45 protein-coding genes and 1 pseudogene (2 of these 46 only partly in view) are annotated in these 57671 nt (G+C 71.2%); 30 read left to right on the top strand and 16 right to left on the bottom strand.

The features are described from left to right. On the top strand, positions 1 to 715 hold the 3' portion of the coding sequence (locus ACQPY0_RS32145) for a LacI family DNA-binding transcriptional regulator (protein WP_432968829.1). The gene continues 290 nt to the left of window position 1, outside the view; only the last 715 of its 1005 coding nucleotides appear in the window; the start codon falls outside the window, past its left edge; its stop codon occupies positions 713 to 715. 214 nt (positions 716 to 929) lie between these two features. On the opposite strand, the gene ACQPY0_RS32140 is transcribed toward ACQPY0_RS32145, so the two are convergent. Both ACQPY0_RS32140 and ACQPY0_RS32135 read right to left on the bottom strand, forming a co-directional pair. Further along, a complete protein-coding gene (locus ACQPY0_RS32140) occupies positions 930 to 1148 on the bottom strand; it encodes a hypothetical protein (RefSeq protein WP_432968826.1) in 219 nt (72 codons plus the stop codon). An 830-nt stretch (positions 1149 to 1978) separates the two neighbouring features. Continuing rightward, positions 1979 to 2515, bottom strand: coding sequence for a hypothetical protein (locus ACQPY0_RS32135; RefSeq protein WP_432968823.1), 537 nt, complete (start codon positions 2513 to 2515; stop codon positions 1979 to 1981). Positions 2516 to 2996: 481 nt separating this feature from the next. On the opposite strand from ACQPY0_RS32135, the gene ACQPY0_RS32130 reads away from it, so the two are divergent. Together ACQPY0_RS32130 and ACQPY0_RS32125 are read left to right on the top strand one after the other, a co-directional pair. Next, positions 2997 to 3521, top strand: a complete 525-nt coding sequence (locus ACQPY0_RS32130) for a hypothetical protein (RefSeq protein WP_432968820.1) — start codon at positions 2997 to 2999, stop codon at positions 3519 to 3521. 274 nt (positions 3522 to 3795) lie between these two features. Beyond that, positions 3796 to 4101, top strand: a complete 306-nt coding sequence (locus ACQPY0_RS32125) for a hypothetical protein (protein ID WP_432968818.1) — start codon at positions 3796 to 3798, stop codon at positions 4099 to 4101. Here ACQPY0_RS32125 and ACQPY0_RS32120 read toward each other — a convergent pair. From ACQPY0_RS32120 to ACQPY0_RS32100, 5 genes are read right to left on the bottom strand one after another with little or no spacing between them, the layout of a single operon-like run. After that, positions 4091 to 5170, bottom strand: coding sequence for a VWA domain-containing protein (locus tag ACQPY0_RS32120; protein WP_432968815.1), 1080 nt, complete (start codon positions 5168 to 5170; stop codon positions 4091 to 4093). The genes ACQPY0_RS32125 and ACQPY0_RS32120 overlap by 11 nt on opposite strands. Continuing rightward, the gene (locus ACQPY0_RS32115; protein ID WP_432968812.1) at positions 5170 to 6114 is read right to left on the bottom strand and encodes a vWA domain-containing protein; all 945 of its coding nucleotides are present in this window, start codon (positions 6112 to 6114) and stop codon (positions 5170 to 5172) included. Before ACQPY0_RS32115 ends, ACQPY0_RS32120 begins: the two co-directional genes overlap by 1 nt. Continuing rightward, positions 6111 to 7046: a DUF58 domain-containing protein gene (locus ACQPY0_RS32110; RefSeq protein ID WP_432968809.1), complete on the bottom strand. Its 936-nt coding sequence runs from the start codon at positions 7044 to 7046 to the stop codon at positions 6111 to 6113. The genes ACQPY0_RS32115 and ACQPY0_RS32110 overlap by 4 nt, the downstream gene beginning before the upstream one ends. 4 nt (positions 7047 to 7050) lie before the next feature. After that, positions 7051 to 8037: an AAA family ATPase gene (locus tag ACQPY0_RS32105; RefSeq protein WP_432968807.1), complete on the bottom strand. Its 987-nt coding sequence runs from the start codon at positions 8035 to 8037 to the stop codon at positions 7051 to 7053. 32 nt (positions 8038 to 8069) lie between these two features. Then, complete coding sequence (locus ACQPY0_RS32100) at positions 8070 to 8903, bottom strand: S1C family serine protease (protein WP_432968804.1); 834 nt, start codon at positions 8901 to 8903, stop codon at positions 8070 to 8072. A gap of 101 nt (positions 8904 to 9004) precedes the next feature. On the opposite strand from ACQPY0_RS32100, the gene ACQPY0_RS32095 reads away from it, so the two are divergent. Further along, positions 9005 to 9922, top strand: a complete 918-nt coding sequence (locus ACQPY0_RS32095) for a hypothetical protein (RefSeq protein ID WP_432968801.1) — start codon at positions 9005 to 9007, stop codon at positions 9920 to 9922. Here the strand turns inward: ACQPY0_RS32095 and ACQPY0_RS32090 are convergent. Beyond that, positions 9890 to 10435 carry a HEAT repeat domain-containing protein gene (locus ACQPY0_RS32090; protein ID WP_432968798.1) on the bottom strand — a complete coding sequence of 182 codons (546 nt, stop codon included), beginning with the start codon at positions 10433 to 10435 and terminating at the stop codon, positions 9890 to 9892. The genes ACQPY0_RS32095 and ACQPY0_RS32090 overlap by 33 nt on opposite strands. A gap of 119 nt (positions 10436 to 10554) precedes the next feature. On the opposite strand from ACQPY0_RS32090, the gene ACQPY0_RS32085 reads away from it, so the two are divergent. The 14 genes from ACQPY0_RS32085 to ACQPY0_RS32020 all read left to right on the top strand — a co-directional run bounded on the left by ACQPY0_RS32085 (position 10555) and on the right by ACQPY0_RS32020 (position 31403). Next, positions 10555 to 10767, top strand: coding sequence for a hypothetical protein (locus ACQPY0_RS32085; RefSeq protein WP_432968795.1), 213 nt, complete (start codon positions 10555 to 10557; stop codon positions 10765 to 10767). Between the two features lie 23 nt (positions 10768 to 10790). Next, positions 10791 to 13439, top strand: a complete 2649-nt coding sequence (locus ACQPY0_RS32080; protein WP_432968792.1) for a hypothetical protein — start codon at positions 10791 to 10793, stop codon at positions 13437 to 13439. Positions 13440 to 13547: 108 nt separating this feature from the next. Beyond that, entirely contained in the window at positions 13548 to 14567 is a 1020-nt protein-coding gene (locus tag ACQPY0_RS32075) for a LacI family DNA-binding transcriptional regulator (protein ID WP_432968789.1), read from the top strand. Positions 14568 to 14869: 302 nt separating this feature from the next. Then, positions 14870 to 15853, top strand: coding sequence for a nucleoside hydrolase (locus tag ACQPY0_RS32070; protein WP_432968786.1), 984 nt, complete (start codon positions 14870 to 14872; stop codon positions 15851 to 15853). Beyond that, positions 15853 to 17229 (top strand): ABC transporter substrate-binding protein, encoded by a 1377-nt coding sequence (locus tag ACQPY0_RS32065; RefSeq protein ID WP_432968783.1) that lies wholly within the window; start codon positions 15853 to 15855, stop codon positions 17227 to 17229. Before ACQPY0_RS32070 ends, ACQPY0_RS32065 begins: the two co-directional genes overlap by 1 nt. Positions 17230 to 17296: 67 nt before the next feature. After that, positions 17297 to 18199: a carbohydrate ABC transporter permease gene (locus ACQPY0_RS32060; RefSeq protein WP_432968780.1), complete on the top strand. Its 903-nt coding sequence runs from the start codon at positions 17297 to 17299 to the stop codon at positions 18197 to 18199. Beyond that, complete coding sequence (locus ACQPY0_RS32055) at positions 18196 to 19062, top strand: carbohydrate ABC transporter permease (protein WP_432968777.1); 867 nt, start codon at positions 18196 to 18198, stop codon at positions 19060 to 19062. The genes ACQPY0_RS32060 and ACQPY0_RS32055 overlap by 4 nt, the downstream gene beginning before the upstream one ends. A gap of 60 nt (positions 19063 to 19122) precedes the next feature. After that, entirely contained in the window at positions 19123 to 21567 is a 2445-nt protein-coding gene (locus ACQPY0_RS32050) for a glycoside hydrolase family 3 N-terminal domain-containing protein (protein WP_432968774.1), read from the top strand. Positions 21568 to 21623: 56 nt separating this feature from the next. Continuing rightward, on the top strand, positions 21624 to 22862 hold the full coding sequence (locus ACQPY0_RS32045) for a glycosyltransferase 87 family protein (RefSeq protein WP_432968771.1): 1239 nt from the start codon (positions 21624 to 21626) through the stop codon (positions 22860 to 22862). 268 nt (positions 22863 to 23130) lie between these two features. Then, positions 23131 to 24423 carry an extracellular solute-binding protein gene (locus ACQPY0_RS32040; RefSeq protein ID WP_432968768.1) on the top strand — a complete coding sequence of 431 codons (1293 nt, stop codon included), beginning with the start codon at positions 23131 to 23133 and terminating at the stop codon, positions 24421 to 24423. Then, positions 24420 to 25295, top strand: coding sequence for a carbohydrate ABC transporter permease (locus ACQPY0_RS32035; RefSeq protein WP_432968765.1), 876 nt, complete (start codon positions 24420 to 24422; stop codon positions 25293 to 25295). The genes ACQPY0_RS32040 and ACQPY0_RS32035 overlap by 4 nt, the downstream gene beginning before the upstream one ends. Further along, a complete protein-coding gene (locus ACQPY0_RS32030; protein WP_432968762.1) occupies positions 25292 to 26104 on the top strand; it encodes a carbohydrate ABC transporter permease in 813 nt (270 codons plus the stop codon). Before ACQPY0_RS32035 ends, ACQPY0_RS32030 begins: the two co-directional genes overlap by 4 nt. 37 nt (positions 26105 to 26141) lie before the next feature. Beyond that, the gene (gene yicI, locus ACQPY0_RS32025; RefSeq protein WP_432968759.1) at positions 26142 to 28469 is read left to right on the top strand and encodes an alpha-xylosidase; all 2328 of its coding nucleotides are present in this window, start codon (positions 26142 to 26144) and stop codon (positions 28467 to 28469) included. Between the two features lie 15 nt (positions 28470 to 28484). Beyond that, on the top strand, positions 28485 to 31403 hold the full coding sequence (locus ACQPY0_RS32020) for a glycoside hydrolase family 3 C-terminal domain-containing protein (protein ID WP_432968756.1): 2919 nt from the start codon (positions 28485 to 28487) through the stop codon (positions 31401 to 31403). A gap of 1207 nt (positions 31404 to 32610) precedes the next feature. On the opposite strand, the gene ACQPY0_RS32015 is transcribed toward ACQPY0_RS32020, so the two are convergent. Beyond that, positions 32611 to 33072: an RrF2 family transcriptional regulator gene (locus ACQPY0_RS32015; protein WP_432995458.1), complete on the bottom strand. Its 462-nt coding sequence runs from the start codon at positions 33070 to 33072 to the stop codon at positions 32611 to 32613. Positions 33073 to 33161: 89 nt separating this feature from the next. On the opposite strand from ACQPY0_RS32015, the gene ACQPY0_RS32010 reads away from it, so the two are divergent. The 4 genes from ACQPY0_RS32010 to ACQPY0_RS31995 all read left to right on the top strand — a co-directional run bounded on the left by ACQPY0_RS32010 (position 33162) and on the right by ACQPY0_RS31995 (position 39376). Continuing rightward, positions 33162 to 33902, top strand: coding sequence for an SDR family oxidoreductase (locus ACQPY0_RS32010; RefSeq protein WP_432968753.1), 741 nt, complete (start codon positions 33162 to 33164; stop codon positions 33900 to 33902). A gap of 443 nt (positions 33903 to 34345) precedes the next feature. Next, positions 34346 to 37174, top strand: coding sequence for a PAS domain S-box protein (locus tag ACQPY0_RS32005; protein ID WP_432968750.1), 2829 nt, complete (start codon positions 34346 to 34348; stop codon positions 37172 to 37174). Continuing rightward, the gene (locus ACQPY0_RS32000) at positions 37171 to 38649 is read left to right on the top strand and encodes a chemotaxis protein CheW (protein ID WP_432968747.1); all 1479 of its coding nucleotides are present in this window, start codon (positions 37171 to 37173) and stop codon (positions 38647 to 38649) included. The genes ACQPY0_RS32005 and ACQPY0_RS32000 overlap by 4 nt, the downstream gene beginning before the upstream one ends. Next, positions 38618 to 39376, top strand: a complete 759-nt coding sequence (locus ACQPY0_RS31995; RefSeq protein ID WP_432968744.1) for an aminotransferase class IV — start codon at positions 38618 to 38620, stop codon at positions 39374 to 39376. The genes ACQPY0_RS32000 and ACQPY0_RS31995 overlap by 32 nt, the downstream gene beginning before the upstream one ends. A gap of 332 nt (positions 39377 to 39708) precedes the next feature. On the opposite strand, the gene ACQPY0_RS31990 is transcribed toward ACQPY0_RS31995, so the two are convergent. From ACQPY0_RS31990 to ACQPY0_RS31975, 4 genes are all read right to left on the bottom strand, one after another. Next, entirely contained in the window at positions 39709 to 40323 is a 615-nt protein-coding gene (locus ACQPY0_RS31990; protein WP_432968741.1) for a hypothetical protein, read from the bottom strand. 251 nt (positions 40324 to 40574) lie between these two features. Beyond that, positions 40575 to 41039 carry a hypothetical protein gene (locus ACQPY0_RS31985; protein ID WP_432968738.1) on the bottom strand — a complete coding sequence of 155 codons (465 nt, stop codon included), beginning with the start codon at positions 41037 to 41039 and terminating at the stop codon, positions 40575 to 40577. Positions 41040 to 41305: 266 nt separating this feature from the next. Continuing rightward, positions 41306 to 43501, bottom strand: a complete 2196-nt coding sequence (helR, locus tag ACQPY0_RS31980) for an RNA polymerase recycling motor ATPase HelR (protein ID WP_432968735.1) — start codon at positions 43499 to 43501, stop codon at positions 41306 to 41308. A 117-nt stretch (positions 43502 to 43618) separates the two neighbouring features. Next, complete coding sequence (locus tag ACQPY0_RS31975; protein WP_432968732.1) at positions 43619 to 44188, bottom strand: helix-turn-helix domain-containing protein; 570 nt, start codon at positions 44186 to 44188, stop codon at positions 43619 to 43621. Between the two features lie 48 nt (positions 44189 to 44236). Between ACQPY0_RS31975 and ACQPY0_RS31970 the strand changes: the two genes are divergently transcribed. Further along, a complete protein-coding gene (locus tag ACQPY0_RS31970; protein ID WP_432968729.1) occupies positions 44237 to 45103 on the top strand; it encodes a class I SAM-dependent methyltransferase in 867 nt (288 codons plus the stop codon). A 259-nt stretch (positions 45104 to 45362) separates the two neighbouring features. On the opposite strand, the gene ACQPY0_RS31965 is transcribed toward ACQPY0_RS31970, so the two are convergent. The 3 genes and pseudogenes from ACQPY0_RS31965 to ACQPY0_RS31955 all read right to left on the bottom strand — a co-directional run bounded on the left by ACQPY0_RS31965 (position 45363) and on the right by ACQPY0_RS31955 (position 47887). Beyond that, positions 45363 to 46124, bottom strand: coding sequence for an ABC transporter permease (locus ACQPY0_RS31965; protein WP_432968726.1), 762 nt, complete (start codon positions 46122 to 46124; stop codon positions 45363 to 45365). Beyond that, positions 46121 to 46819: pseudogene (locus ACQPY0_RS31960) on the bottom strand (ABC transporter ATP-binding protein); the annotation flags it as partial. The pseudogene ACQPY0_RS31960 and the gene ACQPY0_RS31965, both read right to left, overlap by 4 nt. A gap of 45 nt (positions 46820 to 46864) precedes the next feature. Continuing rightward, positions 46865 to 47887 carry a LacI family DNA-binding transcriptional regulator gene (locus tag ACQPY0_RS31955; RefSeq protein ID WP_432968723.1) on the bottom strand — a complete coding sequence of 341 codons (1023 nt, stop codon included), beginning with the start codon at positions 47885 to 47887 and terminating at the stop codon, positions 46865 to 46867. A gap of 165 nt (positions 47888 to 48052) precedes the next feature. Here ACQPY0_RS31955 and ACQPY0_RS31950 point away from each other — a divergent pair, with 165 nt between their 5' ends. The 7 genes in view from ACQPY0_RS31950 to ACQPY0_RS31920 are tightly spaced (at most 41 nt apart) and all read left to right on the top strand, a layout consistent with a single transcriptional unit that may run on beyond the window. Then, entirely contained in the window at positions 48053 to 49864 is a 1812-nt protein-coding gene (locus ACQPY0_RS31950; RefSeq protein ID WP_432968720.1) for a glycoside hydrolase family 127 protein, read from the top strand. 22 nt (positions 49865 to 49886) lie between these two features. Then, a complete protein-coding gene (locus tag ACQPY0_RS31945; protein WP_432968717.1) occupies positions 49887 to 53186 on the top strand; it encodes a discoidin domain-containing protein in 3300 nt (1099 codons plus the stop codon). 2 nt (positions 53187 to 53188) lie between these two features. Beyond that, positions 53189 to 54214, top strand: coding sequence for a LacI family DNA-binding transcriptional regulator (locus ACQPY0_RS31940; RefSeq protein WP_432968714.1), 1026 nt, complete (start codon positions 53189 to 53191; stop codon positions 54212 to 54214). Between the two features lie 41 nt (positions 54215 to 54255). After that, positions 54256 to 55521, top strand: coding sequence for an ABC transporter substrate-binding protein (locus ACQPY0_RS31935; RefSeq protein WP_432968711.1), 1266 nt, complete (start codon positions 54256 to 54258; stop codon positions 55519 to 55521). Positions 55522 to 55529: 8 nt separating this feature from the next. Then, the gene (locus ACQPY0_RS31930; protein ID WP_432968708.1) at positions 55530 to 56456 is read left to right on the top strand and encodes a carbohydrate ABC transporter permease; all 927 of its coding nucleotides are present in this window, start codon (positions 55530 to 55532) and stop codon (positions 56454 to 56456) included. Between the two features lies 1 nt (position 56457). Next, on the top strand, positions 56458 to 57237 hold the full coding sequence (locus tag ACQPY0_RS31925; RefSeq protein WP_432968705.1) for a carbohydrate ABC transporter permease: 780 nt from the start codon (positions 56458 to 56460) through the stop codon (positions 57235 to 57237). 20 nt (positions 57238 to 57257) lie between these two features. Then, positions 57258 to 57671 carry the 5' portion of a beta-L-arabinofuranosidase domain-containing protein gene (locus tag ACQPY0_RS31920; protein ID WP_432968702.1) on the top strand. Its footprint extends 2028 nt past the window's final position, so the window shows 414 of its 2442 coding nt (coding positions 1–414); the start codon lies at positions 57258 to 57260; its stop codon lies off the right edge, out of view.

Here is a 57671-nt window from a genome sequence, read left to right as displayed (position 1 = left end):
GCTCACCCAGGACGAGGGGGAGAAGGGCCTGGAGCGGGTGGCGGCCAGCTCCCTCGCCGACGGGCTCATCGTCATGGACATCGAGGAGCACGACCCCCGCCTGCCCAGGCTGCGCACCCTCGGCCGCCCGTCGGTCCTCATCGGATTCCCCGCCGACGGCTCCGGTCTGACCTGCATCGACCTGGACTTCGCGGCCGCCGGCGCCGCCTGCGTCGACCACCTCGCCGACCTCGGTCACCGCTGCGTCGCGCTCGTCGGCTCGCCCCCGGAGGTGTACGAGCGCGGCCTGGGCTTCGCCCGTCGCACCGCCGACGGCTTCCACGAGGCGCTGCGCCGCCGGGGCCTGACCGGCTCGACCGTGCCGTGCGAGCCGTCTCCGGACGCCGTGCAGGCCGTGGCCGAGTCGCTGCTGGCGCGCCATCCGGACCTCACGGCCGTGGTGGTGCACAACGAGCCTGCCGTACCGCTGCTGCTTGACGCCTTCGCCGCCCTGGGCCGCGCCGTTCCCCACGACGTCTCCGTCGTGGCCATCGGCCCGGACGACCTCGCGGAGCGCTCCAAGCCCCGCCTCACGTCGGTCGGTATCCCCGCCGAGGAGATCGGCCGCCGCGCCGTGGAGTTGGTCGCGGCCAAGCTCGACGGCCGCGCGGTGCCCGACGCGACCCTGGTCGAACCGTTGCTCGTGCCGCGTGACAGCGCCGGACCCCGCCCCTGACGACCGACCGCGCCCGGCGGCCCCGCCACCGCCGGAATCCGCCCGGACGACGATTCCCGACGCGGCCCCGGAGCGGTTCGTCCACGCCGTTCGTCGATGCCCGGCGGCGATCTTCGTCACCGCGCAGGAAAACAGTACCCGCGAGCCGTGAGGCGGGTTGGCGTTGAGTGCCCTGGAAGGGCAACATGTCGACGTGTCCGCAACCGTCGGTCTGTTACAAGCCCGCCACGACGCCCAGGCCCGCGCCGCCGCCGGCGATCTGAACGGCGCGCGGGCCGTGCTCGAACGCGCCATCGCCCAGGCCCGGCCGGCCCTGGCCGAGGGCGACCCCGAGCTGCTGGAGACCATGCGCCTGCTGGCGTCGCTGCACAAATACGGGGACGACCCGGCGGCGGCGCGGCGCATCCTCGAGGAGGCGGTCGAGGCCGGCCACCGCCTCCCGGAGACTGCCCCGCTGGCGGTCCTGCTCGCGTACGACCTGGCCGTGGTCGCCACGGAGCTGAACAACCGCTACGTGGCCCGGACCAACTTCGCCAAGGTGGCCCGCTTCGGCCCGGCGGCCCTGGGCCCGACCCACCCGGTGGTCGCCCACGCCCGCCAGGAGACCGGCCTCGAACCCGCCGCCCCGACCGTCCCGCCGCAGCCCGTCCCCACCGCCCCCGGATCTCCCGCCGGTCCCGGGATGCCTGCCGGTCCGATAGCACCTGGTGGTCCCGGCATGCCTGGGGGTCCAGTGTGGCCCGGCGGCCCCGGGGCGCCCGGCGGTCCGATACCGCCTGGTGGTCCTGGGATGCCGGGTGGTTCGGTGGCGTCTGGTGGTCCTGGGATGCCTGGTGGTTCGGTGGCGTCTGGTGGTCCTGGGATGCCGGGTGGTTCGGTGGCGTCTGGTGGTCCTGGGATGCCGGGTGGTCCGATGGTGCCTGGTGGTCCTGGAGCGCCCGGCGGTCCGTTGTGGCCTGGCGGTCCTGGAGCGCCTGGCGGTCCGATGGCGGCTGGCGGCCCGGGCACGCCCGCTGTGGGGGCGCCCGGCGGTTCGACGGCACCTGGTCGGCCCGGGGCGCCAGCCGGACCAGGCGCTCCGGCCACACCATCGTCCGGCGGGCCGGCGATCCCGCCGTTCCCGGCGCTGCCACCTCCGCCACAGGCACCGCAGGCGCCGCCGGGCCAACCGTTGTCGCCCTCGTCCTTCGCGGGCCCGCCGTCGCCGCCCGCGGTGCCGCCCGGCGAGTCGCCGTCGCCCTTTACGGGGCTGCCGGCGCCGGGTCAGCCGGTGCCGCCCGCACCGATGTCGGGTGCGCAGTTGCCGCCGTCGCCGTTCACCGCACCCCCGGTTCCGGGCTCGCCGCCGGGCGCACCGGTGTCGTCGGCGCCGATGTCGGGTGCGCCCTTGCCGCCGTCCCCGTTTGCGATGCCGCCGGTGTCGGATCGGCCGCCGGTATCGCCGTCGTCTGGGCTGCGGTCCCCGTTTGCGGCGCCGCCGGTGTCAGGTCCGCCGGTGTCGGGTGCGCCGCTGGCGTCGCCGTCGTCTGGGCTGCCGTCGCCGTTTGCAGCGCCGCCGGTGTCGGGTCCGCCGTCGGTGTCGCCGTCGTCCGGTCCGCCGTTGCCGTCGTCGCCCTTCGCCACGCCTCCGGTTTCCGGACCGTCGGCGGGGCCGGTGTCTGGGCCGCCCGTGTCGGGTCTGCCGGAGGCGTCGGGGACGGAGGAGACGGTGCGGCTGCCGTCATTCGTGGTGCAGCCGCTGCCACCGTCGCCGTTCGCTGGTCCGCCGGTTTCGGACCGGCCGATGTCGGGACCGCCCATGTCGGGGCCGCCGCCGATGTCGGGTCCGCCTGTTTCCGGGCCGCCGCCGATGTCCGGTCCGCCTGCGTTCGGGCCGCCGCCGACGTCCGGTCCGCCTGCATTCGGGCCGCCGCCGATGTCGGGTCCGCCTGTGTCTGGTCTGGCGCCGGTGACGGGTCCGCCTGGCGCCGTGCTGCCGCCGATGTCGTCGCCGCCTATGTCGGGTCCGCCGATGTCCGGTCCGCCTACGTCGGGCCCCCCGATGTCAGGGCCTCCTATGTCGTCGCCGCCGTTTTCGGGGACGCCGATGTCCGGGCTGCCGATGTCCGGGCTGCCCGTTTCGGGGCCGCCTATCTCTTCTCCGCCGGTGTCGGGTCCGCCGGTGCCCGTGTCCGGCGTGCCCGGGCCGGTCTCGGGGCCGCCCGCCGTGCCGCCGGTGGGGGAGCCCGCTCGGGCTGGTCGGCGGCAATGGCCCTGGGTGGTGGCGGTACTCGGTGTGGTCGTGCTCCTGGTGCTCGCCGGTGGCGGGTACTACTTCATGGCGCGCTCCGGTAGCACCCCGTCCGCTGCGTCCGGGCCGAGCGCGTCGCCCTCGCCGAGCCCGTCCCCTTCGCCGTCGCCCACGGGTCCGCCGCCGGTCACCGCGTTGATCTCGCCGACCGAGGGCAGTCAGGTCCCGTGGCCGGTCGAGGCCAAGTTTACGATCTCCCCGGAGGACGCCGACGCGACCGACACGCTGCTGACGATCACGATCTGCGTCAGCGGCCGCTGCTACCTGGACGGCAAGGTTAATTTGAACGGCTCGGGCACCGCGACGTACACCATCCGTCTCGGCTCGACCCAGCCCGAGGGGCTCAACGCGAAGTGGCAGGTGCGTCTCGACCGGCTGACGAAGGTAACGTACGACAAGCTGATCTCTGAACGTAACGCCGAGATCGCCGACAAGTCGTGGGGCAACAAGGGCACGACGGTCACCGAGCTGAACCCCACCCCGATCAGCTCGGTGACGCTCACGAAGCAGCCCTGACGATCCGGCGCCCCGCGCCCGGCCCGCCGCGTCGAAGCCCGGCCGGCGGGTGCGGGGCGAAAACGCGGAAAGGCAAGCCCGTCCCGGCAACAAAACCACGGCCGCGCAGGGAGAACGGGGCCGCGCGGGGGCGGCGTGATCACGTAGCATGTGCGCCGCCCCTTCGTCTGCACATGGAGTACAACCGGACATGCCCGAAATTTCCTGCCGTATCTGTCACCGGGCGCCCGCGGCGGACGTCCGGTTCCACGGGCATCAGGGCATGCTCGTGTTTATGCGGTTCACGCGCCTCGACGGGCCGTTCTGCCGCGACTGCGGCCTCGCCGCCTACCGCGACATCAGCGCCGACACCATGGTCCGCGGCTGGTGGGGCCCGTTGTCGCTGTTCGCGGCGGCGTTCGTGCTGGTGCTCAACGCGGCGCGGCGCGGCCGGGTCGCGGCCCTGCCGGACGAACCCGAGTCCCGCAACGAGCGCACCGTCGACCCGGGAAAGCCCCTGCTGGACCGCAACGCCGCCTACGGCCTGCTGGTGCCGGCGCTGCTGCTGGTGTTCGTCGGCTGGTCGGCGGTCAACGGCTGACCGGCCGCGGCCGTGACCACCACTGGGCGAGTGCCACCGCGCCCAGGACCAGCAGCGCGCCGGCCAGGGCGAACCACACGCTGATCTCGGTCTTCCGGCGCTGCAGGGTGACCTGGCTCGGCAGGTCGCGCAGGACGTCGGAGAGCGCCTTGGCGTTGTCGGCCTTGAAGTACTTCGCCCCGGTCATGTCCGCGACCTTCGTCAGCGTCGGCTCGTCCATGTCCTGGAACCGGCCCCGCCCACCGAAGCCGAAGCCGCCCCCGCCCGGGCCGCCGCGGAAGTACCCCTGGTCGCCCGCGATCTGGTTGCTGCTGCACACCATGGGGGAGGGCTGGTCGGTGCCGAAGCCGATCGTGAAGACCCGCAGGCGGCGGGCGGCGGCCTGCTCGGCGGCGGTGATCGGGTCCACGCCGTCGGTGTTGCGGCCGTCGGTGAGCACGACGATCGTGTCGGGCTCGTAGTCGCCGCCGGCCCTGCCCGCGGCGCCGCCGTTGTCGGGGACCTCCACGCCCGTCGGGGGCACGTCGGGGTTGATCTCGGCGATGGCGTCGATCGAGGCGAGGATGGCCAGGCCGATCGCGGTACCCCGGGAGGTCCGCAGCCCGTCGACCGCCTTGAGCAGCTTGTCCTTCTCGGTCGTCGGCGGGACCAGCAGGCCCGCGGTGCCGGAGAAGGCGACCAGGCCGATCTTCGCGCCGCCCTCGTGGTCGCCGATGAACTCCTTCGCCGCCTTCTGCGCGGCGCTGAGCCGGTTCGGGTCGACGTCGGTGGAGCACATCGAGCCGGAGACGTCGATGGCCAGCAGGATCGTCGCGGCGTCGTCGGGGACGACGATCGACGCCTGCGGGCGGGCGGCCGCGGTGCCGGCGAAGAGGATGCCGACCGCGAGCAGGGCGAGGGGGATGCGCCGGCGCCACGAGGAGCGGCCCGGCAGCGCGGCCCGCACGAGCGCCACGCTGGACAGCCGTACCGCCACCTTGCGTCGCCGGCGGCGGCTCCACCACCGGTAGGCCAGCAGCAGCGGGAACGCCAGCAGGATGCTCAGGGCCCACGGCCAGGTCAGCGACATCAGAGGATCCGTCCGAACCAGGTGGTCATCAGTATGCCCCCGATGGTGAGCAGCAGCACGGCGATCGCCGCCGCCGCGCCGGTCAGCTCGACCGGCTTGCGCTCGGTGCTCAGCCGCAGGTCCAGCGACTGGTACACGTCGTGCAGCGCCTGCGCGTTCTCCGCCCGGTGGTAGTTGCCGGCCGTCGTCTGGGCGATCTGGGTCAGCAGGTCCTCGTTGAGGGAGGTCGCCACCTGGTACCCGTCGACCTCCACCGTTGCGCCCTCGACCGTGCCGACGCCGACCGTCTCGATGCGCACCCCGGCCTTCGCGGCCAGGCCGGCGGCCGCGAGCGCGTCGGGGCCGCCGGTGTCCTCGCCGTCGGAGAGCACGACGATCGTGGCGTTGCCGAAGTATCCGAGGTCGGGCTCGGGCCGGCCGGAGCCGGCGTCGGGCAGGCTGACCGGCTTGCCGGCGACGACGGTCAAGGAGGCGAGGATCGCCTGGCCGAGCGAGGTGCCGCCGTTGACCTGCAGCCGCTTGATCGCCGCGACGGTCGCGTCGTGGTCCTCGGAGGGCTGCTGGGTGGTGAGTGCGCCCTGGTCGAACGCGACGATGCCGACGTTGACGCTGTCCGGCTGGGCCCGCACGAACTCGGTCGCCGCGGACTTGGCGGCATCCAGGCGGCTGGGCTGGACGTCCTGGGCCTTCATGCTGTTGGAGACGTCGAAGGCGAGGATGACCGTGCCGGCGGCGCGGGCCACCGGCAGCGTCGCGGCGGGCCGGGCGACGGCGAGCAGGAGCAGGGCGGCCGCGGACAGGAACATCACCTGGGGCAGGTGCCGGCGCAGCCCCGAGCCCGCCCTGAGTGCCGGGCCGCGGCGGTGCATCCGGAAGTACAGGATGAACAGCGCGACGGTGGCCAGCACCGCGACCGCCACGAGGATCGGGTATTGGAACGTCATCGGCGCCTGCGCTTCGCGTCCCGCACCATCGCGACGAGCGCCTGCAGCGGGTCCTCCGCGGTGCTGACGACGTGCGCGCGCACGCCGCAGCGGCGCATCGCCTCGGCCACCGCGGCCTCGCGGGCGTCGACCTCGGCCCGCAGCCGCAGCCGGAACTGCGGGTCGCCGGTGTCCACGAGGATCTGCTCGCCGGTCTCGGCGTCCTCGACGACGACCAGCCCGAGGTCGGGCAGGTCCAGCTCCACGGGGTCGACGACCCGGATCGCGACCACCTCGTGCCGGAACGTGAGCCGGGTCAGCTCCGCCTCCCAGTCCTCGCCGATGAAGTCGGAGACGACGAAGACCAGGCTGCGCCGCCGCGCGGTGGAGGCCGCGAGCCGCAGCATCGCGCCGAGGTCGGTTGCGCCCTTTTCGGGGGTACGGCTGGTGCCTCGCTCGATCTCGTGCGCCAGCCGGAGCACGTGCTGGCGCCCCGAGCGCGGGGGCAGCACCAGTTGCCGGGCGTTGTCGTAGAGGACCGCGCCGACCCGGTTCCCGCCGTAGGTGAGCAGCCGCGCCAGGCTGACCGCCAGCTCGGTGAGCGTGGAGTCCTTGCCCCGTTCCTCGCCTGCGCCCGGTCCGGCCCGGTGCGGCTCGGCGTTGACCGGCCCGGACCGGGCGCCGAATCGCATCGACGCGGACAGGTCCAGCACCAGCCAGGCGGTGAGCTCGCGATCCTCCGTGTACTGGCGCACGAACGGCTCGTCCAGGCGCGCCGTCACGTTCCAGTCGATGTGCCGGACGTCGTCCTCGGGCGTGTACTCGCGCAGATCGGCGAAGTCGATGCCGGTGCCGCGGAACACCGTGCGGTACGACCCCTGCAGCTGCCCCTCGAGGCGGCGCACGACCTGCCACTCCAGGCGGCGCAGCAGGCGATCGGCGGCGGTGGCCATGAGGTCAGCGGGTTCCGGCGCGCGCCGGCGTCGGGGCGGGCACCGAGACCGCGGCGAGCACCCGGGCCACGATCATGTCCGGGGTGACGTCGTCGGACAGGGCCTCGTAGGACAGCACGAGCCGGTGCCGCAGCACGTCCGGGGCCAGCTCGCCGAGGTCCTCCGGCACCACGTAGTCGCGGCCGCGGATGAACGCGAGCGCCCGCGCCGCCAGCACCAGGTTGATCGAGGCGCGGGGGCTGGCGCCGAAGGTGATGTACCGCGTGAGATCCCCGAGCCCGACGTCCGCCGGGTTGCGGGTGGCGTTGGCGAGCCGGACGGAGTACTCGATCAGCGACGGGTCCACGTAGACCTCGTCGACCTGCCGCTGCATCTCGACGAGCCGCTCGGGGTCGACGACCGCCTGGGTGACCGGCTCGGGCAGGATCGCCCGCTCGACGATCACGAACTCCTCGGTCGGGCTCGGGTATCCGACCAGCACCTTCATCATGAACCGGTCGACCTGGGCCTCCGGCAGCGCATACGTGCCCTCGGACTCGATCGGGTTCTGCGTGGCCATGACCAGGAACGGCCTCGGGATGTGGTGCGTCTCCCGCCCGATGGTCACCTGCCGCTCCTGCATGACCTCCAGCAGCGCACTCTGCACCTTCGCCGGGGCCCGGTTGATCTCGTCGGCGAGCAGCAGGTTGGTGAAGACGGGGCCGAGGGAGACCTGGAACTCGCCGGAGGGCTGGTGGTACACCCGCGTGCCCACGATGTCGGCCGGCACCAGGTCCGGGGTGAACTGCACCCGGTGGAACTGCCCGCCGATCGCGGCCGCGAGCGCCTTCACGGCGAGGGTCTTGGCCAGGCCTGGGACGCCCTCGACGAGGATGTGCCCGCGGCTGAGCAGGGCGACCATGAGCCGTTCGAGGAGCCCGTCCTGCCCGACGATGGTCTTGCGGACCTCGTAGAGCACCTGCTCGACAGCGGTAGCGTTCGGTGCGTCCATACTCTCCCTTACCCCGCAGCTGCGTCTTCGGTTTACTGTTCCGGCCCAGGTTCTCCGGGCCCGGTGGAGCCCAGCGCCGCGCCGATCGGCACCGCGAAGCCGACGCCGACGAACGTCCCGGCCGACGTCGGGTTGGCCAGGGCCACCACGATCCCGATCGTCTCGCCCCTGGCGTTGACCAGCGGCCCGCCGGAGCTGCCCGGGTTGACCGCCGCGTCGAACTGGATGAGGCCGCTGAGCCGGGTGCCGTCGGGGTTGGCCGCGGTCCGGTTCAGCCCGGAGATCACCCCCGCGGTCGCGCTGCTGGTCAGCCCCAGCTGGTTGCCGATCGCGACCACGTCGTTGCCGACCGCGATGCGCCCCGAGTTGCCCATGACCGCGGGCACGAGCACGTCGGGCAGCGTCGCCGGGGTCAGCGTCGCGATGTCCAGCTCCGGGTTGGACCCGGCGATCTCGGCCGCCGACTCGGTGCCGTCGGCGAAACGGACCTTGATGCTCGTGCCGCCCTTGACCACGTGGAACGCGGTCATGATGGTGCCCTGGGCGTTGGCGACGATCCCGGTGCCGCTCGCCCCGCCGTCCGGCAGCGCCGTCTCGATCGTCACCACCGACGGCGCCACGGCCTGGTAGATCTGGGCGGTCGTCGGCGGCCCGGACGCGCTCGGCGAGGGCCGGGCCGAAGGACGCGTGGCCGCCGGGTCCGCCGCCGAGCCGCCGGCGCGGAACGCGAGCACGGCGGTGACGACGATCGCGAGCACCACCACGCCGACGCCGATCGCGAGGTCGCGCCGGCTGAGCGCCACCGGTGTCCGCGAGGACGGCATGGAATCGGGCTCGGCCGGGCCCGGCTCCGGGACAATGGTCACCTCGGGACCTTCCCACCGCACGGGCTTCCCGGTTGGGCGCATGGGCCAAAGATAGCGTCGGTACCTCGGAGAACGGTAAGAGTGCTTCTAGAGTGCCCCACATGGACCAGCGCAACTGGTGGGTCGCCCCCGGGCTCGGCATCGGTCCGCTGCGCTTCGGCACTCCCCGCTCCCGGCTGCGCGCCGCCCTCGGCCCGGCCCGCCCGTTCCGCCGCGACCCGGCCTCGCCCGACCTCACCGACGTCTTCGCCGGCGGCGTGGAGCTGACCTGCTCGCCGCAGGAGGGCCTGTACCTCATCGAGATCGCCGACCCCATCGGCGTCCACCACCTGGGCGTCCCGCTCGCCGGCCGCTCCGCCGACGTCGTGGCCGCCCTGCGCGCCGCCCGTATCCCGGTCGAGCCGGACGATTCCGGCTGGACGATCGCCGGCGGCGCCGCCCTGCTCTACGCCCCGGACACCGAGGTCGAGGCGATCGCCGCGTACTCCCCGCGCCGCGCCGGCTCCCGCGTCGCAGGCTTCCCGCGCGGCGTGGACGCCGTCGCGTCGTCCGGCTCCTACGCCGTTGCGCCGGGCGGCTCCTGCGCCGTTGCGCCGGGCGGCTCCTGCGCCATCGCGCCGGCCAGGTCCTACACCGTCGTCCCCGGCCGCGGCCTGGACGCTCTGCCCCTGGGCACCGCGCGCAACCAGGTCCGCACGAACCGCAACGGCGGCGTGGGGATCTCCGGCTTCGTCGCCTCGGACACGTTCCCGCAGGAGGGCCTCACCGTCCACTACGACGCCCGCGGCCGCGCCGCACGCATCTGCGTCACCCGCGCCGCGGCGGTCCTCTTCGACGGCGTCAACCTGCTGCCGCCCCGCCCCGCCACCTCTCAGGACGTGCGGGCCGCCCTGGCCGCCGCCGGCCATCCGGTCGCCGAGGAGGAGGCGGCCCTGCTCGTCCCCGGCACCGGCATCGAGATCTGGACCACCCGCCCCGGCCCGGCCCTACCCGTCTGCGCCGTCTCCGTCACCCGCTGACCACCCGAGCGCGAACCGCGCCCAGTCCCGCACCTCGGCATCCGGATCGCGGGCGAGCGTCTCCAGCGTCTCCGCGACGCCGGGGTCGTCCCGGCCGATCAGCCCGAACGCGACGCTGTGCCGCACCCGGGGATCAGGATGCCCGCGCAGCGCCACCAGCGGCCCCACGCATCGCGCGTCCCCGATGTGCCCGAACGCGACCGCGATGGACGCCAGCACGCCCGCGTCCGGCTCCGAGCCGGCCATGCCCAGCAGCAGGGTGAGCGCCTCCTCCCGATACGGCCCGTGAACGGCGGCCCGCCCGGGTGCGGCCCCCAACTGCCCGAGCACGTCGACGGCCAGCCGTCGCCGCTGCGGGTCCCTGGACCCGATGAGCCGCCCGGCGGCCGCGCGGGCGTGCGCACCCCCATTGAGCTGCAGCCCGGTGACGATCTCCCACCGCCGCTCGTCGTCCCCGCACTCCCGCAGCGCCTCGGCCAGGGCGGCCGACACCTCCGCCTCCGACATCGCCATGCCGATCAGGTTGGCACGATGGACCTTCGGGACATGCAGCGGCGGGCGGCCGAGATCGCCGCCCGGTACGACCGGCACAACACCGCGGCGGGCCGCGGCCCGTGGACGACCGGCGACCTGTGGGCTTCGTCGGCGACGTCGGTGACGTGGCCAAGCTGGTCATGGCCATCGACGGCCGCCGCGAGATCCCGGACGCCCGCGCCGCACTGGGCGACGAGCTCGCGGACTGCCCGTGGTCGGTGCTGGTCCTCGCCGACCGGTACGGCGTCGACCTGGCCGCCGAGTTCCGCGCCATGACCGACGGGATCGAGCGCCACCTTCACGAGTCCTGACCGCTGGTGCCAGGATGGGCGGCGTGGAGGTGCACGGGTCCGGGGCGGCCACCGCCGTGGGCGGCGTGGCGATCAGCGGCGTCAACACCGCCCCGATCACCGTGCACCCGCCGGCCGTCCCGCGCTCCGACTACCTCGAGCAGGTCCGCCGCATCGCCCCGTCCGACCTGCGCGAACGCGAACCGGAGCTCGCCGGCCTGGCCGCGTTCTGCTTCGCGGACGCGGCTTACGCCTGGTGGCGGGGCGAGGCCTGGGCCGGCAAGTCCGCGCTGCTGTCCTGGTTCGTGCTGCACCCGCCGGAGGGCGTGCGGGTCGTGTCGTTCTTCGTCACCGCCCGGTTCGCGGGCCAGAGCGACCGTGTCGCCTTCGCCGAGGTGCTCCTGGAGCAGTTGGCCGAGCTGCTGGGGGAGCCGCTGCCGCCGCTGCTGACCGAGTCGACCCGCGACGCGCACCTGCTCGGGATGCTGTCCCGGGCGAGCGCCCACTGTGGACGCCTGGTCCTGGTCGTCGACGGCCTGGACGAGGACCGGGGCGCCCACAGCATCGCCGCCCTCCTGCCGGCCCGCCCGCCACAGGGCCTGCGAGTGGTGGTGGCGGGCCGCCCGAATCCGCCGATCCCGCCGGATGTCCCCGACGAGCACCCGCTGCGCGACCCGGCGATCGTCCGCGAGCTGTCCCCGTCGCCGTTCGCGGATGTCGTACGCGCCGACGCCCACCGCGACCTCAAGCGCCTTCTGCACGGCGATCCGCTGGAGCGGGCCGTCCTGGGCCTGCTCACCGCGTCCGGCGGCGGGCTGCGCGAGGCGGATCTCACCGAGCTGACCGGCGCCGAGTCCTGGCGGGTCGCCGAGGCGCTCGCGGCGCGCACGTTCAGCCCCCGCTCCGGGCCGGCCGGTTACGTGCTCGCCCACGAGGAGCTGGCGCGGCAGGCGACCCGGTACCTGGAGGCGAGCCTGCCCGACCTCCACCGCCGGTTGCACGCCTGGGCCGGCGCCTACCGGGCCCGCGGGTGGCCGCCCGGGACGCCGGACTACCTGCTGTACGGCTACTTCCACCGCCTGCGGTCCCTGGGCGACACCGGGCGCATGCTGTCCTGCGCCACCGACCGGCCCCGCCACGACCGGATGCTGGAGCACTCCGGCGGCGACATCGCGGCCCTGACCGAGGTCGACGCGACCCTCTCCCTCCTGCTGGCCGCCGCCGGCCCGGACCTGAGGGCGATGGCCCGCCTGGCCGTCGAACGCACCCGGCTGCTGCACCGCAACGAGCACCTGCCCCCGGGCCTGCCGGCCGTCTGGGAGCTGATCGGCAACCGCCCCCGCGCGCTGGCCCTGGCCCGCGCGGCCCAGATGGGCGAGCACGGCACCCACCACCAGCTGGTCATGGTGGCCGAGAGGATCGCCGGCCGGGGCGAGTACGATGCCGCCGCCGAGCTGGTGACGCAGCTCCGCCCGATCCGCCGTCCCTTCGCCCTGTGCCGCGTCGCCCACGTGGCCGTCCGCCGCGGCGACCTGACCGCGGCCGCCGAGCTGGTGGCGGCGGCGAGCGCGGCCGCCGAGGCGCTGGCCGGCGACACCTGGCTGCGGACCGAGGCCCGGAAATGGGTCGAACAGGCCACCGAGGCGGTGCGCGCCGGTCCGCGACCCGCCCGCCGACGCCCGGGCGGCGGCTCCCATCCGGCCACCGACCTGGACGACGCCGTCGCGGCCGTCACGGAGCTGGCGGCCACCGCGTTCGACGAGGAGACTCGGCTCTACCTGGAGTACGCCCTGGCCGACGTGGTCCGGTCCCTGGTCGCCGCCGGCGACCCGGCGCGCGCGGTCACCGTCGCCGGCCTGACCCCACCCCACGGCCGCAGCCTGGAGTCCGTCCGGCTCACACTGATCGACACGCTGATGCAGCACGGCCACGTCGAGCAGGCGGAGGCGTACGCCGGTATGCTCCCGCCCCGCCACGCCGCCCAGGCCCGCACCGCGATCGCCTTCCACCTGGCCGACGCCGGCGACTTCGAGCGCGCCGCGACCATCGCCCACGAGGCCGAGCGGACCGGCCGCGACCCCGCCGGCGGCGACCACCCGGCCGAGCCCGTCGCCGCCCTGGCGCTCGCCCTGCTCGACGCGGGCCGGTGCGAGGACGCGACGCCCCTGGTCGGCCGCATCCTCGGCGCCCTGCACCGCGGCGCCGCCGGCCACGACCACGAGCGCATCCTGATCCGGCTGGCCGGCGCGCTGCACGAGTCGGGGGCGAGAGCCGAGTCGGACGCGATCGGCAATTTCCTCGACCCGGACCCGAACTCTCTCATCCGCCGCGTGATCACCGCCCCCGTCCCCGCTCCGAGGTCCGGCCGCCCACCCCGTGAGCCCTTCACGGGCGACCTCGAGGCGGCCCAGCGCCTGGAGCTCCCCGAGGAGCGAAGTCTCGCCCTCTACGACGTGGCCGCCGCGCTGCTGGAGGCCGGCCGGACCGACCAGGCCCTGGACGTCGCGCGCCTGATCCCGATCGACTCGGCCCGGGCGAGGGCCCTGCTGAAGCTCGGCGAACGCCTCCCCGGACCGATGCGCCGCCGGCTGATCGGCGAGTCGCTGACGTTCGCACGCTGGGAGATCGCCCTGCACCACCTGGCCGAGGAGGAGCCGCAGGCCCTGACGGTCCTGCTGGAGGAACTGCGATGAGTGCGACGGCCGCCGGGTGGCCGCGTCCGGCCGCGCGGGGAGAGTCCGACCACCAGGGCTTGATAGGGTCCGCTGAGGGAGGGAGCCGTGTCCACAGGTCGACCGAGGATGGCTGACGTCGGCCGTCTCGCCAACGTCTCCGCTCAGACGGTGTCGCGCTACTTCACCGGCTCCGGCTATGTCAGCGCCAAGACGAGAGCCAAGATCGAGGCCGCCATCGAGGCGCTCGGCTACCGGTTCAATCATGTGGCGCGAAATCTGCGGGTCAACCGGACGAACAACGTTGGCGTGCTGACCATGGGGCCGATCAACTACGGAACGTCCTCCATCACGACCGGGATCTCGCGTGCCGCGCGAGCGGCGGGTTACTCGGTCACGATCGCGCAGGTGGAGCTGAGCGCGGGCGATCCCGCCGCGCTCGCCGAAGCCCGGCATGCGATCGAGCGTTTCCTCACGATCCAAGTCGACGGAATCGTATTGGCGACGCCGTATCGAGGCTCCGCCGCGCTTATCGCGGATCTGCCCGACTCACTGCCCGCGCTCGCCTTGGCAGACGAACCCGGGCTTGCGGAGTCGCAGGCTGGAACGTCCTATCAGGCGGCACGTCTGGCCATTCGCCATCTCGCGGAGCTCGGCCATGAGCGGATCCTCCATCTGGCGGGTCCGGAGAGCCGGAACGAGACGTTCGAACGTCTGCGTGGCTACGAGGACGGCCTCGCCGAGTTCGGATTCACGCCGCTGCCCGTCGCTCATGCCCGGGAATGGGACGCCGAGTCAGGCTTCCTGCTGGGGCAACGCAGTGATCTGGAGTTCTCCGCCGTCTTCGCCGGCGATGACGAGCTCGCTGTCGGGTTCATGGCGGCGATGCGGGCGCGCGGCCGCACCTCGCCCGAAGACTTCTCGATCATCGGCATCGACGACGTGCCCAACGCGGCCTACCTGCAGCCGGCGCTCACCACGGTCCGTGTCGATTTCGCCGACGTGGGAAGACGCGCCTTCGAGACCATCCATACCTGGATCGAGGGGTCCGACAAGGAACCCCGGGCCACCACTCCGCCAACCCTCGTCGTGCGCGCCTCCACTCGACGTCCCGGCGGACGCGTCCGGGCGCACACTGCCGGCGGCTGAACCGACCGACCGGCCGAGACCGCCGAGGCCGTCACGCACTGTAACCAGTCGAAAGTAACGGATCCATAACGCCGAGATGACCGGCATGTTCCGGGCGAGCCGTCGGCGCGTAGGTTATCGATAACCTAATCCGCAGCGGCTGGCCGGGCGTTGCCCGGCCAGCCGATGGATGGCCGAGAAAGGTCAAGATGACACTGGTACCCCAACGCGGTGCGCGTGACGGGCGATACACGACTCGATCATGGACGCTTGGCAGCTCACCCTGGCAGGCCATGGCGCCCTGGGGGCGTCCGCGAGCCCGCGTGATCATCGACAACGACTTCTCCGGCGATCCGGACGACCTGTACCAGCTGGTCCACCACCTGCTCTCGCCGACCGTGGCGATTCGCGCCGTGATCGCCTCGCACCTGCGCGAAGGAGACCCCTTCGACGCGGGACCTCGCACGGCGGACAACGCCGTACTGGTCGTCGAGGACGTCTTCGCGCGGTTGGGCCTCGACTCCACCGAGGTGATCTTCGGTGGCGCCAACGATTCCCTCGCCGACCGCACGACGCCGCAGGATTCCCCCGCTGCGACCGCCATCATCGACGAGGCGTTGCGAGACGACGAGTCGCCGCTGTTCTATGTCGCCGGCGGCGGCCTCACCGACCTCGCGTCGGCCTACCTCCTCGAGCCGAGGATCGCCGATCGCATGACTGTCATCTGGATCGGAGGGCCGGAGCACCGCGGGCTGGCCTCGCCCCCGCCGGGCGCCATGCCGATCGAGTACAACCTGCTGATCGATGTCACCGCGGCGCAGGTCGTCTTCAACGATGCGGCGTTCACGATCTGGCAGGTTCCGCGTGACGTGTACCGGCAGTGCCTCGTCTCGAACGCGGAGCTGCGACTGCGCGTCGCGACCGCCGGCGAGCTGGGTCGGTATCTCTACGACGAGGTCGCCCAGGTGATTGAACGGGAAGCGGCGGCAGGCCCCGGTGCCGCCGGGACCTATATTCTCGGCGACTCGCCCCTGGTGCTGCTCACGGCCCTGGTGTCACCGTTCGAGCCGGACACCTCGTCGAGCCGGCATGTCGGACGCCCCACCCCGTCGATCGGCGACGACGGCGGCTACCTCGACGTCCCCGGCGCTCGCCCCATGCGCGTCTACACGTGGGTGGACACCCGCCTCATGTTCGAGGACTTCTATCTCAAGCTGCACGAGTTCAGCAGCTGGCAGGCGGCCGCCGACACCCCCGGGCCGTCCCTGCGATCGACTCACACCACATCAGACGAATGGAAGCGATGATGCACACCTACCATGCCGGGGCGACCGTCGCCCTCATCTCGCGGTTAGGGCGGGTCGCCCTCGCGGCGGCCGTCACCGCGCTCGCGCTCGCCGGCTGCGGCTCGACGAACAGCGGGCACGCCAACGTCTCGTGCTCGATCCCGCTCAGCGCTCCCGGCGCGCCCCAGGTCGTCGTCTGGGGATGGTGGAACGGGATGGGCGATGTCGTCAAAGAGTTCAACAAGACCCACAGTGACGTGCAGGTGTGCTGGACCAACGTCGGCCAGAGCGCGGACGAGTACCCCAAGCTGCGCACCGCGTTGACGGCCGGCACCGGCGCGCCCGACGTCGTCATGATCGAGAACGACCAGCTCAACAGCTTCGCCATCGACCGAAGCATCGTCGACCTCGTGCCGTACGGAGTCACCGACATCAAGTCCAAGTTCACCGCCGGCGCCTGGAACAGCGTCTCGTCCGGCGCCAGCGTCTACGCGGTACCCGTCGACAGCGGACCGATCGGCCTCTACTACCGCAAGGACCTCCTCAACGCCGCGGGCATCACCGCCCCACCCAGCACCTGGGACGAGTACGCCGCTCAAGCGCAGACCTTCAAGAACTCGGGCGCGAAGGGAAGCTACGGCAACTTCTCGCTGAACACCCCGTCGCTGATCCTGCCGCTGCAGCAACAGGGCGGCAGCACGGGATTCACCTACGACCTCAAAGACCCGAACACCATCGGCATCTCCCTCGACGACACGGGCGCGGAGAAGGTCACGAAATACTGGTTCGACCTGCTGGACCGGGGGCTGGTCAAGGACGTCGATGCATTCACAACCGACAACTCGACCATGCTCGCCTCCGGACTCCAGGCGACGTACATCGGGGCGGCGTGGGGCACCGAAGTCCTCCAGGGCCTCACCGGCGCCGACCCGAACGCGCAGTGGCGAGTCGCTCCCTTGCCCCAGTGGGACGCCGCGCACCCGGTGCAGATCCAGTGGGGCGGCTCCAGCCTGGCCGTCACCAAGCAGGCATCCGACAAGAAGCTCGCCACCACGGTCGCATCCGAGCTCTACGGCACGGACGCGGCCATGGACATCGAGATCGCTGCGGGCGATCACTTCCCCACCCGCGAGGCCAAACTGAACTCGGCTTCCTTCCAGGACAAGCAGTGGCCCTTCTTCGGTGGCCAGCAGATCATCAAGGACGTCTTCGCGCCCGCGGCCAACGACTTCAAGGGCCAGGTGTTCAGTCCCTTCGCCGGCTACCTCTACCCCGCCGTCCAGAAATCGTTGGTCGACGCACGCAAAGAACGCGGCAGTGCCGCCAAGGCGCTCGCCTCGCTGCAGGCGGACGTCTCCGCCTACGCCACGCAGCGCGGCATGACCGTCAAGAAGTAGCCGCCAGGTCGGCGGCCGGACACCCGGCCGCCGGCCCCGCCGAGGACAACAAGAACCGGAGAACAACGTGATCGGAACGTCGGCTCGACCCAGGCGGCTGAAGGCGGGATGGGAGCGCCGTCAGCAGCGCTGGGGCTGGATCTTCATCACGCCATTCGCAATCGTCTTCGTCGCCTTTCTCGCGTTGCCGATCGCATACTCGTTCTGGCTCAGCCTGCACAGCAGCTCGATCACCGGCGCGAACCAGTTCGTGTGGTTCGCCAACTACGCCCGGGCGTCCACCGACCCTCGATTCATCGCCGGGCTCCGTCGCGTGGCCCTCTACGCGATCGCGCTCATCCCGGCCCAGATCATCGTCGCCACCGTGGGCGCCCTGCTGATCGACGCGCTGGCCAGCAGGTTCGCCCGCGCGGCGCGGCTGGCGATGTTCCTGCCCTACGCGATACCGGTCGCCATCGGAGCGCTCATGTGGGGCTTCCTGTACAGCCCGACGTTCGGCCCACTCGCCGAGATCTTCGGCTCGGCGGCACCGAACCTGTTGCGCAACGGCATCTTCGCCGCCCTCACCAACATCGTCACCTGGCAGTGGTCCGGGTACTTCATGATCATCATCTACGCCGCGCTGCAAGGCGTCGACCCCGCCATCTACGAGGCGGCGCGCATCGACGGCGCGAACCAGCTGCAGATCGCGTTACGGATCAAGATCCCGATGATCCGCTCGATCTTCACGCTGATCGTGCTCTTCGCGCTGATCGGAGCCCTGCAGTTCTTCACCGAGCCGCAAGTGCTCTCCAACGTCGCCAGCGGTGTGATCACACCCGACTACACCCCGAACCTCTACGCCTACACGCTGGCGTTCAAGTTCAACCAGCTCGGCTACGCATCGACCATCTCCTTCGCCCTGGGATTCATCGTGATCGCCTGCTCATCCCTGTTCCTTGTCCTCAATCGCCGCAGGAATGCGCGATGAACCGTCACAGAGCCCGCAGCGGCCGGCTCGCGGCGAGCCTCGTCCTCACGCTGATGTGCCTCTACTTCCTCCTGCCGATCTACTGGTTGGTCGTTGCCAGCACGAAAGACAACAGCGGGCTGTTCGCCGGATCGAGCGGAAGCCTGTGGTTCGACTCGCGGTTCCACCTCTTCGACAACCTGTCCGCCCTGGTCTCGTACGACGACGGAATCTACCTGCGCTGGCTCGGCAACTCACTGCTGTACGCCTTCGCCGGCGGCGTAGGAGCCACAGCAATCGCCGTGCTCGCCGGGTACGGGCTCGCGAAATTCGACTTCCGTGGACGCGGGTTCGCCTCCGCCGTCCTGCTCGGCTCGATCACGATCCCGCTGACCGCCCTGGTCATCCCGACATTCGTGCTGCTCAGCAGCGCCGGGCTCATCAACACCGTCTGGGCGGTGATCCTGCCCTCCTGCCTCAGTCCGATCGGGGTCTTCCTGATGCGCGTCTACGTCCAGGACTCCGTCCCTAATGAGATCATCGAATCCGCGCGTGTCGACGGAGCCGGCGAGTGGCGCATCCTCTTGCGGGTCGCGCTGCCGTTGCTGCGGCCGGCCGTGGTCACAGTCCTGCTCCTCTCGGCAGTCGGGACGTGGAACAATTTCTTCCTTCCGCTGGCGGTACTCACGAGCCCGGAGCTGCTTCCGGTGACGGTCGGTCTGCAAGGCTGGCAGACCCAGTCCGCCGGGGCAGCGTCCGCGGGTGGGCAGCTGTGGAGCCTGATAACGACGGGCTCGCTCGTGTCCATCGTCCCGTTGGTGATCGCGTTCCTGTCCCTGCAGCGTTTCTGGCGGGGTGGCCTCGCGCTGGGCGCGATCAAGTAGGCCCCGGTTCCGCTCCCGCTGTCCACCGACCCACCCGTCCACGCGAATCGAGTACCAACCATGCAGCACTCCTCGCCGCGCGAGCGTACCCCGGCGGCCCGGGCTCGCGAGCTCCTCGACCGCATGACCCTCGACGAAAAGGTTCAGCAGCTCGTCGGCTGCATCCCTGGCGCTTTCATCGACCGCCACGGCCTGGTCGCCGACCGTCTCGAGCAACACCTGGGTCTCGGCGTGGGACACGTGTCGAACCTCGGGCTGTTCGGGCACAAGCCGCCGCACACGATCGCCAAGACGGTCAACGGCATCCAGCGCTTCCTCGTCGAGCGGACCCGGCTGGGCATCCCGGCAATCTTCCACAACGAGGCGTTGAGCGGGGTCGTGGCTCCCGGGCACACGCTCTTTCCGGCGCCGTCGGCGCTCGCCGCCACCTTCTCGCCCGACCTGGTTCGCGACATGGCCCGCATCATCGGGCGTCAGCTGCGCAGCATCGGCTTCACGCAGGCCCTCGCCCCCGTCATGGACATCGCGCGGGACGCCCGATGGGGACGATTCCATGAGACCTACGGCGAAGACGTCTACCTCGTCACCTCGATGAGCGTCGCGTACACGCTCGGCCTTCAGGGCACGGACCACGCAGTGGGAGCGAAGGCCACCGCCAAGCACTTCCTCGGCTACTCCATGACCGAGGCCGGGCAGAACATGGCCGCGACGGCAATGGGTCCCCGCGAGCTCTACGACGTGCACGCGACACCCTTCGAAGCGGCGATCCGGATGGCCCGCCTCGGCGGCGTGATGAACAGCTACTCCGAGATCGACGGTGTGCCCGTCGGCGCTTCCCACCAGGTTCTGACCGAGCTGCTGAGAAACACGCTGGGCTTCACCGGCTCCGTGATCTCCGACTACCACACGATCGGCTATCTCCACGAACGGCATCGCGTCGCCGACAGCATCGGCGAGGCCGGAGTGTGGGCGATCCACGCCGGGATCGACGTCGAGCTGCCCGTACCGCTGGGCTACGGCTCGGCCCTCGCCGAACAGGTCCGCAGCGGGCGCGTGCCGGAAGACCTCGTGGACCGCTCCGTGCTTCGGGTGTTGAGCGACAAGTTCGAACTGGGACTGTTCGAACAGCCCTACGTGAACGAGGATCCCATCCAGCTCGCGTCGGTGGCACGGCAGGGCGAGCGGCTCTCCCGAGACCTGGCACGTCGTTCAGTGACGCTCCTGCAGAACGAGGGTCAGCTGCTCCCCCTCGATCCCGCTCGGGTCACGTCCGTGGCCGTGATCGGGCCTCACGCGGACAACGTGGCGTCGGGTATCCCCAACTACACCTACCCGGCGATGGTGTCGATGCTGAAGGACATCCTCGACGACACGAGCGCCTCCATCGCCGGCACCGAGTCCGTCGACGAGCTGTTCCCGACCGGCGCGAAGGAGCAGCACGCTCGAGAACTCGCCCCGATCTACGAAGTGGGAATCGACGAGTACCTCCGGGACGCCTACGGCGCGATCAGTCTGACTGACGCGGTACGCCGCCGGCTTCCCTCCGCGAGCGTGGTGTCCGTGCGCGGCACCGGCGTCACGCCGGACGAGCCGTGCGAACCCCACGATGCGATCGTCGCGGCGGAACAGGCGGACGTCGTCATCCTCGCGCTCGGCGGACGAGCAGCCGCCTCCGGCGAGTACATCACCGAAGGTGAGGGAAACGACACGGCGGACCTCGACCTGCCCGCGAACCAGATCGCGCTCGCGCGTGCCGTCGCCGCCACGGGCAAACCCGTGGTCGCCGTCATCAGCATGGGCCGGCCCTACGGTCTGACCCAGCTCGCCGAGCTCGCACCCGCCATGCTCACGTCGTACTACGCCGGCCCCGAAGCCAGCCAAGCAGCCGCCGATGTGCTGTTCGGCGACCACAATCCGGCAGGTCGCCTCCCGTTCACGCTGCCCCGCGCGAGCGGTCAGGTGCCCATCTACTACTCCCAGAAGACCGGCTCCGGCTACCGGCGGACCGACTCCGACATGCATCACGGCTATCTCGACCTGGACTCGACGCCGCTGCTGCCGTTCGGGCACGGGCTGAGCTACACGGTCTTCGACTACGGAGCACTGGAACTCGACCAGCAGACCGTCAGCACGCAGGGGCACATCGTCGCGAGCGTCACGGTGACCAACGTGGGCAGTCGAGCGGGCGACGAAGTCGTACAGCTCTACATCAGCGACACCGCGCCGTTCGTGACCCGTCCCGGACTGCAACTGGTCGCATTCCGACGGATCAGCCTGACTCCCGGGGCAAGCGAACGAGTGCGATTCCGCGTCCCCATCAGCGGACTCGGGTATACCGGAATCGACGGCCGGTTCGGGATCGATCCCGGCCCGATCCTCGTCTCCGTCGGCGCCAGCAGCGCCGACCTGCGATCACAAGCCACCGTGAACGTCACCGGCGAGCGCCGCCTGCTCGGCAGGGAACGCACGTACCTGGCCGACGGGCAACTGGACTACCGAGGCTGAAAGCGGGGGCAGTGCCCGGGACGCACCCTGCGAATGGCGGAGGCTAGTCTTTCGGCATGCGCCGGACCGTTTGGGTCTGCACCATGCTCGGGGTGCTCGTCGTCGCGGGCCTCGCCTCCCCGCTCGGTTCCTCGATGATCGACCTGAAGGTCTACCGGATGGGCGGGACGGCGCTGCTGCACGGCAGCGACCTCTACGCGCTCGCGCTGCCCGGCAGCGGCCTCGCGTTCACCTATCCGCCCTTCTCCGCGGTGCTCTTCATCCCCTACGCCGCGGTGCCGCTGCCGGTGGCCCGGGTCGCCTCGCTGGTGGTCTCAGCAGTGGCGCTGTGGGGGCTGGTCCACCTCACGGTGGTGCACGTCCTGCGGCGGCTGGGCTCGACCGCCCCGCCGCTGCGGTGGTCGGCCCCGCTCGCCCTGGTCGCGACCACAGCCCACCCGGTGTTCGCGACCCTCCTGTACGGCCAGGTCAACCTGTGGACGACCGCGCTGGTGCTGGTCGACGTGCTGCTGGTACGCGGGCGCTTCCGGGGCACCCTGGTCGGCGTGGCCACCGGGGTGAAGCTCGTGTCCGGCCTGTTCGTCGTCTACTTCCTCGTGACCCGGCAGTTCCGCGCGGCCGGCAATGCCTTCCTGAGCTTCCTCGCCACCGTGGCGGTCGGGTTCGCGGTGCTGCCGCGAGGTTCGTACGACTACTGGACGGCGCTGATCTTCGATCCCGACCGCGTGGGTGGCATCACGTACGTGACCAACCAGTCCATCCTCGGTGCGGCGGCTCGGCTGCTGCGCGATCCGCACCCGCCGTCTGCGCTGACGCTGTCCCTGAGCGCGATCGCGGCCGTCGCGGCGCTGGTCGTGGCCCGCCGGTACCACCACGACGGTGACCCGTTCACCGCGGTGTGCCTCGTCGCGACCGGGTCGCTGCTCGCCTCGCCGATCTCGTGGAGCCACCACTGGGTGTGGATGATCCCCGCCCTCGGTGTGCTGCTGGTGTGGGCGCGCGAGCGGGGTGGCTGGTGGCGCTGGGCGGTGCTCGGCGCCACCACCGCGATCCTGTGGGCGGGCGCGATGAGCTTCATGCCGAAGGCCGGCCTGCGGGAGTTGCACCACACGCTGCCCCAGCAGATCGTCACCAACCTCTACTTCGCTCTCGCCGTGGCTTTCCTGGTGTGGTCCGCTCTTCCGCTCCGGCGGGCGACGGTGTCGCATCGGCGCGGCGCGATGCGGCGTCGCTGGTCCCGGGTAGAGCAAGTGGAAAGCGGTTCGTCGCCTGCCGCCTCGACGGCGTCACGATGACCTCTCCCGCCCGGATCGCGCGGGCCCACGGGCGCCCGGTGCCGGGCCTGGCCGGGGTCCGCGACGCGGTGGCCCGGCGGCGCACGGCATAGCTGGAAGTTTCCCGGCCGCACCCCCGCCCACGTGGGGGCGATCGGTCAACCATTGACAAAAAATCCGGGAGTTCGTAGCTTGCCTGTCGAAGCGCTTCGACAGGAATTCGCATCATCCCCATCGGAACCCGTCGAACGCTGACGAACCGCTGCCAACACCCCAACTAGGAGCAGACGTGTTCTCGCGTACCCGCAGCGCCGCGGTCGTCGCGGCGGCCGTGCTTGCCCTCACCGCCGCCTGTGGTGGCGGCGGGCAGCAGCAGGGCGACGGCAAGACCCTCAAGCTCTGGCACTACGAGGGCGCCTCCAGCGCCATGGGCATCGCCTGGAGCGAGGCGATCAAGCAGTTCGAGGCCTCCCACCCCGGCGCCAAGGTGGTGTTCGAGGAGAAGAGCTTCGAGCAGATCCGCCAGAGCGCCAGCATGATCCTCAACTCCAACGACGCGCCGGACGTCATGGAGTACAACAAGGGCAACGCCAGCGCCGGGCTGCTGTCCAAGCAGGGCCTGCTCACCGACATCTCGGCCGAGGCCGACAAGCGCGGCTGGAGCAAGGCGCTGACCCCGGGCCTGGCCACCACCGCGAAGTACGACACCCGCGGCGTCATGGGCAGCGGCAAGTGGTACGGCGTGCCCAACTACGCCGAGTACGTGATGGCGTACTACAACAAGGACCTCTTCGCCAAGTACAACGTGGCCGTCCCGACGACGATCGAGCAGCTCGAGACCGCCATGGCGACGTTTCGGAGCAACGGCGTCACGCCGCTGGGCGTCGGCGGCGCCGAGTACCCCGCCCAGCAGATCTTCTACCTGCTCGCCCTGTCCAAGGCCGACCGCGCGTGGGTCGAGGACTTCCAGCTGTACAAGAGCAAGGTCGACTTCCACGGCCCGCAGCTGACCTACGCGGCGAACACCTTCGCCGACTGGGTGGCGAAGGGCTACATCGACAAGAACTCGGCCGGGGTCAAGGCCGAGGACATGGGGCAGGCCTGGGAGCAGCAGAAGTACCCGATCATGATCTCCGGCAGCTGGTGGTACGGCCGGATGGTCAAGGAGGCCACGTTCGGCTGGGGGACGTTCCTGTTCCCCGGCACCAAGCTGCACCCCGGCTCCAGCGGCAACCTCTGGGTCGTGCCGGCCAAGGCGAAGAACAAGCAGCTCGCGTACGACTTCATCGACATCACCATGAAGCCGGAGATCCAGAACCTGCTCGGCAACTCCGGCGGCATCCCCGTCGCCGCCGACACCTCGAAGATCACCGACGCCAAGAGCAAGGAGCTGATCGCCAACTTCGACACCATCACCAAACAGGACGGGATCGCCTTCTACCCGGACTGGCCGGCGCCCGGCTACTACGACGTGCTCGTCGCCGGCGTGCAGAAGCTCATCAACGGCTCGGCCAGGCCCGACGCCGTGCTCGACGAGATCGCCAAGCCGTACAACGACAACCGGGCGAACGTCGGCGGATGATGAGCCACCGCAAGGGCTACTGGCCGTTCCTGGTCCCCGGGCTGCTGCTGTGCACGCTCGTCGTGGCGGTACCGCTGCTCATGACGCTCGGCACGAGCTTCACGCAATGGTCCGGCGTGGGCACCCCGCGCTGGACCGGCCTGGCCAACTACGACCGGCTGGTGCACGACGAGCGGTTCTGGAAGTCGTTCCAGAACATCGCGCTGATGATCGTCGCGATGGCGGTGGTCCCGACCCTGCTCGGGCTGTTCCTGGCCGCCCTGCTCTTCGACTACGTGGCGCCGCGCCTGGGCGATCGCACCGCCCGGGCGCTGCGCTCCGGGTTCTACCTGCCGCAGGTGCTGCCGCTGGCGGTCACCGGCATCGTGTGGGGCTGGATCCTGCACCCGAACTACGGCGTGCTGAACTCGATCCTCGACCGGATCGGGCTCGGCTCGCTGGCGCGCAACTGGCTCGGCGACGAGCGCTACGCGCTGTACACCGTCATGGCCGTCATGGTCTGGGTGCAGATCGGCTACCCGATCGTGATGTTCATGGCCGGCCTGCAGCGCGTCGACCCCGAGCTCTACGAGGCCGCGTCGCTCGACGGCGCCGGGTGGTGGCAGCGCTTCACCCGCATCGCCCTGTTCCAGATCCGCCCGGAGATCGGCGTCGTGCTCATCACCACGACCATCGCCGCGCTGAAGGTCTTCGCCCAGATCTTCGTGCTCACCGGCGGCGGCCCCGGCGGCTCGACCATGGTCCCGTCGTACTTCGCCTGGCAGAACTACTTCCAGAACGCCAACGTCGGCTACGCCTCGGCCATCTCCACGGTGCTCGCGGTGCTGATCGTGGCGCTGACGTTCCTGTTCATCCGGGTGCAGTCGCGATGAGGAGATGGTTCGTCCTGGGGGCACTGCTGGCAGTCGTACTGCTGGTGCTCGCCCCGTTCGCCCTGATCCTCGCCAACGCGGTGAAGACCCCGCAGGACTACGCCGCCAACGGCCCCCTGGCCCTGCCCGCCGACATCTCCTTCGCCAGCCTCAAGGCCTTCTGGATCCGGGCCGACTTCGGCCGGACGCTTGCCAACAGTGCCGTCATCAGCGCCTCGGTCGCCGTGCTCGGCGTCGGCTTCTCGCTGCTCAACGCCTACGCGCTGGGCATCGGCCGGGTCCGCGGCCGGCGCTGGTTCCTGGCCGCGTTCCTCGTCGCCAACCTGGTGCCGCAGGAGAGCCTGATCTACCCGCTGTACCACATCGCCACCCGGGTCGACCTCTACGACTCCCAGCTCGCGGTGATCATCATCTTCACCGCGATCCAGAGCGCGTTCGGCACGTTCCTGCTCTCCGCCGTCCTGGCGCAGTTCCCGCCGGAGCTGCTGGACGCGGCCGCGATCGACGGCGCCGGCCGGCTGCGCACCCTGGCGCGCGTCGTCGCCCCGGTCAGCCGCCCGACGCTCGCGGTGCTGTTCACGTTCTTCTTCATCTGGACCTGGAACGAGCTGTTCATCCCGCTCATCTTCCTGGTCTCCAACAGCAACCAGACCGTGCCGCTCGCGCTCGCCCTGCTGCAGGGCGAGCACGACCTGGACGCCACGGCGACGAGCGCGTCCGCGCTGCTGGGCATCCTGCCCGCGGTGCTGTTCTTCCTCGTCTTCCAGCGCACCCTCACCCGGGGCGTGGCGGCCGGCGCGGTCAAGTGAGGCAACCAGTGAAGCGCTCGACAGTGATGGAGCCCGCATGAAGTTCACCGACGGGTACTGGCAGCTGCGCGACGGCGTCCAGCCGCAGTACCCCGTGCACGTCCGCGACGTCGAGGTCCGCGCCGACCGGCTCACGGTCTACGCGCCGGCCAAGCGGATCGTGGAGCGCGGGGACACCCTCAACATGCCGCTGCTCACCGTGGAGTGCTCCGCCCCCGCCCCGGACGTCATCGAGGTGCGGATCACCCGCTACGCCGGCGGCGTCGACCGAGGCCCGCACTTCCGCATCGAGGCCGACCCGGCCGCCGCGCCCAAGGTGACCCGCGACGAGGAGCACGCCACCTTCACCTCCGGCGAGCTCAGCGCCCGCTTCGCCCTCGGCGAGCAGTGGCGCCTGGAGTTCCTCGCCGGCGGCCGGGTGCTCACCACCAGCCCGCGCAAGGCGATGGCGGCACTGTCCACCCGGGACGGTCAGTTCCTGCGCGAGCAGCTCGAGCTCGGCGTCGGCGAGACCGTCTACGGCCTCGGCGAGCGCTTCGGCCCGCTGGTCAAGAACGGCCAGACCGTCGAGGTGTGGAACGCCGACGGCGGCACCAGCAGCGAGCAGGCGTACAAGAACGTGCCGTTCTACCTCACCAGCGGCGGCTACGGCGTCTTCGTCAACGACCCCGGCCCGGTCTCCTTCGAGGTCGGCTCCGAGGCGGTCTCGCGCGTGCAGTTCTCCGTGCCCGGGCAGGTCCTGTCGTACCTGGTGATCTACGGCCCCACCCCGCGGGACGTGCTGCGCAAGTACACGGCCCTGACCGGCCGCCCGGCGCTGCCCCCCGCGTGGTCGTTCGGCCTGTGGCTGTCCACGTCGTTCACGACCTCCTACGACGAGGCCACCGTGACGTCCATCGTGGACGGCATGGCCGAGCGGGGCCTGCCGCTGTCGGTGTTCCACTTCGACACCTTCTGGATGCGCGAGTTCCACTGGTGCGACTTCGAGTGGGACCCGCAGACCTTCCCGGACCCGGCCGGCATGCTCGCCCGGCTCAAGGCCAAGGGGCTGCGCATCTGCGTGTGGATCAACCCGTACATCGCCCAGCGCTCCAAGCTCTTCGCCGAGGGCGCCGCGAACGGCTACCTGGTCAGGTACGCCGGCGGCGACGTGTGGCAGTGGGACCGCTGGCAGGCCGGCATGGGCCTGGTCGACTTCACCAACCCCGAGGCGCGCGCCTGGTACCAGGGCAAGCTGCGGGCCCTGCTGGACCTCGGCGTGGACGCGTTCAAGTCCGACTTCGGCGAGCGCATCCCGACCGACGTGGTGTGGGCCGACGGCTCCGATCCGATCCGGATGCACAACTACTACACCCACCTGTACAACGAGGCCGTCTTCGAGGTGCTGCGCGAGCACCGCGGCGAGGGCGAGGCGGTGCTCTTCGCCCGCTCCGCCACCGCCGGCGGCCAGCAGTTCCCGGTCCACTGGGGCGGCGACTGCGCCTCCACGTTCCCGTCGATGGCCGAGAGCCTGCGCGGCGGGCTGTCGCTGGCGATGTCCGGCTTCGGCTTCTGGAGCCACGACATCGGCGGCTTCGAGGGCACCCCCGACCCGGCGGTGTTCACCCGCTGGATCCCGTTCGGGCTGCTGTCCTCGCACAGCCGCCTGCACGGCAACGAGTCCTACCGCGTGCCGTGGCTCTTCGGCGCCGACGCCGTGGCGGTGCTCGGGGAGTTCACGCGGCTCAAGGCCCGCCTCATGCCCTACCTCTACGCCGCCGCCGTCACCGCCCATCGCGAGGGCCTGCCGATGATGCGGCCGATGGCGCTGGAGTTCCCCGACGACCCGGCCTGCGCACACCTGGACCGGCAGTACCTGCTCGGCGAGTGCATCCTCGTCGCCCCGGTGTTCAGCGCCGACGGCGACACCACGTTCTACCTGCCCGCGGGCCGCTGGACGGACCTGCGCGGCGGGGAGGTACTGACCGGCCCGGGCTGGTTCCGGCGCCGGTACGGCATCGGTGACCTGCCGGTGCTCGTCCGGCCCGGCTCGGTCATCGCACTGGGGGCGCGCGACGACCGCCCCGACTACGCCTACGCCGACGGGGTGACGCTGCGCGTCTACGAACTGCCCGACGGCGCCGGCGCGACCGTCGAGGTCCCGACCCCGCAGGGCCGGCCCGCCGCCACGTTCACCGTGCGCCGGACCGGGACCGTCGTCGAGGTGCGCCGCGGCGGGAGCGCGGCGCCCTGGCGGGTGCAACTGGCCGGCGTCGCGACGGTGGCGGCCGTCGATGCCGGTCGGCTGGCACCCGAGCCCGACCCCGCGGGCGTCCTCATCGACGCGGACGCCGAGACGGAACAGGTGATCGTGCACCTCCCCTGAAACAGGAGGCACCGCATGCACACGCACGTCCTGGTGGCCGCGCTGACCCTGGCGCTGGCCCCGCCCGTCGCGGTCGGTGACCGCGCACCGCTGGACTTCCGCAACCCGAGGCTGCCGATGCAGGTCCGGGTCGACGACCTCGTCGGCCGCCTCACCCTCGACGAGAAGATCTCCCTGCTGCACCAGTACCAGCCCGCGATCCCGCGCCTCGGCATCGGACTGTTCAAGTCCGGCACCGAGGCGCTGCACGGCGTCGCGTGGTCCAACGACATCCACGACAACGGCAACGTCGTCACCGCCACGGCCACGCAGTACCCGCAGGCGATCGGCCTGGCCAGCACCTGGGACCCGGCGCTGCTCAAGCGGATCGGCTCGGCCGTCGGCGACGAGGCCCGCGACCTGCACGCCGCCAACCCCGACGTGTTCGGCCTCAACCTGTGGGCGCCGGTGGTCAACCCGCTGCGGGACCCGCGCTGGGGCCGCAACGAGGAGGGCTACAGCGAGGACCCGTGGCTCACCGGCCGGCTCGCGACCGCCTACGCCGGCGGCATGGCGGGCGATGACCCGCTGTACCTCAAGACCGCCCCGACGCTCAAGCACTACCCCGCCTACAACAACGAGGTCCACCGCGACACCACCTCGGCGTCGGTCCCGCCCCGGGTGCTGCACGAGTACGACGAGCCGGCCTTCCGCATCCCGCTGCAGGCCGGCGCCGCCACCGGCGTGATGCCGTCCTACAACCTCGTCAACGGCCGCCCGAACACCGTCAGCCCGGAGCTGGACGCCATCCGCGCCTGGAGCCGCCTGCCGCTGTTCAACCCCAGCGACGCCTTCGCCCCCGGCAACCTCGTGGCCTCCGAGACGTACTACCGAACCCAGGCCGAGGCCGACGCCGCCGCCATCAAGGCCGGCCTGAACAGCTTCACCCAGGACAACACCGATCCCACCGCGACCGTCGCCGCGATCCACGAGGCCCTCGACACGGGCCTGCTCACTCCGGCCGACATCGACGACGCGGTGAAGCAGAACCTGTGGCTGCGCTTCCGCCTCGGCGAGTTCGACCCCGGTGGCGGCCCCTACGCGGGCGTGCACGCCGCCACCGTGGACAACCAGAGGCTCGCCCGGCAGGCGGCCGCCGAGTCCACGGTGCTGCTGAAGAACTCCGGCGTCCTGCCACTGCGCCCCGGCGGGAAGGTCGCCGTCGTCGGCCCGCTCGCCGACACCGTGTACAGCGACTGGTACGGCGGCAAGGCCCCCTACACCGTCACCCCGCGGCAGGGCATCGCCGAGCGGTCGCAGGTCGCCTTCAGCGAGGGCGTCGACCGCATCGCGCTGCGCGACCCGGCCACCGGCAAGTATGTGGTCGGCGACAGCGGCCTGCTCGCGGCGACCGGCACCGGCGCCACCCCGGCCGCGCAGTACGACGTGTTCGACTGGGGCGCCGGCGTGGTGAGCCTGCGCAACGCCGCCAACGGCAAGACCGTCGGCTACAACTGGTCCGGCTTCGCCGCCGACCAGGACCAACCCAACGGCTGGTTCGTGCAGCAGCAGTTCAAGCTCGAGCCGCGCGCGGACGGCACCGTGGTGCTGCGCTACGTCGGCTACGAGTCGGCCTACGACTGGGCGCCGTCGTACCACAACCCGTACGTCGTCGTGCAGGCCGACGGCACCCTCAACCTCGGCGCCGCCACCCCCGAGGCCGCGACCGGGTTCGCCCGCGAGGTCGTGCACAGCGGCGTGGACAGCGCGGTCGCCGCCGCCACCGGGGCCGACGCGGCCGTCGTCGTGGTCGGCAGCATGCCGTTCATCAACGGCCGCGAGGACCACGACCGCACCGACCTCGAGCTCGCCGCCGGCCAGGAGGCGATCGTGCGCGCGGTCCGGGCGGCCAACCCGAACACCGTCGTGGTCGTCGAGAACAGCTACCCGACGGCGCTGAACTGGGAGCAGGCCAACGCCCCGGCGCTGCTGTGGACCAGCCACGCCGGGCAGGAGACCGGCCACGGGCTCGCCGACGTGCTCTACGGCGACGCCAACCCCTCCGGGCGGCTGACCCAGACGTGGTACCGCGGCGCCGGCGACCTGCCGTCCATTCTCGACTACGACGTCATCGGCGCGAAGCGCACGTACCAGTACTCCACCGCGGACCCGCTCTACCCGATGGGGTACGGCTTGTCGTACACCACCTTCCGCTACGGACGGCCGCAGCTGAGCGCGTCCACGATGGACGATCGCGGCACGGTGCGCGTCTGGCTCGACGTCACCAACACCGGCACCCGCGCCGGCGACGAGGTCGTGCAGCTGTACACCCACCAGCGCACCTCCCGCGTGCCGCAGCCGATCGAGCAGCTGCGGGGCTTCCAGCGGGTCCACCTCGACGCCGGCGAGACGAAGCGGGTCACGTTCTCGCTCGCCGCGTCCGACCTGCGCTTCTGGGACGTCACCCGGGGCCGGTGGGTGGTCGAGGACGCCGTCCACGACATCCTCGTCGGCGCCTCGTCGGCCGACATCCGCGCCACCACCCAGGTCCGGGTCCGCGGCGAGTCGATCCCGGCCCGCGACCTGCGCTCGGTGCGGGCCGAGAACTTCGACGCGTACCGCGGCACCGTCCTCGTCGACGAGTCGCGGACCGCCGGGACCGCGGTCGCGGCGACGGCGGCCGGGCAGTGGCTGCGCTACGGCGACGCCGACCTGCGCGGCAACCCGGCGGCGTTCGCGGCCCGGGTCGCCAACCCCGGCGCGCCGACGACGCTGCAGATCCGCCTGGACAACCCCGTCGCCGGGCGCTTGCTGGCGACGGTGAACCTTCCGGCCACGGCCGACGTGTACACCTATGCCGCGGTGAGCGCACGCCTGCCGCGCACGGGCGGCCGGCACGACGTATACCTGGTCTTCGGCGGCCCGGCGCGGCTGTCGACCTTCGCGTTGCGCTGATGAATCCGGGCCGGCGTCGCGTGTGGGGCGGCGCCGGCCCTCGGCCATTGGGCTTTTTTTGGCGCTGGCGCAGCTTCACGCCATCCATGGTGAAGGAAACGGTCGACGCGGCGTGCCTCGTGCGTCGTCGTCGTTATTGAGGCGCTCGGAGTTCTGGTCGGTGGTCCATTAGGATAGGGATTGACGGATTTCGTGCGTGATATTTCCCGGGAACAGTTCTCATGTGCTCGCTGGCGCTGATTTTCGCCGGTATTGGTATTGCTTCGCGGTGCCGTGTCAGCGGGCCGGCGCGGATTTTCGCGGGCGTGCCCGCGCCGCGCCGACGGGCCGGCGGGATGGCGCTGATGCAGTGGGTGCGGGCCGGTGCTGCGAGGCGGAGCTGGGTTGATCGGCGCCATGCGTGCCGCACTGCGGTGTGGTCGTCCCGGCCGGTATCGATCGCGGGGTTGTCCGGGCTGCGCGGGCGCTTCGGCCACCGACGGTGTTCCGGCCGCCGATGGTGTTCCGGCCGCCGATGGTGTTTCGGCCGCTGGCGGCGCTTCGGTCACCGACGGCGCTTCGGCCGCTGGCGTGCCGAAGCCCTGTCCTTGGCCGGCGGTGCCGAGGTCCTGGCTGGGGCCTTGGCCGGCGGCGGCGGCGAGGTCGTGGTCGTGGATGGCGGCCGCGCCGTGGCCGTGGCCGTGCGCGGTGCCGGGGTTGTGGCTGGGACATACCGGGGTCGTGCGCGGCGCCGAGGCTGGGGCGGGGGTCGGGGCCGGGGCTGGTTCGTTCACTGAGCCTTCCCGGCCGTCGGCAGCCACGCTTGCCGACGGGGTGCTCGCGCGTATTCGGCGGAGTTTCTCGGCGTGTCGTTGGGCGAGGCCCCACGCGCGATGCCGGGCATGTTCTCGGCGGAACTCCTCATTCGCCGCGGAATAACGACGCGACCTGGTCCGGTCGCGCATGGCAGCCAATTCAGACTTGCTAAACAACTGTAGCTGCCCCATGGATTCATTTTCCCATAATCCACCCGGACCCGCTGCCCCGCACGGCCGCCGGTAATGTCAAATGGTGCATGCGCATGCCGCGCTGAGGCTTGCTGCGCAACGTGACGCAGCGGGTAGCGGCTCGCACGCAACCACCCCGGCCGCGGACCCCACCGCCATTGCCCCACCACGGCCCTCCAGGGCTGCGGCCCTTCCTGCAGGGTGCCTCACGGCTGTCGGCCTCACAGCCACTGCCGGATGGCCTCGAAGGTCGCGGGCCCGTAGTCGCCCGTCACCTGGCCGGCCAGGTCGGCTATCGAGATCGATCGCAGCGCCGCCCGCCACGCCTCGTCCGCCTGTGTCATCGCCCGGTGCACGGGGCACGGGGTGGTGCACGCCTCCGCCGGGGTGGCCAGGGGCCCGCGCTGGCGAATCTCGGTGCACACGAACGCCGGCCGCGCCCCGTCGACCGCCTCGACCACGTCCAGCACGGTGATGTCGGCCGGATCGTGGGTAAGGGCGTATCCGCCGGCGTGTCCCTGGACCGAGTGGACCAGCCCGGCCCGGGCCAGGCTCTGCAGCTGCTTGGCCAGGTAGCTGCCGGACACGTCGTGCAGCTCGGCCAGGCGCGCGGCCGGTACCGGCCCCCGCGCCGCGGTCAGCACCACGCAGCAGTGCAGCGCCCACTCGACACCGCCCGACATCTTCACCCGCCCATCCTACTTGACTCGGACAGGCGTTGTCCGAGTAGAGTTCTACTCGGACGGAAGTTATCCGAGTTGGAGGTGCAGTGATGAAGGTCGTGGTGTTCGGCGGCACGGGACTCATCGGCGGCAAGCTGGTCACGCTGCTGCGCGGGGTGGGCCACGAGGCGGTGCCGGCGTCGCCGAGCTCGGGGGTGAACACGCTGACGGGGGAGGGCCTGGACGAGGTGCTGACCGGCGCGGACGTGAGCGTGGACGTCACGAACTCCCCGTCGTTCGCCGACGAGGCGGTTCTGGAGTTCTTCCGCACGTCAACGGCGAATCAGCTGGCGGCGGCGTCGCGGGCGGGGGTCAGGCACTACGTGGCCCTGTCGATCGTCGGCACGGACCGCGTCCGGGACAGCGGCTACCTGCGCGCGAAGGCGGCCCAGGAGGCCCTGATCACGGCCGGCCCGGTGCCGTACACGGTCGTGCGTGCCACCCAGTTCTTCGAGTTCGCCGTGGGCATCGCGGCCACGGCGATGGCCGGCGACGGCGCGGCGCACCTGCCCTCGGCGCGGCTCCAGCCGGTCGCCGCCGACGACGTGGTGGCCACCCTGGCCGACGTGGTGCAGTCCGCGCCGGCCAGGGGCATCGTGGAGGTCGGCGGCCCGGAGAAGATCGCCCTGGACGAGTTCGTCCGCCGCGCCGTGCCCCCGGCCACGACGGTCGTCACCGACCCGTCAGCCACCTACTTGGGCGCCGCCATCGACGACACGTCGCTGGTGACGGGCCCGCAGGCGCGCATCGGCGCGACCACCTACGACGCCTGGCTGGCCGCCCGCGGGTGATGCCGCTCAGGGGTGACTCGAGGCTCGTGCCTAGAAAGGTGGCTTGCTCGCCGAGAGCCTCGTCGACGATGTTCTCCCAGGCTGAGGTCGGCAGGCGCTCGTTCGACGCGGCCGCCCCGGCCGCCGCCGGGTCGTCGAGCGGTTTCAGGACGCGCTGCGGCGACAGGCGCGGGTCGTCAGCAGCCGGGAGCGCATCCGCGCCGATTCGTCGTGGCTGAGGTGGTCGATGAGCGACCGCGGCGCGTGCGGGTCGAGGTGGGCCAGGGCCCGGACGCGCGGGGTGGCCGGGTAGTCCTGACCTAGTTTCCTAGGATGCGATACGCGACGGGACGCGGGTGACGCCGTGGACGTGGCGGGGTGGGTGCGCCCGAAACCCTCAAGGCGGCCGGGGCCACGCCGAACAGCCGGTGAGACAGCAACGCGGCGGCACTCGAGGAGCAACCGTGCCCGAATCCACCGGCCTGGTCAACGACTACTCCACCCCGGCGCTGGCCGCGGCGGCGCTGGGCCTGCTGCTGCAGGAGCGCCTGGTGCTGGTGCTGAACTCCAAGAACGGCTCCATCGTCTCGTGCAACGACCGGGTGATGGAGACGACGGACGCGCCGGTCGACGAGGTGGTCGGCAAGCGCCTGGAGGACCTGTGGCGGCTGCAGTCGCAGACCGTCGACGCGCTGCTGGACGCCGCCCGGGCGCGGGAGTTCGTCGAGCAGGTCAACTCCATCGTGGACAGCGGCGGCCGGCAGCGGTGGCTGCGGTTCAACTGCGGGCCGGTCGGGTCGGGACGCGAGCCCGAGGCGATCCTGGTAACCGCGTACGACATCACCAACGACCGGCGGCTGGTGGCGGAGCTGCGCGGCAAGTACGCGGCGGTGGACCGGGCGCAGGCGGTCATCGAGTTCGACCTCAACGGCGAGATCCTCACCGCGAACGAGAACTTCCTGGCCCTGACCGGGTACGCGCTGGGCGACATCGTGGGCCAGCACCACCGGATGTTCGTCGACGAGACGTACGCCGGCAGCGCGCAGTACGCCGAGTTCTGGGCGAAGCTCGGCCGCGGCGAGGCGGAGGGCGGCGAGTACAAGCGGATCGGGCGGGCCGGGCGCGAGGTGTGGCTGCGGGCCACGTACAACCCGATCTTCGACCTCGAGGGCCGGCCGTACAAGATCGTGAAGTACGCGCTGGACGTCACCGAGTCGAAGCACTCCACGGCGGAGTACGTCGGCAAGGTCGCCGCGCTCGACCGGGCCCAGGCGGTGATCGAGTTCGATCTGGACGGCACGATCCGGGCGGTCAACCGCAACTTCTGCAACGTCACCGGGTACGAGCCCGACGAGCTGATCGGGCACCACCACAAGATGCTGGTGAGCGAGGAGGAGGGGCGCAGCAACTCCTACCGCGGCTTCTGGCAGCGGCTGGCGAAGGGCCAGTTCGAAAGCGGCGAGTACAAGCGGTTCGGCAAGGGCGGGCGGGAGGTGTGGCTGCAGGCCAGCTACAACCCGATCCTCGACCTGGACGGGCGGCCGTACAAGGTGGTGAAGTACGCCACCGACATCACCGACACCAAGAACCGGAGCGCCGAGTTCGAGGGCAAGGTCGCCGCGATCGACCGGGCCCAGGCGGTCATCGAGTTCGACCTGGACGGCATGATCCTGGGCGCCAACCGCAACTTCCTGGAGACGATGAACTACGGCAGCACCGACGAGCTCAGGGGCAAGCACCACCGGATCTTCGTGGACCCGATCACGGCGGCGAGCGAGGACTACCGGCTGTTCTGGCAGCGGCTGGGGCGCGGGGAGTTCGAGAGCGGTGAGTACAAGCGGTTCGGCAAGGGCGGTCGGGAGGTGTGGCTGCAGGCGACGTACAACCCGATCTTCGACCTGGAGGGCCGGCCGTACAAGGTGGTGAAGTACGCCGTCGACATCACCGAGGCGAAGACCCGCAACGCCGAGTTCGAGGGCAAGGTCGCCGCGATGAACCGGGCCCAGGCGGTCATCGAGTTCGACACCCAGGGCAACGTGATCGACGCCAACCGCAACTTCCTGGACCTGCTCGGCTACGGTGCCGACGAGGTCCGGGGCCGGCCGCATCGGATGTTCGTCGACCCGCAGGAGGCGGGCTCGGATCAGTACGAGGAGTTCTGGGAGCGGCTGCGGCGCGGCGAGTTCGAAAGCGGCGAGTACAAGCGGATCGGCAAGGACGGCCGGGAGGTGTGGATCCAGGCGACGTACAACCCGATCATCGACCTTGAGGGGCGCCCGTACAAGGTCGTGAAGTTCGCGACCAACGTGACGCAGTCGAAGCTGCGCACCGCCGAGTTCGAGGGCAAGGTCGCGGCGATCAACCGGGCGCAGGCCGTCATCGAGTTCGACCTCGAGGGCGCCGTGCTGTCGGCCAACGACAACTTCCTGCGCACGATGGGCTACTCGATGCGCGAGATCATGGCCCAGCACCACAGCATGTTCTGCACGCAGGAGTACGTCCGCTCGCAGGAGTACCGCGACTTCTGGCTGCGGCTGAGCCGGGGGGAGATCCTCAGCGGCCGGTTCCACTGCGTCGGCAAGTACGGCCGGGACGTGTACCTGCAGGCGACGTACAACCCGATCTTCGACCTCAAGGGCGCGCCCATGAAGGTCATCAAGTTCGCCACCGACGTGACCGACCAGGTCAACATGGAGCAGCGGCTCAGCGTCAAGACCCGGGACATGTCCAGGGCCATCGACGAGCTGAGCACGTCCATCGCCACGATCGTCGGCAACGCCGGGCAGGCCAGCGAGCAGGCGGGGGAGACGCAGACCAGCGCCCAGCGCGGCTTCGAGGAGCTGCGCAAGTCCATCGAGGCGATCGAGCTCATGGAGCGCTCCTCGGACCAGATCGCCGGGATCGTCCAGGTGATCGGCGAGATCGCCAGCCAGACGAACCTGCTGGCGTTCAACGCCTCCATCGAGGCGGCCCGGGCCGGCGAGCACGGTGTCGGCTTCTCCGTCGTCGCCGGTGAGGTGCGCAAGCTCGCCGAGCGCTCATCGGACTCGGCGCGGGAGATCAGCCGGCTCATCCAGGAGTCGGCGGCCCGGATCAACCAGGGCTCGCAGGTGGCGCAGCGGGCCCAGGACGCGTTCGAGGTGATCCTGCGCAGCGTCGGCAAGACCGCCGAGTCGATCCACCACATCGTGACGCAGACGCAGACGCAGCAGGACGCCTCGCGGACCGTGAACGCGCTGATCGGCGAGCTGGTCGGGGCGGCCCCGACGGTGCCGGTCGGCGTCGACGGATGAACGGGGTCCTGTTCGGGGTCTTCACCGTCGCCGGCGTCCACGTCGCGCTGCCGCTGTCGGAGCTGCGGGAGGTGATCCCGTGCCCGGCGTCGTTCAACCCGCTGCTGGCCGCCTCGCCGGGCGTGGTCGGGGCGGTGAACCTGCGCCATCAGGTGATCCCGGTGCTGGATCTGCGCCTGACGCTGGGGATCAGCTCGCCGACCGAGCAGTCGGTGGTCGTCGTGGCCAGCTCCGCCGGGTCGGTGTTCGGGCTGCTCGCCGACGGCGTGCGCGGTGTGGTGAACGTGGAGGAGGGCGAGCAGCTGGGGATGACGGCCAGCACCGAGCTGCCGCCGCTGTTCTCCCGCACGTTCGAGCGCGCCGAGGACGACACGGTGGTGTGCGTGCTGGACTGCGCGGCGATCCAGCGGCTGCCGGGGATCGTGCTGGCCGACGACACCGGCGGGCCGAGCGGGGCGATGGCGCAGGTCCAGGCGCCGGGGCGCGGCGGCGGCACCGGCGGGCGGCGCATGATGATGCTGCTGCGGGCCGGGGAGATCGGGCTGTGCGTGGACGTGTCGCACATCCACTCGGTGGTGCCGGAGCTGATCCTCAAGTCCTCGCCGATCGACGGCGGGCACATCAAGGGCGTCATCGAGCTCGGCGCGCACTACGTGCCGGCCGTCGACCTGCTCGCCGTGCTCGGCCTCGGCGCGCTCGCCCCGATCGACGTCAAGCGGGGCGTGGCCCTGGCCTACGAGCGGGGGCTGCTGACGTTCGCGGTCACCGAGGTCGTGTCGATCGTGGCGGTCGCGGGCGGGGAGGTGCTGGCGCTGCCGAAGGTCGGCCTGCCGTCGTCGCGGTTCGCGGTCGGCATCCTGCCCGGGCAGGCCGGCGGCTCGTACGTGGTCCTCGACGGCGACGCGCTACGCGCCGACGAGGACCTGGGCACCCTGGCGGCGCTGGGCACCCCGGTCGCCGGGACGGCGCCGCCGCGGCGGGCGGCCCGCGACGACGACAAGCCGCCGGCGCGGGACGGCCGGGTCATCGAGCACCGCGTCCGCAAGTACCTCACCTACAGCGCCGGGGCCGAGGTGGCCACGCCGCTGACCCAGGTCGCGGAGATCGTGCCGTATCCCGCGGACGTGATCCCGTTCGTGGGCGGCGGCCCGATGCGCGGCGTGTTCACCCAGAACCGTACCTCGGTGCCGCTGGTCGACCTGCCCGGGCTGATCGGCCGGCCGGTCGACGTCGACCCGGCGAGCGCCCGGGTGCTGCTCGTCGGCGGGGTCGGGTTCATCGTCCCGGCGCTGCGGGCGATCGAGGAGTCGACGTGGGAGGAGCGGGTCCCCGACGGCGCCCCGGTGCCGATGTCGCTGGCCGGCAGCCCGCTGGTGAAGATCGGTGAGCGGATCCTCGCCCGCCTGGATCTTGCGGAGTTCGCCGCGACTATGGTTGGCGAGCGTGACCGACAAGCCGATCCGGGTGGAGATTGACGGCCGCGAGCCGACGCTCGAGGAGCTGTACCATCCGCTGCTGAGCAACTACGGCCACTTCACCGCGATGCAGGTCCGCGGCGGCCGGGTCCGCGGCCTGGACCTGCACCTGCGGCGCCTCGCGGCGGCGACCGGTGAGCTGTTCGGCACGGGGCTGGACCCTGCCCGGGTCCGTGAGCTGCTGGCGCACGCGATCCGCGGGGTGCCGGACGCGTCGGTGCGCGTCAACGTGTACTGCCCGGACGAGCTGATGACCGTGGTGTCCGTGCGCCCGCCGCACGACTCGCCGGCCGCCCCGTTACGGCTGCGCCACGTGTCCTATGTACGCCCGGCGGCGCATCTGAAGCACGTCGGGGGCTTCGGGCAGGTGTACTTCGGCCGCCGCGCCGGGGCCGAGGGCTTCGACGACGCCCTGCTGTGCGACCACACCGGCGCCGTGTGTGAGGCGGCGATCGCGAACATCGGGTTCTTCGACGGCACCGTGGTGACCTGGCCGGACTCCCCGAACCTGCCGGGCATCGGGATGCAACTGCTGGCCTCGCGGCTGCCGTCGCGCACCGCCCGGGTCATGCTCGCCGACCTGCCCTCCTACTCGGCGGCGTTCGTCACCAACTCGATCGGGGTCGCCGCGGTCGCCGGCGTCGACGACGTGTCCTTCGCCGTCGATGCCGGCCTGATGCGCCGCATCGCCGAGGCCGAGGCCTCGATCCCCTGGGACGAGATATAGTTCGGCCTGATCCTGATGGGCGGTTTGGCCGTTTTCCTCGTCGATGACCGCGAGTCGTCAGCGGCTACCGGGACGTCCGGCCCGATGCCCATGGGTAGCGGTGTACCGTCGCGGCGGAGGCGCAGTTCGCCGAGCCGGCGTGGCATGCGATCGCGTGGTGTTCCTGTGGTGAGCCGGAACGTCACCCAGGCCACGAGCCAGGGGCGGCCGACCCGGGACCGTGCACCCGTGGCGCCGGTGTGGTGCGTCAGCGCTCGGCTGGCATGAGGATGAACGCGTTCTTCTCCTTCTGGGCGTGTTGCCTGGTGCCGGAGGCGGCGAGGTGATCGAGGCTACGGTCCTGTTTGAGGAGCTGGCGCGGGTTGGTCCGGGTCGCGGCGGCCGACGGCGGTTGCGGCGGCGACCGTCGCGGCGAAGCCGGCGAAACCGGCCAGCGCCATGACGTCGAACACCCGGCTGTCGAGGTCGGCGGCGAGGCGGGGCCCGAGCAGACCGCGCGGATCGACAACCACGTCGACCGGACTGCCGTACTCGTACTCAACCGTGTCGCGGAACTCGCCCGGGAGCGGGGCGCCGGACGCGTCGTGCAGCCTGTAGCGGTACAGGCACCGGCCGTTGCGGGTCTCCAGGCAGGACGACTCGCGGACCGTCGCGGTGGTGCGGGTGCCCGCGGCGCGCAGGTACCAGTCGGCCGGGCCGGCGTACGCGGTCAGCAGCAGCACGAACACGAAGGCGAACGCCACCCAGGTCGGCCAGATCCGCTCGCCGCTGAGCCAGAACAGCAGGATCGGCGCGACGAGCAGGGCCGCGGTCGGCAACGCCGCCACCGCCCACCACATCCAGCCGCCCAGCGCGCCCGCCACGCCGGCGATCAGCCAGACCAGCGCGGTAGCGGCGACCAGCAGCGCGGCGTGCGGCCGGCTGCCCCGCGGCATGAGCCTCGTCATGATCGCATTGTGGTGCCGGTACGGCCGCCGGGCTGTCGACTATCGGTCGTTTCGTGCGGATGTCGACGGGTCGGCTACCAGCGCAGTGTGGCCAGGACCGTGCCGAACCACGGCCACTTGCTGTCGCGATTGACCGGCGCCTGAGCGCGATAACGAAATCGTCCGGATTTCGCGCGACGCCGCGTCGGGCGACGAGTCATGCATCCGAACGATGTGCGTGGAATGGGCCGAGCCGGATCTCGCTGGCCTGTTCAACCGGCCGGCGGGGCTGGAGGGCTGTTGACCAGCCCCAGAATGAACAGCGCGATCAGCAGCGCGACCGGGACGAGAACACCGATGATGGTCTTCGGGCGGGCGAACAGGGGTTTGCCGATATCCGTTGATCGACGCTGTTCGCGACCGGGGGCCGGGCCGGGCGCTGCCAGACCGGTTACCTTGTCCATGCGGATGAGGTTGAGCAGCAGGACGATCGCCGCAAACGGGGCGAGGATGCCGTACCAGCCCAGGGTCAACGTCCTCTGCTGGAGGTGGCGGAAGACCGCCGTTCCGCAGTCCCTGCAGAACGGGCCTTGCACGGTGGTGACACGAAACCAGAGCGCGATGTTCTGAATGGCCTGGTATCCGGCCTGGACCGCCGGAACGGACGAGCAGAAGCGGCATTGCAGCAGCGGCGGGTGCTGCACGTGAAGGGACTGGGGTTCGATCGCCTCGGTCATGCGGGTCCTCGTCCATCCGGGAGCGCCGTTGCAACAGGGCGGGAGCATACGGCAACGGCGCAGACGCCCACGCATGACACAGCCAGTCCGCACGGAGCCCCGCCCGAGTCAACCGGCCGGGACCCAACCGGTGCCGGCGTGCTCGGCGAACTGCCGCAACGACGCCCTCGACAACCCCGGACCAGGCCGCGCACCCCACGACGCGGGACCACACCGGAACGACCCGAGGCGCAACCCGGACACCAAACCCGAGCTGGCGACAGGCCTCAGACAGGGGTCTTGAGGATCACGAGCCGGCCCGTCGCGCGGGTCATCGCCACGTAGCGGTCGACGGCGCCCTGGATGCCGTCGCCGAACGCGTCCGGGTCGACGAGCACGACCAGGTCGAACTCGAGGCCCTTGGCCAGCTCCGGGGTGAGCGAGCGGACCCGGTCGGTGGCGGTGAAGGCCGGGTCGCCGATGACGCAGGCGATGCCGTCGGCGTGCTCGGCGAGCCAGTCCGTGAGGATGCCGTCCAGCTCCGCCGTACGGCCGTGGCGGACCGGGACGCCGCCGCGGCGGATCGACGTGGGCACGTTCGCGTCCGGCAGCGCGGCCCGGATGACCGGTTCGGCCTGGGCCATGACCTCCTCCGGTGTGCGGTAGTTGATGCTCAGCGACGCCAGGCTGATGTGCTCGATCCCGGCCCGCTCCAGCCGGTCGGTCCACGACTCGGTGAACCCGTGCCGGGCCTGGGCGCGGTCGCCGACGATGGTGAAGCTGCGCGACGGGCAGCGCAGCAGCAGCATCTGCCACTCGGCGTCGGTGAGCTCCTGGGCCTCGTCGACGACGATGTGCGCGAACGGGCCGGCGAGCTGGTCCGGGTCGGTCTCGGCCGTCACGAGCCCGTCGTTGAGCGTGTCGCGCAGGTCGTGGACGCGCAGCATCGACATCACGCGCATCTCGGAGTCGTCGCTTTCCAGCAGGTGTTCGACGACCCGGTCCATCTCCTGCCGGCCCGCGGCCGCCTCGGCCTCGCGCCGGCGCCGCTCGGTGTCCGGGTCGCCGAGGCGCTGGCGGGCCGCGTCCAGCAGCGGCAGGTCCGACACCGTCCACGCCTGCGCCTGCGTGCGCTGCAGCAGCGTGATCTCCTGCGGGGTGAGCCAGGGCGCGCACCTGCGCAGGTACGCCGGCACCGTCCACAGGTCCCCGACCAGGTCGGCGGCCTCCAGCAGCGGCCAGGCCCGGCCGAACGCCGCGCCGAGTTCCCGGTTGCGCCGCAGCGCCGCGCGGACCTGGTCCTCGTCCTCGTCGCCGTCGTGCTTGGCGGCGAGGATCGTCAGTAGCTCGTCCCAGACCAGCTCACGGGCCTCGTTGTGCGGGGTGCCGGGGCCGGCCGCCTCGAACGCCGCCGCCCAGTCGTCGGGGGTGAGGTACACGTCGGACCAGTGCGTCTCGACGAGCATGCCCTTGGCCGGCGGCCGTTCGTAGAACGCCACGGCGGCCTCGACCGCGTTGAGGAGGTCCTTGGACGCCTTGAGCCGGGCCACCCGCGGGTCGGTCTCCACGCCCGCGGCCGGGCCCTCGGTGACCAGGTCGCGCAGGGTGCACGTCTGCACGCCCTCCTCGCCGAGGCTTGGCAGGACGTCGGAGACGTAGGCGAGGTACGGCTGGTGCGGGCCGACGAACAGCACCCCGCCGCGGCGGTGGTCCAGGCGCGGGTCGGTGTAGAGCAGGTAGGCGGTGCGGTGCAGTGCGACGACGGTCTTGCCGGTGCCCGGGCCGCCGTCGACGACGAGCGCGCCGCGGGACCCGGCGCGGATGATGGCGTCCTGGTCGGCCTGGATGGTGCCGAGCACGTCGCGCATCCGGGCCGAGCGGGCGCCGCCGAGGCTCGCGATGAACGCCGACTGGTCGTCGAGGGCGGCGGCGTGGCCCTCGAACCCGTCGGCGGTGAACACCTCGTCCCAGTAGTCGGTGATCCGGCCGCGGGTCCAGCGGTAGCGGCGGCGGCTGGCCAGGCCCATCGGGTTGGCGTGGGTGGCGGCGAAGAACGGCGCGGCCGCGGGGGTGCGCCAGTCCAGCAGCAGCCGGCCCCCGTCCTCGTCGGTCAGGCCCAGGCGTCCGATGTAGACGGGCTCGCCGTCGGCTCCTTCGGCGTCGATGCGGCCCAGGCACAGGTCGAGGCTGTAGCGGCGCAGGGTCCGCAGCCGGGCGGAGAGGCGGTGGACCTCCTGGTCCCGGTCCAGCGCCCGCTGCCCCTGGCCGGCGGGCGCCTTCCGCGCCGCGTCGAGGCGGGCGGACAGCTCGGCGGTCACCTGCTCCAGGCGTCGCGCGATGGCCGCGAAGTGCCGCTCGTCGTCGGCGACCAGCGCCGGCTCGGTCTTCGCGGACAGGCGCTCGGGCAGGTCGAACACGCTGGCGGTCGGGAGCTTCACGCGATCAGTTCCGATCTGGGGCCGCTTCGCAACCTGGCGCGGCATTTCCGCAGCATCCGGCCCCGACCAGCGATTTTGCGCCCGGACCCGGGTCTTGCCGCAAGCCCCAGGGTGTGATATATGGTTATATTGGCGGAAGGGGCTTTGACGTAGCTTTCGGGTCTACGGCAGCTTTCGCAGGTGAGTTCGCCGGCCGTCATGGTCGAAGATGCCCAGGATCTCCGCCGGTCCGTCGTGCGCGCCGAACGTGTGCGGCACCATCGTCGAGAACTCCGCCGCCTCGCCGGTCTGCACCAGGATCACCCGCTCGGCCAGCCGCAGCGCGACCGTGCCCGACAGCACCGTGAACCACTCGAAGCCCGGGTGCGCCCTGAGCTGATCCGGGCCGGGGACCGGCCGGTCGATGCGCATCTTCGCCACCGTCGTGCCGCCCGGACCCGACTCGTGCCGCAGCGTCCACGTCGTCACCCCGCGCTCCGGGTCGTGCCGGGGCCGGATCACCACGTCGGCGTCGGCCGACTCGACCAGCGCGTCCAGGGTCGTGCCCAGCGCCCGGGCGATCGCCGTCAGCTGGTCCAGGCTGATGCGCCGGTGCCCGGTCTCGATCCGGCTCAGCGTCGACGGGCTCATGAAGCACGCCGCGGCGAGATCGTCGAGCGACATGCCCAGCGCGGCCCGCAGCCCGCGGATGCGCGTACGCACGAGCGCGTCCAGATCATCGTCTTGCGTCATACGCAAGATGCTATGCGATGGCCGCAAGGCGCGGCTACAGTCGGCGGCATGGACGCGCACGGTCACCACCACCACCACCACCATCACCACGGTCCCGAGCACAACGACGGCCTCGCGGAGCTGCTGGAGCTCGACGCGGAGGTGCTGCACACCTACCACGCCGGCATCGCCGGCTGGGTCCGCTCCGAGGGTCCCGAATCGGCGAAGGTCATCGTCGACCTCGGGGCCGGCACCGGCGCCGGGACCCTGTTGCTGCTGGAGCAGTTCCCCGGCGCGCACGTCGTCGCCGTCGACGCCGATCCGGCGATGCTGCAGCGCCTGGCCGCCAACGCCGCCGCCCGCGGCGCGGGGGAGCGGGTCACGACCGTCCACGCGGACCTCGACACCGCCTGGCCCACGGGCCTGCAGGCCGCGGACGTGGTGTGGGCGGCCAACTCCATGCACCACATGGCCGACCCGCAGCGGGTCCTGCGCGACATCCTCGCCGCCCTGTCCCCGGGCGGGGTGCTCGCCCTGGCGGAGCTGGACACGTTCCCGCGGTTCCTCCCCGACGAGCTGGGCGTGGGCCGTCCCGGCCTGGAGTCGCGCGCCCACGAGGCGATGGCCCGCCGCCGTGAGGTGGACATGCCGTTCATGTACGCCGACTGGTCCCTGGCCCTGGCGAAGGCCGGCTTCGAGGTCCGCGCCGAACGCCGCTTCGAGGTGACGCTGCCGGCCCCGCTGCCACCGGCCGGCGTCCGCTACGCCCGCACCTCCCTGCGGCGCATCCGCGACGGCCTCGCGGAGAGCCTGGACCCGGACGACGTGGCGGCGCTGGACGCGCTGCTCGACGAGCACGGCCCCCAATCCCTGACCCGCCGCGACGACCTGACCGTCCGCGCGGCCCGCACCGTCTGGATCGCCGCCCGCCCCTGACCCGCGCTGCCCGTGCCGGCGGCGACCCGCGCCGAGCGGGCCGCCGGACCGGGCGCCAAGGCGGCCGAACCGGCGGCACCACTGGGCGGCGCGGGCCGCGCCGCGCCCGCTTCCCCGGCGCCGCGCAGCCGGGCGGTAGCGGCCGCCGGAGGCCGCGGCCGGCGGCGTGGCCGGCTGCTCGGGAAACGCGACAGATCCGGCCTCTCGGCAGCCGGATCTGTCGCGTTTATGGTGATAATTCGGGTGTCATTGGGGTGGCTCAGGCGATTTTCCGCCGGTAGGCCGCCATGGCGAACACGTAGGCGACGACGAGGATGCCGACGCACCAGGCCAGTGCGGTCCAGATCTCGTCTCCGACGGGCTGGCGCGCGAGCAGCGCCCTGATCGCGTCGACGAGGGACGTGACCGGCTGATGCTCGGCGAAGGCTCGCACCGGTCCGGGCATCGTGTCGGTGGGGACGAACGCCGAGCTCACGAACGGCAGGAAGATGATCGGGTACGAGAAGGCGGTCGCCCCGTCCGTCGAGGACGCCGACAGTCCGGCGATCACCGCGACCCACGTCAGCGCGAGCGTGAACAGCGCCAGGATTCCGGCGACGGCGAGCCAGGCCAGCACTCCGGCGGACGAGCGGAAGCCGATGAGCAGCCCCGCCAGGACGATGATCACCACGGAGATGGCGTTGGACACCAGTGAGGTCAGCACGTGTCCCCACAGCACGGACGAACGCGCGATCGGCATGGAGTGCAACCGCTCGAAGATGCCGCCCTGCAGGTCGTTGAACAGCCGGAAGGCGGTATAGGAGATGCCGCTGGCGATCGCGATGAGCAGGATGCCGGGCATCAGATAGTTGGCATAGTTGTCGGTGCCGGTGCGGATGGCGCCGCCGAACACGAAGACGAACAGCAGCATGAACGCGATCGGCATGATCGTGACCGTGATGATGGTGTCCACGCTGCGGGTCACGTGTCGCACGCAGCGCCCGAGCATCACGGCGGTGTCGCTGAAGACGTGCGTGGTCATCGCAGTTCCTTCTTGCTCCCGGGAGTCCGGCCGCCGCCGACGATCGCCAGGAAGATCTCTTCCAGGGCGGGCTGCCGTTCCACGTACTCCACCTTCGCGGGCGGCAGCAGCGTGCGCAGTTCGCCCAGCGTGCCGGACACGATGATCGTGCCCTGGTGCAGGATCGAGATCCGGTCGGCCAGCTTCTCGGCCTCCTCCAGATACTGGGTGGTGAGCAAGACCGTCGTCCCGCCCTTGGCGAGGTTCTGGATCTCCCGCCACACCTCGATGCGGGCCTGCGGGTCGAGCCCGGTGCTCGGCTCGTCGAGGAAGACGATCGGCGGGTCGCCGATGAGGCTCATGGCGATGTCGAGGCGGCGGCGCATGCCGCCCGAGTAGGTCGACACCCGGCGTCCGGCCGCGTCGGCGAGGCCGAATCGTTCGAGCAGGTCGTCCGCGACGCGGCGGGGGTTCTTCACCCGCCGCAGCCTGGCGAGCATGACCAGGTTCTCCCGGCCGGTGAGGATCTCGTCGACCGCCGCGAACTGCCCGGTCAGGCTGATCGACTCCCGGACCCGCACCGGCTGGGACACGACGTCGAACCCGCCGACGCTCGCCGTGCCGCGATCCGGTTTGAGCAGGGTGGTCAGGATTCTCACGATCGTGGTCTTGCCCGCGCCGTTGGACCCGAGCAGCGCGAAAATGCTCCCGCCGGCCGAAAAGTTTTCGGCGGGGCTCGGCTTGTCGCGGAGACGTGCAGCTCAGCGTATGGGGGCGACGCCCGTCGACTCGCGCACGACCAGGCGGCCCGGCTGGCGGACCACGCCGGAGTGCTGTTCGCCGTCGAGGACCGCGAACAGGTGCTGCACCGCCGTCGCGCCCAGCTGCTCCAGGTTCAGGTCGACGGTGGTGAGCGGCGGGCGGCACTCGGTGGCGAAGACCTCCCAGTTGTCATAGCCGACCAGGGCCACGTCGTCGGGGACCGAGCGGCCCAGCTCGCGCAGCGCCTCCGCCGCGCCCGAGGCGATCTGGTCGTTGCCGCAGAAGATCGCGTCCACGTCCGGGTGGGCGGCCAGCAGCCGGGCCGTGGCGTGCCGGCCCCAGTGCTGCGACCACTGGCCGAACAGCGGATCCCCGGCGGGCGCGAGGCCGGCGGCGTCGAGGACCTCGGCGAGCGCGGCGGCGCGGTCGCGGGCGGCGCGGTAGCCGGGGTCGCCGGTGATGTGGGCGATGCGCTTGCGGCCCAGGGTGACCAGGTGCTCGGCGGCGAGGTGGGCGCCGCCGGCGTCGTCGGCGATCACCGAGATGTCGTTCGGGTCGTCGGACTCGCAGTAGGCGTACACCACCGGCACGGGGATGTCGCGGGTCAGCGACGGGCGCAGGTCGTTGGCGTCGCCGAGGATGATGAAGCCGTCGACCTGGCGGGCCAGCAGGGTGCGGATGTAGTGCCGGCGGCGGATCGCGTCGCCGCGGGCGTCGCACAGCAGAACGCTCATCTGCTCGTTGCCCAGCGCGTTCTCGGCGCCGAGCAGGACCGGGATGGCGAAGCGGGCGGCGGAGAGCTCGTCGGTGAGCAGCCCGATCGTGCGGGTGTTGCCCGAGATCAGGCCGCGGGCCAGGACGTTGGGCGAGAATGAGAGTTCCTCGGCGGCCTGCTGCACGCGGCGGCGGGTCGCGGGGGCGACCTCGCCCCGCGAGTTGAGGGCCTTCGAGGCCGTGGCGATCGACACCCCGGCCCGCTTGGCCACATCGGTCAGAGTGACCTGCGCGCGCTTTCTGCCCACCGTGACGCGTCCCTTCGAAAACTTTTCGGCGAGCATAGCTGATGCACATTGCCCGTCACAACTGTAACACCGCCTGCAGGACGGGAAATAGACCGTTGACACGGGTGTGACGTGCTGCCACCATTCCCGAAAAGGTTTTCGAGAGAACGTTGAAAGGTGGTGGCCGTGACGGCCAACCCGGGACCTGTCGCGCCCTCGCGCGGGGCGCTGCGGCCCGTCGGAATGCACCAGGTGCGCTTGACCGGCGGGTTCTGGGGGCAGCGCCAGGCGGTCAGCGGCACCGCCACCATCGAGCACTGCCACTCGTGGATGGACCGCCTCGGCTGGACGGGGAACTTTCGCGATCCGGACGCCGCGCTGCGCCGCCGGGGCCGCGAGTTCTCCGACTCCGAGGTGTACAAGCTGACTGAGGCCGCGAGCTGGGAGACCGGCCGGCCCGGCGGCACCGATCACCGGGAGCTGGTCGCCGAGCTCACCGCGCTCGCCGCCGGGGCCCAGGCCGCCGACGGCTACCTGCACACCGCCTACGGGCGGCCGGGGCAGCCGGGGCGCTACAGCGACTTCAACTTCGGCCACGAGCTCTACTGCGTCGGGCACCTGCTGCAGGCCGCGGTCGCCGCCTACCGCACCGGCACCGCCCCGCAGCTGCTCGACGTGGCCCGCCGCGCCGCCGACCACGTCTGCACCCAGTTCGCCGACGAGGGCTTCTGCGGTCACCCCGAGGTCGAGCCCGCGCTGGTGGAGTTGTTCCGGGTCACCGGCGAGCAGCGCTACCTCGACCAGGCCGCGAAGTTCATCGCGCGCCGCGGCCGCCGCAGCCTGCCCGAGCACGAGTTCGGGTGGAAGTACTTCCAGGACGACACCCCGCTGCGCGAGTCCGCAGTCTTCGCCGGCCACGCGGTGCGGGCGCTGTACCTGGCCCACGGCGCCGTCGACGTGGCCGTGGAGACCGGCGACGACGACCTGCTCGGCGCGGTCGTGCGCCAGTTCGACCGGACCCTGGCCCGGCGCACCTACATCACCGGCGGCATGGGCTCGCGCCACCTCGACGAGGCCTTCGGCGACGACTTCGCGCTGCCGCCGGACCGTGCCTACTCAGAGACCTGCGCGGGTGTGGCGACCGTGATGCTGGCGCACCGGCTGCTGCTGGCCACCGGCGAGACCCGCTACGGTGACATCGCCGACCGGGTCCTCAACAACGTCATCGCCGCCGCGGTGGCCGACGACGGCCGCTCGTTCTTCTACGCCCACACCCTGCACCAGCGTACCCGCGCCGAGGTGCCCTCGGCCGAGCACGAGCAGCTGCGCTTCGGCGGCGGCCAGCGCGCGCCGTGGTTCGAGGTCTCCTGCTGCCTGAGCAACGTCGCCCGCCTGGTCGCCTCCCTCGGCACCTACTTCGTGACCGAGAGTGACGCGGGAGTGCAGATCCACCAGTACGCCCCGATGTCCGTCGAAGCCGCCGGGATGCGCCTGGAGGTGCAGACCGCCTACCCGGAGGACGGCGCGGTCACCGTCACCGTCGCGCAGGCTCCGGCCGAAGAACGTTCCATCACGCTGCGGGTGCCCGAGTGGGCCGGCGGCGGCGTGCACGTCGAGCGGCGCGTCTTCGCCGCCGGCGAGCAGGTCCGCCTTGACCTGTCGGTGCGACCCCGCTGGACCTTCCCAGACCCGCGCGTCGACGCCGTGCGCGGGTGTGCCGCCGTCGAGGTCGGCCCGGTCGTCATGTGCGCCGAGTCGATCGATCAGGAAGACGGCGTGAACCTCGATGAGCTGCAGGTCGACACGTCGGTCGCACCAGAGCTCGGCGCGGTGAAGGGACGCGCCATCCGGCCGGTCGAGCTCGCCTGGCCGTATCGCGACCGCACCACGACGACCGAGCGCCCCGAGCCGATCGTCGTGCCGCTCGTGCCGTACCACCGCTGGGCCCGGCGCGGATCGTCCACCATGCGCGTCTGGCTCCCCACCACCCCGTCCTGACGGACTGAATGGAGGTGACGCGATGCCACACCCCCGCTGGAAATCCAGGCTGGCCATCGCGTTGACGACCACCCTCACGGCGTCCCTGGCCGCGGCGGCGCTGCCCGCCAGCCCCGCCGCCGCGGCGCAGACCATCGGCTATCCCACGTTCACCGGGCCGGCGATCCCGGCCGCGCCGGTCGGCTACACGACCGGCAACATGATGCAGACCATCTACAACGCCGAGAGCGGCGGCACCGACTTCTGGATCGACCGGCTGCTGGGCCGCAGCGGCGGCAGCGACCCCGCCGACGCCGACGGGGCGATCCTCATGAGCCGGGGCCGGGCGCTGTTCATGAAGACGTACAACCCGGGCGTGCTCGGCTTCGGCGGGCGCGTGGCGTACTGGGAGAGCATCAGCGACAACAACGCCTACACGATCGCGGCCAGCCCGGGGACGTTCACCGAGCAGACCGCGCAGCGTTTCCAGGCGCCCAGCTACGCCAAGAGCGTGTTCACCAGCGGCTCGGTCACGATCACGCAGCAGAAGTTCATCACCAACAACAACGTCGCGGTGACGAACCTGTCGATCAAGAACAACGGCTCGGCGTCGACCACGCTGACGCTGCGGGCCACGTCGCCGTACGCGACCAGCGGCAGCGGCAGCGAGCTGACCGGCTCCACGGGCACGAAGAACAGCCTCACCACGCTCACGACGAAGCTGACCGGTGACGGGTTCAGCGCCTCCTCCGGCGCGCTCAACCGGTCGATCACGATCGGGGCCGGCGCGACCGCCACCGCCAAGGTCGTCATGGGCTTCATCGCGGGCGAGATCCCGGAGTCCTCGACCGAGTACTCGGCCTACGCCGGCTACGACAACGCCACCGCGTTCGCCACCCACGTGCGCGCCTACAACAAGTGGTGGGCGGACAACATCCCGTTCTTCGACTCGCCCGAGCCGGCGCTGACGAAGAACTACTACTACCGCTGGTGGCTCATGCGGTTCAACAACCTCGACGCGAACATCCCGGGGCAGACCTACCAGTTCCCGACCTCCGTCGAGGGGGCGCTGGGCTACAACAACGCCATCGCGCTGACCCAGCCCATGCACATCGACGACCTGAAGTACCTGCGCACGCCGCTGTACGCCTACGGCGACTGGCTGTCGGTGGGCCAGACGTCCAAGGGCGGCCGGTTCATGGACAACCCCGGCGACCCGGAGAACTGGTCCAACAGCTACACGCAGTACATCGCCGAGGCGGCCTGGCGCAGCTACCAGATCCACGGCGGCCAGCCGGGCCTGGCGGCCAACCTCGCCAAGTACGCCGAGGGCGACGTCAAGGGGCAGCTGGCCACCTACGACAGCAACAACAACAAGCTCATCGAGTACGACTGGGGCGCGCTGACCGGCAACGACGCCGACGCGGTGTCGTTCCACTGGCGCTCCGGCAAGATGGACCGCGGCGAGGCCGCCTACCAGTACAGCGGCGCCCGCGCGGCGGCCCAGGCCTACGCGGCGGTGGGCAACACGGCCAAGGCGAACGAGATGAACACCGTCGCCGACCAGATCGGCGCGGCGATCGTCAGCGTGCTGTGGAACCCCAGCCACAACCTGTTCGAGAACCGGATGGCCTCCGACGGGGCGTTCAACCCCTGGAAAGAGATCAACATCTACTACCCGTTCGCGGTGGGTGCCATCCCGAACACCACGCAGTACAAGCAGGCGCTGCGGCTGTTCGACGACCCGGCCCAGTACCCGATCTTCCCGTTCTACACCGCCAACCAGGCGGACAAGGCGGCCTCGGGCACGGGCAGCAACAACTTCTCGACCATCAACTCCACCGTGCAGTTCCGGCTGCTGAGCTCGGTGCTGCGCAACTACCCGAACTCCTGGCTCACCACCGACTGGTACAAGAAGCTGCTCTACTGGAACGCCTGGGCGCAGTACGTGGGCGGCAACACCGCCTACCCCGACGCCAACGAGTTCTGGGCGAACTGGAACGGCTCCTCGATCACCTACCGCTCCTGGATCCACCACAACATCCTGGGCAGCAGCAACTGGACCGTCATCGAGGACGTCGCCGGGCTGCGGCCGCGCAACGACGCGAAGGTCGAGCTCTCGCCGATCAACATCGGCTGGGACCACTTCACCGTCAACAACCTGCGCTACCGCAACGCCGACCTGACCATCGTGTGGGACGACCCGGCCGACGGCGTGACCCGCTACCCGGGCGTTCCCCAGGGGTACTCCATCTTCGTCAACGGCACCCGGGTGGCGACCGTCAACTCGCTCGTGCCGTTCACCTGGGACCCCGCCACCGGCACGGTCACCACCTCGGGCACCGTCGCCTACAACCAGGCGTACTCGGGCCTGCAGGCGCCCGCCCAGGTCGTGCAGACCGACGCCCGGGTCGTGGACGAGATGGCCAAGGCCGGCATCGACGCGTCCACCACGCCGTCGACGAACCTCGCCGCCGGCGCGACCGTCTCGGCCTCCTACACCGGCTCGGGCTCCTCGACCGGCGGTGCCGTGGACGGGTTCCCGACCAACGAGCCGTTCTGGGGCGCCGGCGGCTCCCCGAACAGCCAGGACTGGTACGAGGTCAACTTCGGCCAGGCCCGCACGTTCAACGAGGTCGGGCTGTACTTCAAGGACAGCCGCCCCGCATCGGCCACCTACCGGGCGCCGTCGGCGTACGACATCCAGTACTACAACGGCAGCGCCTGGGTCAGCGTGCCCAGCCAGGCCAAGAACCCGAGCGCGCCGCGGGGCAACTACAACGTGGTGACGTTCCCGGCCGTCAGCGCCCAGCGAGTCAGGGTGCTCGCGACCAACGCCTCCGGGGCGAAGACCGGCCTCACCGAGGTCAAGATCTACAACCGGGGCGGCACCCAGCCACCACCGGTGACCAACCTCGCACTGTCGGCGACGGCGTCGTGCTCGTACACCTCGACGTGGGAGAGCTGCGCGGCGATCAACAACGGTGACGAGCCGGCGAGCTCGAACAGCGGCGCCACCAACGACGGCTCCCGCTGGGGCACCTGGCCGCAGACCGGCACCCAGTGGGCCGAGCTGCAGTGGTCGCAGGCGCAGTCGGTGAACAAGGCCCAGGTCTACTTCTTCGACGACGAGGGCGGGATCGACATGCCCTCGGCGTGGAAGCTGCAGTACTGGAACGGCTCGGCCTACGTCGACGTGCCGGGCGCGAGCTCGTACACGCTCACGAAGAACGCGTACAACACCGTTACCTTCACCGGGGTTTCCACGACCCGGCTGCGAGTGTCCCTGACCGCCACCGGCTCGGCCTCGGTCGGGCTGCTCGAGGTCAAGGCGTTCGGCTGATCATGCATACCGTGCGGAGACCACCGGCGATGCGGGATGTCGCCCACCTCGCCGGGGTCTCCCACCAGACCGTCTCGCGGGTGGTCAACGACCACCCGAACGTCCGGTCGGAGACCCGGGCCCGGGTTCTGGCCGCGATGCGGGCGCTGGACTACCAGCCCAACGTCGCGGCCCGGACCCTGGCCACCAACCGGTCACAGACGGTCGGCCTCGTCACCTTCGACACGACCCTCTTCGGGCCCTCGTTCATGGTCCACGCCATCGAGCGGGCGGCCCGGGAGGCCGGCTACTTCGTCAGCATCGCCAGCGCCCGGGAGCCCGACGTGCCACAGGTCCGCGACGCCATCCGGCGCCTGCGTGAGCAGGCCGTCGAGGGCATCGTCACGCTGGCGCCGGTCGCGGCGGCCTGGACGGCGCTGCGGCAGGAGCCGCTGGACGTGCCGATTGTCGGGTTGGGCATCATCGGCGCTCCCGGCGAGGACGCCGACGTGCCCATGGTGGCGATCGACAACGCCGCCGGGGCGGCCCTGGCCACCCGGCACCTGCTCGAACTCGGGCACCGCACCGTCCACCACGTCGCCGGCCCCGCCAACTGGCCGGAGGCCCGCGAACGGCTGGCCGGCTGGCGGGCCGCGCTGGAGGACGCGGGGCGCCCGGCCCCGGCGCCGCTGGCCGGCGACTGGAGCGCCGCGGCGGGGTACGCCGCCGGCCGGACCCTCGCGGGCCGGCCGGAGGTGACCGCGGTGTTCTGCGCCAACGACCAGATGGCCATCGGTCTGCTGCGTGCCCTGCACGAGGCCGGGCGCCCGGCGCCCCGCGACGTCAGCGTCGTCGGCTTCGACGACGTGCCCGAGGCCCCCTACCTCCTGCCGCCGCTGACCACGGTCCGGCAGGACTTCGCCGAGCTGGGCCGGCGCAGCCTGGACCTGCTCGTCGACCAGATCTCGACGGGCTCGCGGCGGGGCGGGGAGTTCCGCTCCGCCGCGAGCCTGATCGTGCGCAGCTCCACAGCACCCCTTGCTTCTTGAGAACGCTCACAAACAATGGATCACCTAGGGAAGGAATGATCGTGAAACGCTGGATGGGCAGCATCGTCGCTGCATCCTTGGTGTTCGGCGCCGCCGCGTGCGGTGAGGACACCAAGGCCGACACCCCCGCCAACGCAGACAGTGGCGCCACCATCACGCTGTGGACCCGCGCCGCCACCGAGACCCAGTCCAAGGCGTACGCCGCCGCGTACAACGCCACCCACAAGAACCAGGTCCAGGTCACCGCGTACCCGAACGAGGAGTACCCGGCCAAGCTCGCCTCCGCCGCGGGCGCCAAGGCCCTGCCGGACCTGTTCGCCTCCGACGTCGTCTTCGCGCCGCAGTACGCCTCCCAGGGCCTGTGGGTGGACATCACCGACAAGTTCAACGCCCTGCCGATCAAGGACAAGGTCGCACCGGCGCACGTGCGCAACGGCACCTGGAACAAGAAGGTCTACGCGGTGCCGCACACCATCGACATGTCGGTGATGCTGTACAACAAGGACCTCTTCACCAAGGCCGGCCTCGACCCGGAGAAGCCGCCGACGACCCTGCAGGAGTTCGCCGACGACGCCCGCGCCGTGGACAAGCTCGGCGGCGACATCAACGGAACGTACTTCGGCGGTAACTGCGGCGGCTGCAACGTGTTCACCCTCTGGCCGTCCGTCTGGGCCGCCGGCGGCGACGTCATGAACGAGGACGGCACCTCCAGCACCATCAACGGCAAGGAGATGTCCGACGTCTTCGCGCTGTACCGCAAGCTCTACGAGGAGGGCGTGGCCGCTCCGGCGGCCAAGGACGAGGCCGGCCCGACCTGGCTCGGCGCGCTGCAGAACGGCAAGATCGGCATCGCGCCCGGCCCGGCCGCCTGGCTCGGCCTGATCGAGGAGAAGGCCACCTTCAAGCTCGGCGTGGCCCCGATCAGCGGCCTGACCGGCGGCGAGTCGACGTTCGTCGGCGGCGACGCGATCGGCATCGGCGCCACCAGCAAGCACGCGACCGAGGCGTGGGACTTCCTGGCCTGGACGCTGGGCGACGAGGCCCAGGTCGAGGTCATCGCCAAGGGCAAGGGCGTGCCGGTGCGCACGGACCTGGCGGAGAACAAGTACTCCTCCGCCGACCCCCGCGTCGTGAAGATCAACAGCCTGATGGGCAAGGGCAAGACGCCCTACGCCAAGAACTTCAACGCCACCTACAACGACCCGCAGAGCCCGTGGGTGACCGCCTTCCGCGGCGCGCTGTTCGGCGACGCCAAGAAGTCCCTGGACGACGGCGCCACCGCCCTCACGGCCTCCCTGAAGAAGTAAGAGAAGCGATGACCCTGCTCGTCGACGAGCGGCCGGCGGTCACCCCGCCGGCCGCCCGGCCTCGCCGCCGACTCGCCCGGCGGTGGGCCGGCGCGCTGTACGCCGCACCCACCGCCTTCATGGTCGGCCTGTTCTTCCTCGTCCCGCTCGGCCTGGTCGCGTACATGTCGCTGCACCACTGGCCGCTGCTGGGCGCGCCCGAGCTCAACGCGCCGGAGAACTACGCCGGCATGGCCGACGACGAGCTGCTCGCCACCGCGGCCTGGTTCACCCTCAAGTACACGGTCGTGGTCACGGTCCTGCTCTTCGCGCTCTCCTTCGGGCTGGCGCTGCTGGTCCAGCACCCCGGCCGCGGCATCGGCCTGCTGCGCACCGCGTACTTCATCCCCGCCGCGGTCGGCTTCGCCAGCGCCTCGCTGCTGTTCCTGGGCATGCTCAGCGACGAGATCGGCCCGGTCAACCGGATCCTCGAGTCGGTGGGCCTGCTGGACGGCTACGTGTCGTGGACCAGCGGCAGCCCGAACAGCGCCCTGGGCTCGGCGGTCGGGCTGGTGCTGTGGCGCTTCGCCGGGTTCAACATGCTCATCCTGCTCACCGGGCTGCAGTCGATCCCGGTCGAGGTGTACGAGGCCGCCCGCCTCGACGGCGCCTCGCGCTGGGCGACGTTCCGCAGCATCACCGTACCGCTGATGCGCTCCACCCTCGCGCTCGTGCTCACCCTCATGGTCACCGGCTCCCTGCTCGCCTTCGACCAGTTCTGGATCCTCACCCGCGGCGGGCCCGACAACAGCACCACCTCGCTGGTGATGGTCATCTACCGCAAGGCGTTCATCGAGCTCGACCTCGGCTCGGCCGCGGCGATCTCGGTCGTGCTGCTCTTCGTCCTCATCGTGTTCAACGTGGTGCAGCTCGGCATGCTGCGCAGAAGGGGCTGACATGCGACGGATCACCGGCGCCGCCCTCGCGATCCTGTTCCTGTTCCCGCTGGCGTGGGCCGCGTTCGCCTCGGTGCGCACGCCCAGCGGCTTCGGGCTGGAGAACTACTCGCGGCTGTTCACCGCCGACAACGGCATCCGTTTCGAGCACGTGTTCAACTCGATCACGCTCAGCGCCCTCACCGTCGCGGGCACGCTGCTGGTCAGCAGCCTCGGCGGCTACGCGTTCGGCCGGTTCAGCTTCCCCGGCAAGGACGCGCTGTTCCTGCTCACCCTGGCGATCCTCATGGTGCCCTACGCGACCATCCTCATCGCGCTGTACGTCCTGCTCGGCTGGATCGGCCTGCAGGACTCGATCATCGGGCTCAGCCTGGTGCTCATCATGTTCCAGCTGCCCTTCTCGGTGTTCATGATGCGCAACTCCTTCGAGGCCGTGCCCAAGGAGCTGGAGGAGGCCGCGCTGCTGGACGGGTGCGGCAGCTTCCGGGCGCTGACCCGCATCATGCTGCCCGCGGTGAAGCCCGGCCTGATCACCGTGGGGCTCTTCGCGTTCCTCACCTCGTGGAGCGAGTTCTTCGCCCCGCTGATCCTGCTCAATTCGACCGACAAGTTCACCATGATGCTCGCTGTGGTGAACATGCGCACCGCCACCTTCGGAGCCATCGACTACGCCGCGTTGGAGGCCGGCGTGACGTTCATGGCGGTGCCCTGTCTGGTGCTGTTCCTCGTACTGCAGCGCAGCTACGTCCGAGGGTTCATGTCGGGGGCGCTGCGCGGCTGATCCCACCCCCTGGAGGAGCCATGCCCACCCGCCGCACGCTGCTAGCGGCAACCGCCGGCGTCACCGCCGGCACCCTCATCCCCTTCGAACGCGCGGCGGCCGCCACCGCCGCGCGGCCGGACACCGGAGTCTCGGCCTACGCGTTCCCGCTCACCGCCGTCCAGCTGCTCACCAGCCCGTTCACCGCCAACACCGGACGGACCCAGTCGTACCTGCTGTTCCTCGACAACGACCGGATGCTGCACACCTTCCGGCTCAACGTCGGGCTGTCCTCGTCCGCCACGGCCTGCGGCGGCTGGGAGTCGCCCACCACCGAGCTGCGCGGCCACTCCACCGGCCACCTGCTCACCGCCCTCGCCCAGGCCTACGCCAGCACCGGCAACACCGCCTTCAAGACCAAGGGCGACCAGCTCGTCACCGTCCTCGCCCAGTGC

This window comes from Dactylosporangium sp. CA-233914 (assembly GCF_050942935.1).
Lineage (GTDB): Bacteria > Actinomycetota > Actinomycetes > Mycobacteriales > Micromonosporaceae > Dactylosporangium.
This window is presented reverse-complemented; position numbering and strand designations above follow the sequence as displayed.

Excerpts from the sequence above, each read along its gene's own strand:
- ACQPY0_RS31945 (WP_432968717.1), top strand. The coding sequence starts at position 49,887 with ATGCCACACCCCCGCTGGAAATCCAGGCTGGCCATCGCGTTGACGACC.
- ACQPY0_RS32110 (WP_432968809.1), bottom strand. The coding sequence starts at position 7,046 with ATGGCCACCGCCGCCGATCGCCTGCTGCGCCGCCTGGAGTGGCAGGTC.
- ACQPY0_RS32045 (WP_432968771.1), top strand. The coding sequence starts at position 21,624 with ATGCGCCGGACCGTTTGGGTCTGCACCATGCTCGGGGTGCTCGTCGTC.
- ACQPY0_RS32065 (WP_432968783.1), top strand. The coding sequence starts at position 15,853 with ATGCACACCTACCATGCCGGGGCGACCGTCGCCCTCATCTCGCGGTTA.
- ACQPY0_RS31985 (WP_432968738.1), bottom strand. The coding sequence starts at position 41,039 with ATGACCGAGGCGATCGAACCCCAGTCCCTTCACGTGCAGCACCCGCCG.
- ACQPY0_RS31990 (WP_432968741.1), bottom strand. The coding sequence starts at position 40,323 with ATGACGAGGCTCATGCCGCGGGGCAGCCGGCCGCACGCCGCGCTGCTG.
- ACQPY0_RS32120 (WP_432968815.1), bottom strand. The coding sequence starts at position 5,170 with ATGTCGCTGACCTGGCCGTGGGCCCTGAGCATCCTGCTGGCGTTCCCG.
- yicI (WP_432968759.1), top strand. The coding sequence starts at position 26,142 with ATGAAGTTCACCGACGGGTACTGGCAGCTGCGCGACGGCGTCCAGCCG.
- ACQPY0_RS32015 (WP_432995458.1), bottom strand. The coding sequence starts at position 33,072 with ATGTCGGGCGGTGTCGAGTGGGCGCTGCACTGCTGCGTGGTGCTGACC.
- ACQPY0_RS32020 (WP_432968756.1), top strand. The coding sequence starts at position 28,485 with ATGCACACGCACGTCCTGGTGGCCGCGCTGACCCTGGCGCTGGCCCCG.
- ACQPY0_RS31975 (WP_432968732.1), bottom strand. The coding sequence starts at position 44,188 with ATGACGCAAGACGATGATCTGGACGCGCTCGTGCGTACGCGCATCCGC.
- ACQPY0_RS32035 (WP_432968765.1), top strand. The coding sequence starts at position 24,420 with ATGATGAGCCACCGCAAGGGCTACTGGCCGTTCCTGGTCCCCGGGCTG.
- helR (WP_432968735.1), bottom strand. The coding sequence starts at position 43,501 with ATGCCGCGCCAGGTTGCGAAGCGGCCCCAGATCGGAACTGATCGCGTG.
- ACQPY0_RS32000 (WP_432968747.1), top strand. The coding sequence starts at position 37,171 with ATGAACGGGGTCCTGTTCGGGGTCTTCACCGTCGCCGGCGTCCACGTC.
- ACQPY0_RS32135 (WP_432968823.1), bottom strand. The coding sequence starts at position 2,515 with ATGGGCGGTCCCGACATCGGCCGGTCCGAAACCGGCGGACCAGCGAAC.
- ACQPY0_RS32030 (WP_432968762.1), top strand. The coding sequence starts at position 25,292 with ATGAGGAGATGGTTCGTCCTGGGGGCACTGCTGGCAGTCGTACTGCTG.
- ACQPY0_RS32115 (WP_432968812.1), bottom strand. The coding sequence starts at position 6,114 with ATGACGTTCCAATACCCGATCCTCGTGGCGGTCGCGGTGCTGGCCACC.
- ACQPY0_RS31940 (WP_432968714.1), top strand. The coding sequence starts at position 53,189 with ATGCATACCGTGCGGAGACCACCGGCGATGCGGGATGTCGCCCACCTC.
- ACQPY0_RS32095 (WP_432968801.1), top strand. The coding sequence starts at position 9,005 with ATGGACCAGCGCAACTGGTGGGTCGCCCCCGGGCTCGGCATCGGTCCG.
- ACQPY0_RS32125 (WP_432968818.1), top strand. The coding sequence starts at position 3,796 with ATGCGGTTCACGCGCCTCGACGGGCCGTTCTGCCGCGACTGCGGCCTC.
- ACQPY0_RS31930 (WP_432968708.1), top strand. The coding sequence starts at position 55,530 with ATGACCCTGCTCGTCGACGAGCGGCCGGCGGTCACCCCGCCGGCCGCC.
- ACQPY0_RS32050 (WP_432968774.1), top strand. The coding sequence starts at position 19,123 with ATGCAGCACTCCTCGCCGCGCGAGCGTACCCCGGCGGCCCGGGCTCGC.
- ACQPY0_RS32055 (WP_432968777.1), top strand. The coding sequence starts at position 18,196 with ATGAACCGTCACAGAGCCCGCAGCGGCCGGCTCGCGGCGAGCCTCGTC.
- ACQPY0_RS32105 (WP_432968807.1), bottom strand. The coding sequence starts at position 8,037 with ATGGACGCACCGAACGCTACCGCTGTCGAGCAGGTGCTCTACGAGGTC.
- ACQPY0_RS31965 (WP_432968726.1), bottom strand. The coding sequence starts at position 46,124 with ATGACCACGCACGTCTTCAGCGACACCGCCGTGATGCTCGGGCGCTGC.
- ACQPY0_RS32075 (WP_432968789.1), top strand. The coding sequence starts at position 13,548 with ATGGCTGACGTCGGCCGTCTCGCCAACGTCTCCGCTCAGACGGTGTCG.
- ACQPY0_RS31925 (WP_432968705.1), top strand. The coding sequence starts at position 56,458 with ATGCGACGGATCACCGGCGCCGCCCTCGCGATCCTGTTCCTGTTCCCG.
- ACQPY0_RS31970 (WP_432968729.1), top strand. The coding sequence starts at position 44,237 with ATGGACGCGCACGGTCACCACCACCACCACCACCATCACCACGGTCCC.
- ACQPY0_RS32010 (WP_432968753.1), top strand. The coding sequence starts at position 33,162 with ATGAAGGTCGTGGTGTTCGGCGGCACGGGACTCATCGGCGGCAAGCTG.
- ACQPY0_RS32090 (WP_432968798.1), bottom strand. The coding sequence starts at position 10,435 with ATGGCGATGTCGGAGGCGGAGGTGTCGGCCGCCCTGGCCGAGGCGCTG.